Raw genomic sequence first — 57671 nt, forward strand, 5'->3', positions numbered from 1 at the left:
AGATTTATTACTTCCTATCTTTTCAATCTGATTTTCCTGTAGGACCCTCAAGAGCTTTGACTGCATATTAAGGGGTAAATCACCTATCTCATCTAAAAAGATTGTTCCGTATTGTGCCAATTCAAATTTACCGACCTTACCTGATTTGTTTGCACCGGTAAATGAGCCGCCTTCATATCCAAAGAGTTCTGATTCTAATAATGTCTCTGGTATAGCAGCACAATTGATACTTACAAATGGCTGAGAACTTCTATTGCTACTGCTATGAATAGCATGGGCAAATAATTCCTTACCTACTCCACTTTCTCCCGTAATTAAGACAGGTAAATCAGTTTGAGCAAATGATTGGGCTCTAGCTTTGAAATGCTTAAGGAGAGACGATTGAGTAATTATATCATCAAATGTATATCTGGCTTTGAAGTTAGAATTATTACGAAGAGTATTGCTGTTGCTCACTGGCTTTATCGAATTAATGATTGAATTTCTAATATTTTGAGCACTTGTTAAGGTATCGATATCATCTAGTACTATTATTCCAGCTCCACCAATAACCTTGTCACCATCAAAAATAGGTATTCTGTCTACAATAGCCTCTTTTCCATTTGCAAACCTATGCTTATGCCCTATTTCAGGTATTCCTGTCTTAAGGACTATAGGAAGCCTAGTTGTGTCATCAACTTCCCAAAGATGCTTTCCTACTACCTCTGATAAAGGTGTTTCCATAAAGTTCAAAAAGGCTTGATTCATAACAATGACATTACAATCTACGTCTACAAAATTAATAGGAAGAGGAAGTCTATTAAATAAAGACGCAGGCATGTTATTAAAAAATTCATCTATTTTGTTTTGATGGTTGAATTTATACATAGATTCACCTCTAAACCTTCTTTTGTAATTATTATAGCATTAAAACTATGCTATTTTAAAGTCTTAAGGTTACTTACTTTTTGACTAGTGTAACAATTTTGATAAATGTAACTATTGAATATACTACACATCAAGAATAGCTTATTACAGGTTATATAGTAAGAAAGTTTCTAGAAAAGTAACTAATTGTTGCAATATAAAATATGGAAGAGCATGATATCAAACTTAATATTTAAACTCTATTTATTAAAAGAATTTTGTCCATATATATAGGGGGCATATAGTAGAACTTAATTTATGTCTATCAAAATACTCAGTGTTTTTAAGGATTTTTAATAGGTATAAATTAAAGTCTCTACTTGAATCCCTATAAGAAAACTATGAAGAATACACACCAGATATGCCTATGAATTTCTAAAAACGTGACTATTGTATTGTCTAGAACATTGACAAAAAAATTGGCAGGGCTTTTGCTTATATTAATAGTGAAAAGAAAAATAGGAGTAATTTCATATCTTGTAAGACTTAGTGTTACTAAAAATTATTGCATCCAAAGGAGGAATTTTGATGTCTAAAAAATTTCAAGTGGGTATTGTAGATTTTGAGACTTATCTACCTAAGCAAACTATAAGTGCAGAGGAACTTTCGGAGTTAGTTGATATTCCAGCCCATATACTAAGAGAAAAAATGGGGATTAACAGGAAACATGTAGGTGGTCCCGAGGATCATGCTGCTATGATGGCTACTAAAGCTTCTAAGGCTTTACTAGAGAGAAATAATACTGATCCAAATGAAATCGACATGATACTTTTTTCTGGAGAGACATACTGTGAATACGTATGTTGGACAGCGGCTATAAAAATACAAAATGAATTAGGTGCCGATAATGCCTTTGCATGGGACTTAGGCTTTAGATGCGCAGCTACACCTTTAGCACTAAAGGTTGCTAAGGATATGATGAAGGCAGATGATAGCCTAAAGACAGTTCTTATTGCGGGGGGAAATACAAATGCATATTTAATAGACTATAAGGATAAAAACCAGTCCTTTATGTTCGACATGTCTCCTGGAGGAATAGCTATTTTACTAAAAAGAGATCATATGGAAAATGAAGTTTTAGAAACTGGAATTATTACTGATCACATATTCTGTGATGATGCCATTGGCAAGTGGGGAGGATCTTTATATCCGATAACCGATGAGATTGCTAAGGATCCCGAAAAGTTAAGAAAGGCTAGATTGTTACACCTAGCTGATCCAGAGGGGATGAAGAAGCGATTAGGCTCAAGATCATTGCCTAATTTTACAGGTGCAGTTAGAAAAGCACTTAAGAACTCTAATTTGATAGAGGCAAATATAGATTTCATTGGAATTACCCATATAAATCCCAAGGCACATACTGCGATAATGGATGAGCTTGGAATAGAAAGAGAAAAGAGTGTATATTTGGCAAATGATGGACACTGTGGTCATGTTGATCAATTCTTATCCTTGCAACATGGATTAGCTGAAGGGAAAGTAAAGGATGGAAGCGTATGCGCATTATTAGGTGCCGGAACGGGATATGCCTTTGCATGTACCATAGTTAGATGGGGAAAAATAGAAAATAAATAGGGGGATATATCTATGAATATTAATGAAATCTATCATAGCAGACTAAAGACTATACCTGAGGCGTTAAAGCTAATTAAATCAAATGATTTCCTTGTGATTGGCCTAGGAGGAAGTGAGCCCATTAGTATATTGAATGAGCTACATACAATAAAGGATAATGGAGTTAATGGCTGTGAACTAAGTAATACATTACCCTTTGGAAATTATGAATTCATGATAAATCCAGACTATAAGGATACAGTCCATGTTAATGGGTGGTTCTACACCCCAACCATGAGAAAGCATCATCAAAAGGGGCATTTATCATTCCAACCTCAGCACCTTCATTTGGCACTGACTAAGAGACTTTATGCCATGGAAGGAAGAAGAAAGATATTATTAACTACATGCTCGCCAATGGATAAGCACGGATATATAAGCCTATCAATAGGTAATACCTACGAAATGCAGCTAATCGAATCAGGTGATGACGTAGTAATAGTAGAAGTCAATGAGAACTTTCCAAGAACCTTTGGAGACAATCAAATACATGTAAGCAAGATAAATGCAATAGTAGAAACCGATAGACCAATTCCTAGTCTACCAATACTACCCTTTAATGAGAAGGATAAAAAAATAGGCCAATATATAGCTGATTTGATTGAAGATGGTTCAACAATTCAACTGGGAATTGGAGGAATACCAAATGCAGTTGCTGAAGCCTTGAAGGTTAAAAAGCATTTAGGAATTCATACAGAAATGTTTACCGATGGGATGGTTGATCTCATAGAATGTGGTGCTGTAGATAACTCAATGAAGACTTTGTATAAAGGTAAATCCGTATGTACATTTGCATTAGGAACTCAAAAATTATATGAATACCTGGATGATAATCCTACGGTGCTGTTTATGCAAGGTGAATGGACGAATGATCCATATGTAGTGGGTCAAAATCATAAAATGGTCTCCATAAATACGACGATAGAGGTTGATTTAGCAGGTCAATGCTGTTCAGAATCAATAGGACATAAACAATTTTCGGGAACCGGTGGTCAAGCTGATACTGCAATAGGTGCACAAAAGAGTCACGGCGGAAAATCCTTTATAGCTCTTTATTCAACTGCGAATGTTAAGAATGAGAATGGCGATAGAGTCACAGTATCTAAGATCGTGCCCACGCTGAAGCAGGGAGCAGCAATAAGTCTATCTCGGAATGATGTTGACTATGTAGTCACAGAATATGGTGTTGCATGGCTTCGGGGACAAAGCATTGGGGAAAGAGTGAAGAGACTTATCAATATTGCCCATCCAGATTTCAGAGAAGAGCTGAGATTCGAAGCGGATAAACTTATGTTTTGGTAAAAAAACTAATAAACATTATAGTGCTTTTTCAGAGAAAAGCTAGAATAAAGGGGCTGTTTCATAAAGGAATCTTATGAGACACCCTTTTCATTTTGAAAAATTTTCTAACTATATAATATATGATATTATAGTATTGACTGGATATTCTTGGATTGAGAACATAAGAGGAGATGAAGTAAATGGAAGCTGCAATATCTACTAGTGGAAGAATCAAATCCTTTGATAATACCAACCTATACTATATGAAAGATACGACAATAAAGCCAAGAGCGATTGTTATAATAATACATGGATTTGGTGAACATCTAGGACGATATGAATATGTAAAGGATAAATTAATACAGTATGGCTATGGTGTATTTAGATTAGATAATAGAGGTCATGGAAAATCCGAGGGTGAAAGAGGTCATATTAATCACTTTAAAGATTTTGCTAAAGATGTAGATGCATTTACTGATCTTGTTAGAAAAGAAAATCCCAATATACCTATATTTGTGCTAGGTCATAGTATGGGTGGGTTTATATCGGTGCTATATGGAATATTGTACAAAAATAAAATAGATGGACAAATCCTATCGGCTGCTGCTACTATGACTCCAAGCAGAGTAAAGGGAGTTAAGGTTAAGGCCTTAAAGCTTGTTAATAAAGTTTTTCCTAAAATACGCATGAAAAATCCAATGCTTAGATATTTACTTAAAAATGGCGAGGATGAATTGGTTTTAAGAAGTGCTACGTTAAATCTTTATACGCAATTTCTAGCCGATGGTATTGAATGGATTAGAGAAAACTTTGAAAGCTATGAGTATCCTTGCTTGATACTACATGGTGGAGATGATAGAGAAATAGCAAAGGAAGCATCGGAACAATTGTACTCTTCAATTTCATCGGTTGACAAGGAAATTAAAATATACGATGGACTCTATCATGAAATGATAAAGCAAAAAGATAGGGATATGGTTTTATATGATATACATAAATGGATAGAAAATAGAATTAATTAATATAGTATATTGCTTTACGGTCTAGTTCCACGCTTGTAAGGTTTAACTTACTCAAGTTTTATTGGCGTAGAACTGTATTGATAACCTAATCTAGGATGAACTATATTTTCTTAGATTTGTTTATAATAGTTATTAAATAATATGATAAAAGAAACTAAATGGCGAGGAGAGTGGTTAGAATGAAAGAAATGGTAAATGATAAGGATAAACTTGTAGTTTTATGGACGAGTGGAGACAGAGATGTAGCTTTAAAAATGGTATTCATGTACACTCTTAATGGAAAAATGAGAGGTTGGTGGGATGATATCCGATTAGTTGTTTGGGGACCATCTTCTAAACTACTAAGTACAGATATAGAGCTTCAAGACTATATTAAAAAAATAATTGAAGAGGGTGTAGTGGTAGAAGCTTGTAAAGCCTGTGCCGATAGCTATGGAGTATCTTCAGAATTAGAGAATCTAGGTATACCTGTAAAGTACATGGGTGAGCCTCTCACTGATTATTTAAAGAGTGATTGGAAAACTATAACTTTCTAGGGTCTTGAATTTGGAGGAAGAGAATGGAGAACAACAAGAATATATTATGGGAATTGTTTAGTGTATTTTTTAGAATAGGCCTTTTTACAATTGGTGGAGGCTATGCCATGCTGCCTATGCTTCAAAGAGAGGTAGTAGAAAAATATGAATGGGCAACTGATGAGGAGATAATGGATTACTATGCCATAGGCCAATCTACTCCAGGGATTATTGCCATTAATACAGCAACATTTATTGGATTTAAGAAAAAGGGCGTTATTGGAGGGATTATAGCCACACTAGGTATGGTTGCACCCTCATGGGTTATCATAATGTCCATAGCAGCCTTTTTCCAACAATTCGCAGATAATCCATGGATGAAAAGTGCTTTCTCCGGTATACGTGTTGTAGTTTTAGTACTGATTTTAAATGCAGTGATAAAAATGGGTAAAAAAGCCATTACCAATTGGATTGGTATAGTCATAGGTATCATAGCCTTTGTGGCAGTTGCATTTTTAAGTATTTCACCGATTTATATTATTATTTCTGCTGGGCTTGTTGGCATTTTAATAAATACCCTAAGGATGAGAGGAAATCAAATATGATGGAGCTGCTTAGGATTTATTGGATTTTTTTTAAAGTAGGCTTATTTACTATTGGTGGAGGGTTAGCAGCTCTTCCTTTATTACAAAATGAAGCAATAACGAGAGGTTGGGTTACGGAAGCTCAATTTGCAGATATGATTGCCGTTTCACAATCTACCCCCGGTCCTATTGGCATCAATATGGCTACATATGCAGGTTTTAATGAGATGGGAATTATGGGGTCAGTAGTAGCGACAATAGGAATGGTGACACCATCAATTATTATAATTTGTATCATCGCTAAGTTTCTGGTACATTTCAATGAAAACAAATTGGTACAAGGTGTTTTTGTAGGTTTAAGGCCAGCTGTAACAGGTCTTATTGGAGCAGCAGCCTTTAGTATCGCTTTAATTTCAATATTTAATCTTGAACTTTTTAAATCTACCAGCAGAATAGTAGATTTGTTCAACTTTAAAGCATTAATAATGTTTGGGATATTTATGTATGCTACAAATAAATGGAAATATCACCCGATATTTTATATAGTAACCGCAGGATTGATTGGGCTATTCATTTTTTAAACCTGGATTATTCATGAAAAGTTTGAAAGGGTGCAAGTAATTTTGAATTCTAAGGCTTTTATCAAGTTCGAAGGCATACCAAGACGGTACGTCGAGAATTTGATGGATGTCTTAGAATCAAAAGAACGCAGCAGAGTTCTGAAATTTTTATGAATAATCAAGGTTAAACAATATTCTTTATAAAAAACTTTATTCTAATTCAGAAAAATTACAGAGAACTCCTTATATGAAAATCAGTTTGAAAACCGTAATATAAGAAATACTGAGGTGATATTAAAAGGGGGATCATGAATGAATTTTGATGGGTTACAATACAAATATACCTCACAAAGAAGCGTAGTATATGCAAAGAATGGTATGGTAGCAACATCTCAACCACTGGCAGCACAAGCAGGGTTAGACATCTTAAAGAAAGGTGGAAATGCTATAGATGCAGCTATAGCAACAGCGGCATGTTTAACAGTTGTTGAACCCACATCAAATGGCATAGGTGGAGATGCTTTTGCCTTAGTTTGGACTAAGGGAAAATTGCATGGACTGAATTCCAGCGGTCCTGCACCTAGGAGCATATCCATAGAGGCATTAAAAAATAAAGGCTATAAAGAAATTCCGAAGTTTGGTGTAATACCGATAACTGTACCTGGAGCACCAGCGGCGTGGGCGGAATTATCGCAGAGGTTTGGTAAATTACCACTTTCTGAAGTTTTAAAGCCAGCCATCAAATATGCCCGTGAAGGATATCCAATTTCACCATATGTAAAAAAAGCTTGGGATCGGGCCTATGAAATATATAAGAAAGAGTTAAAAGGAGACGAGTTTAAACCTTGGTTTGAAACATTTGCAAGGGATGGAAGAACTCCTGAAATGGGAGAAATATGGTCTTCTCCTGATCATGCCGATACATTAACCTCTATAGCAGAAACTAATGCTGAATCCTTTTATCATGGTAGGATAGCTGATAGAATAGACGACTTCTTTAAAAAGCATGGAGGATATTTGAGAAAAGAAGATTTGGAAGACTTTAGGCCTGAATGGGTTGAGCCTATCAAGGTAAATTATAGAGGCTATGATGTGTGGGAAATTCCACCTAATGGACAGGGATTGGTTGCACTTATTGCATTAAATATACTTAAAGGCTTTGATTTTAGTGAAAAAGACTGCTTACAAACCTACCATAGGCAAATAGAAGCCATGAAGCTTGCCTTTGCAGATGGACAAAAGTACATAACAGATGCTAATAGAATGAAGATTAAGGTAAAAGACCTGCTTTCAGATGAATATGGAGCCGAAAGAAGAAAGCTGATTGGAAGAGAAGCACTAACGCCAGAGGCGGGAGAACCAGACAAAGGTGGAACTGTTTACCTAGCTACAGCAGATGGCGAGGGAAATATGGTGTCATTTATACAAAGTAATTACATGGGATTTGGATCAGGAATAGTAGTTCCGGGAACGGGTATAAGCTTACAAAATCGTGGACATAATTTCTCATTTGATAAAACCCATGACAATTGTTTAGAACCTGGCAAGAGAACCTATCATACCATCATTCCCGGATTCTTAACTAAGGATGATAAACCTATAGGACCCTTTGGGGTGATGGGTGGATTTATGCAACCACAAGGTCATGTTCAAGTTATCATGAATGCAATAGACTTTGGGTTAAATCCTCAGGTTGCTTTAGATGCGCCACGTTGGCAATGGGTAAAGGAGAAGACAATAAATCTAGAACACAAATTTGAAAATCATATTGCTCAAGCCCTAGCAAGAAAGGGTCATGATATAAAGATACAGGCTGATTCAACAGGATTTGGACGGGGACAAATTATCTGGAGGAATAAGGATGGGATTCTTTGTGGAGGAACTGAGCCTAGGACAGATGGAACTATAGCGGCATGGTAAGAATCCTTATCATAGACTTTTTTACATATAAAAATATTTATTTATTCATATCAATAAATAAATATGAAAAAAATCCTTGACAACCTAATAGGGATATCTTATAATTGTTACAACAAGTTAACAAACTTAAAGACTGTGAAGAGAAGAGTAGATATAAGGCAGAGTTTAAGCGAACTGGTTATGGTGGGAGTCCAGTACAAAGTCTATATTGAAGAACATCTCTGAGTTTCTAACCGAAAGCCATAGTGGTGAGTAGACTTAGACGGAGCCAAACCGTTATTTGTTGGGCAGTATCGAATAGAAGTTTATCTATTCCGTATATGTTGAGTGAGCAATATTTTGCTAATTTGGGTGGTACCGCGGAAGCAAGCCTTTCGTCCCTTGTTATAGGGATGAAGGGCTTTTTTTATTGTTTTGGTTTTATAGTTCACATTATTTCGTTCACAGAAAGATCACTGTCAACTAATATTTGTCAACTATTAGCCAGTCCGGACGATAAATAAAAAAACAATTAAAATGCTTTAGTGGTTTACAGGAATAGATAAATCTGATTTCACAAAAATAATAAAGAGTGCAAATTATCAATTGACATATAATTCAAATTATCTGACTTAAAAATATATTTTGAGAATAAAAAAGGAGGAGTTTTATTATGAAATCTTTAGAAAAGGCGCTAATTATACCAAAGGAATATAAATCAAAAATGAATTTAATAGATACAGAGATTGGAATAAAAAAAATTAAGGACTTTTTTCAAGGCAGCTTATCTTCAAAGCTTGATTTAACAAGAGTATCAGCACCACTTTTTGTTAGACCGGAAACGGGATTAAACGATGATCTAAATGGTATTGAAAGACCTGTAGCATTTGATGTATTAGGAATTGGTGGAAAGGAAGTTCAAGTTGTACACTCATTAGCTAAATGGAAGCGTATGGCATTAGCTAAATATGGATTTGAAATGGGTAAAGGATTATACACTGATATGGATGCCATAAGAAGAGATGAAGAACTTGATAATCTGCATTCAATATACGTTGACCAGTGGGACTGGGAAAAGATCATTGCTAAGGAAGAAAGAACCGAAGAAACTTTAAGAGGTATTGTAGAAGAAATATACAGTGCATTTAAAGCTACTGAGGAAGAAATCTGTGATATTTACCCTCAACTTGAAAAGCAGCTTCCAGAAGAAATATTTTTCATCACATCACAGGAGCTTGAAGACAGGTATCCTGAGTTGACTCCTAAACAAAGAGAAGATGCCATAACTAAGGAAAAGGGTGCAGTGTTTGTGATGCAAATAGGTGGAGAGCTTGAGTCTGGTATAAAGCATGATGGTAGAGCTCCTGACTATGATGATTGGAGTTTAAACGGCGATATACTATTCTGGTATCCGGTTTTAGAAATGGCTTTTGAAGTGTCATCTATGGGAATAAGAGTTGACGAAGAGGCCCTAGAGAGACAATTGGAACTGTCAGGTTGTGAAGACCGTAAAGAGTTTTCATTCCATAGAGATTTATTAGAAGGTAAATTACCATATACAGTAGGTGGAGGAATAGGTCAATCAAGAATGTGTATGTTTTTCCTTCAAAAAGCTCATATTGGGGAAGTTCAAGCTGCAATTTGGCCTAAGGATATGATAGAAGAATGCGAGAAAGCAGATATAATGTTATTATAAAAATATAAAAAGTTGACAAGATGAAAACCTTGTGAGTGTGATTTGTTATTAGTTTAAAAAAGGTCAACAGATTTAATCTGTTGACCTTTTTTAGGACTTATAGGACTCTATAGTTTGTTTTATATACTTTACTGTTTTACAGACTGCATCCTCTATAGTAAAATCAATTTGATTATTTAATATTCTTAAAAGCATACCTTGATAAATTAAAAGAATCATTTCGTTTATTTCTTCTAAATATTGTTCTCCAAAATAACCTTCATCGGAACATTTCTTAAGAACTGCCATATCTCTAATATAGATATTTTTTTCCATAAGCATTGGAAGCACATCAGTAGATTGATTTCCTAACTCCTCTGGAAATATGGAATAGTACTGTTGGATAACATCGTTAATTGAATCCCTATATTTATCGAAGAAAATAGTATAGTAAATTTTAGGTTTACTAAAGGAATGATAACAAAAGCACTCCCAAATACGTAAGAATTTATCTAAGGCATTTGTTGAATTTTTTAAATAATCCGGTAGACTAAGTGCATAGTCCTTCAAATACTTCATAGAAGCAAAGAAAAGTAAATGATCGAGGTCTTGAAAATAATTATATAAGGTGGCACTATTGTAGCCAGCGATATCTGCTACCTTCCTAATAGTGACTGCTTCTATCCCCTCTTTTTCAATAATTTGATTTGCGGCATCGATAAAATAACCCATCATCCGTCTTTTTTGTATTTTTTTCTTTCCCATTTCTATCACCAACTGTTGCGATTTAGTTCTGTTTAAGTCCTCTATTATTATAACATAATGAAAAAAAAATTAAACCCAGATTAATCATGGAAAATTTGAAAGGGTGCAAGTAATTTTGAGTTCTAAGGCTTTTATCAAGTTTGAAGGCATACCCACACGGTGCGTCGAAAACTTGATGGATGTCTTAGAATCAAAAGGACGTAGCAGAGTTTTAAATCTTCTATGAATAATCTAAGTTTAACCCAGATTACTCATAGAAAATTTAAATATGCAAGTGATTTTTAATTTCATGCAAATGTTTTAAATCGATTACTATGGAGTATATAAAGAATAACACTAATTAATTTAATTATTGTTAGAGATTGTTGACAAACCCGAATTTCTTCGTTGTAGCTTCAATCAAGAACCCTTACGTATGTATGTATACGCTGCGGTCTCTTACTTTCAGCACGCCTCGAACTTCAGATTTCTCAACAGTCTATCATCTTGTTGACTTTGTCAACAATCTGTAACACTAATTAATTTAATTAGTGTTACCAAATGTATTAGATATTATTTATGGTGAGATTTAGAAATGACTTAAAAGAAAATATAATCATGATTATATAATAAACAAATTTACAAAATAATCATAAGTGTGGTATAATAAATTCGAATTGAAAGGAACGTTTTCACACTAATGTTTATGTTGTATAATTTAAAATATGTATAATTATAGAAATAGAGTTATACATAATATTATTAAGCCATTTATGGTATATAAAAGGAGAGGCGCAAAATGCAAGGAGTATATGATGTTTTAATCATTGGATGTGGGCCAGCTGGTCTTGCTGCAGGACTATATTCTGCCCGTGCAAAAATGAAAACTCTAATCTTAGAAAAGGGTAAGACAGGTGGACAGATTGTAACTACAAATGAGGTTGCAAACTATCCTGGTTCAATCAGGGAAGCCACAGGTCCAAGCCTTATAGCTAGAATGGTAGAGCAAGCTGAAGAGTTTGGAGCAGAAAGAAAGATAGACGCTGTAGTTTCAGTTGATCTAAGCGGAAAAATTAAGGTTGTTAAGGGTGAAAAGGAAGAGTATCGTGCAAAGGTAGTTATTATCGCAACTGGTGCAACTCCAAGAAAATTAGGAGTTCCAGGTGAAGTAGAATTAACTGGTAAGGGAGTTTCTTACTGTGCTACATGCGACGCTGACTTCTTTACAGACCTAGAAGTATTTGTAATCGGTGGAGGAGATTCAGCTATCGAAGAAGCAATGTACTTAACTAAGTTTGCAAGAAAGGTTACAGTTGTTCATAGAAGAGATACATTAAGAGCAGCTAAATCTATCCAAGAAAAGGCATTTAAGAATGACAAGATAGAATGGATCTGGAATTCAGCACCAGAAGAAATTAAAGGTGAAGGAATTGTAGAATCAATAGTTCTTAAGAATAGAGAAACTGGTGAATTAACAGAATATCAAGCTCATGAAGATGATGGTACATTTGGAATATTCCCATTCATTGGATATCTACCTCTAAGCGATGTATTTAAGGATATGATAGATATGGATGATAGAGGATATATAATAACAGATGATGATATGAAGACAAATATCGGTGGAGTATTTGCAGCTGGAGACATTAGGCAGAAGTCACTTCGTCAGGTAGTAACAGCAGTTGCTGATGGAGCAATAGCAGCAGTTCAAGCTGAAAAATATATAGAAAACAATTTTGAGGAATAAATAAAAATTAAAATGGGAGGTTATTAAGATGATAGCAGTTGATAAGAATACTTTTGAAGAAGAAGTACTAAAGGCAGAAGGTTTTGTGCTTGTAGACTACTGGAGTGATGGTTGTGAGCCTTGTAAAGCATTATTACCAGATGTAGAAGCATTAGCAGAAAAGTTTGAAGGTAAGGTTAAGTTCTGTAAATTAAATACTACAAAGGCAAGAAGACTTGCAATATCTCAAAGAGTTTTAGGACTTCCAACTATAGCAATATATAAAGATGGAGAAAAAATAGAGGAAGTTACTAAGGACGATGCAAACAAAGCTAATATAGAAGCAATGATTGAAAAGCATATCTAATCTAGAGATTAACAAATTTAATTTATTAAGACCATAAAGGAAATTATGTTTATCTATAAAAAAAGAACATTAATTTCCTATGGAATAAAAATACATAAATAAGAAAGGATGGTACTAATGAGCATTCTTGAAGGTAAGAAAGTTATCATCATTGGTGACAGAGATGGTATACCTGGCCCTGCCATGGAAGAGTGTGTTAAGACAGTAGATAGTGCAGAAGTTATCTTCTCATCTACAGAGTGTTTTGTCTGAACCGCGGCAGGAGCTATGGACCTAGAAAATCAAAAAAGGGTTAAGGAATTAACAGAAAAGCATGGCGCAGAAAATATAGTTGTATTATTTGGTGCTGCCGAAGCTGAATCAGCAGGTCTTTCTGCTGAAACTGTTACAGCTGGAGACCCTACATTTGCTGGTCCATTAGCAGGAGTCCAGTTAGGACTTAGTGTATATCATGTAGTTGAGCCTCAGTTCAAAGAAGCAGTTAGCGAAGACGTATATGAAGAGCAAGTAGGTATGATGGAAATGGTTCTTGAAGTAGATGAAATCGTTGAAGAAATGTCATCTATGAGAAAGCAATTTTCTAAGTATTAATTTCTATAATACATAGGAAATTATAAACCTTTTAGAATTGTGTATAAATATAATTTCCGTATATGTGTTTCAAAAAAGTCAACATTATAAATCTTTATCAAAGACTTTTTTATAAATAAGAGTGTTAATTAATAAATTACCAATAAAATGGGTGATGAATTCATCACCCATTTTATTGAAATAAGCTAATAGCTGCTAGCTAATGGCTACTAGAAATATAGAGATTCAAACAAAATTATTGATTTATACACATCCAAAACCCCTAAAGCCATCGAATATTTGGATATGTATAAATCAAGTTTTGCTATATGAGCTCTATACAGAAAACTAGTACCTAATAGCTAGCAGCTAAATCATAAAATATTTTTGGAGGTGCAGAAAAAATGAATTATTCAGTAGTTAAGGCTGCAGGATACGTATTGGTTCATACCCCAGACATGATAATGCACAATGGAACAACTCAAACAACAGAAAAGATAACTAATCCTGATTCAGAATATCTTAAGAAGCTTCCAGAGCATATAAGACCTTACGCAGATGTTGTAAACTATGCTCCCAATCAGGTATACATTGGAAACCTTGCTCCAGCGGATTTAAAGAACTACGAAATGCCTTGGTGTGACAAGGATGTAGCTAATTCAGATAGATATGGTAAGTTCGGTGAGATTATGCCACAGGATGAATTCATCGGTCTTTTAAAGATGTCAGATGCTTTTGATCTTGTACAGCTTGAAAAGAGTTTTGCAGAGTCTGTTAAAGGAAAGCTTTCTTCTCATCCTCTATTTGATGAAGAAGATCTTGCTAAGATCAAAGAAGGCGTAGAGCTTTCTGAGATCGAGATGGAAGTTAATGAGCATCATGCAGAAGCTATTTACCATGATGGTAAGTTAATTGGTTGTGTTAAGAAGGCTCATGAGATTGATGTTAATCTTAATGCCCATGTTATGTATGAGAATTTAGTTGTTAAGGCTTCTGGATTCCTTGCTTTTAAACATTTATTATATAATAACAAGATTGACCCAGCTGCTGTTGAGTACGTTATCGAGTGTTCTGAAGAGGCATGCGGTGATATGAATCAAAGAGGTGGAGGAAACTTCGCTAAGTCTATCGCTGAGATGGGAAGAGCTGTTAATGCTACTGGTTCTGATACTAGAGGTTTCTGTGCTGCTCCTACTCATGCTTTAATTGAAGCGGCAGCTTTAGTTCAGGCTGGTGTTTATGAGAACGTTGTTATTGTTGCTGGTGGTGCTACTGCTAAGCTTGGTATGAATGGTAAGGACCATGTTAAGAAGGAACTTCCTATTCTTGAGGACGTTTTAGGTGGTTTTGCTGTTTTAGTTAGCAAGAATGACGGTGTTAATCCTATTTTAAGAACTGACCTTGTTGGTAGACATACTGTTGGTACTGGTTCTTCTCCACAGGCTGTTATTACTTCTTTAATTACTGCTCCTCTTGATAAGGGTGGCCTTAAGATTACTGATATTGATAAGTATTCTGTTGAGATGCAAAACCCAGATGTTACTAAGCCAGCGGGAGCTGGAGATGTTCCTACTTCTAACTACAAGATGATTGCTGCTATTGGTGTTAAGAGAAAGGAACTTGAGAGAAAAGAACTTGGAAGCTTCGTAGAAAAGCATGGTATGCCAGGTTGGGCTCCTACTCAAGGTCATATTCCTTCTGGTGTTCCATATTTAGGTTTTGCTCGTGAGGACTTAACTGAAGGTACTTTAAATAGAGCTATGATAGTTGGTAAGGGAAGTTTATTCCTAGGTAGAATGACTAACCTATTTGATGGTGTATCAATAGTTGTGGAAAGAAATCCAGGAAAAGCTGATGAGCAGAGTGCTGCTAGCAAAGAAGAAGTGAAAACTATGATAGCAGAAGCTATGAGAGACTTTGCGTCCCATTTGTTAAGCGAATAGGAGGGTCTAGAATGAGCGATCAAAAGGCTATGAAGAATATGCTTGGAAATATGTTCATGGAAATAGCTGATGCTATTGAAACTGGACAGTTTGGAAATAAGGTAAGGGTAGGTATTACTACTCTTGGTAGTGAGCACGGAACTGAGAATCTTGTAAAGGGTGCTGAGCTTGCTGCTAAAAGAAGTAGTGATTTTGAGATAGTATTAATAGGTCCAAAGGTAGAGACTGATCTTGAGATAGTTGAGGTAAATTCTGAGGACGAAATGCATAAGAAGATGGAAGAACTTTTAGATAGTGGTTATATTGGTGCTTGTGTTACTATGCACTATAATTTCCCGATAGGGGTATCCACTGTAGGTAAGGTTATTACTCCTGGTCTTGGAAAGGAAATGTACCTTGCTACTACTACTGGAACTTCTTCTGCCCACAGAACTGAGGCTATGGTGAAGAATGCTCTTTATGGAATCATCACTGCTAAGGCTATGGGGATTGAAAAACCAACGATTGGAATCCTAAATGTTGATGGTGCAAGACAGGTTGAGAGGGCTCTTAAGGAGCTAAGCAGCGGTGGGTATGAAATCAATTTTGGTGAATCTACCCGTGCCGATGGCGGATGCGTTATGAGAGGAAACGACCTTTTAAAGGGTGCCGTTGATGTAATGGTTACTGATACTTTAACTGGTAATATTATGATGAAGGTATTCTCATCCTATGCAACGGGCGGAAGTTATGAAGCCCTAGGCTATGGATATGGTCCAGGAATTGGAGAGGGATACGATAGAACTATCTTAATCCTTTCTAGAGCATCTGGTGTACCGGTTGCTGCGGGTGCTCTTCAGTATGGAGCTGCTCTAGCAAAGGGTAATCTAAAGGAAGTTGCAAAGAGAGAGTTTGAAAAGGCTAATAAGGCTGGTCTTAAGGCTATTTTAGAAGGTCTTACAAAGGATAACAAAAAAGCAGCTGCTTCTGAGGAAGAGGTAACGGCTCCTCCTAAGGAAGTTGTAACTGGTTCTATATCTGGTATAGATATTATGGATCTTGAGGATGCTGTTAGAGTACTTTGGAAGGAAGGCATCTACGCTGAAAGTGGTATGGGTTGTACTGGTCCTATTGTACTTGTAAGTGAAGCAAATCTTGAGGTAGCAACTAAGGCCCTTGCTAAGGCTGGGTTTGTTGCTGGTGAAGGTAATCCTTGCTAAATAGAGCATAAAAAACTAATGTAACAGTTTTTATTGTAAATAAATTAAAAATGTTGTATAATAATACGGTATAAAGCATACAATTCATATTTAAAAAATTGAAAAATAAATAATACAGTTACTGGATGAAGAGTTTGGGAGAGAGTCAATTCACTTGACCGCCGAAGGTATAAGCTATGACAAAGCCAGTTGTAGTGAAGATCTCAGGCCAAAGGACCATGCTTTGACAGTACTCTGGAAAGCTTAAACTATAAATAAGCGCCGACGGGGCAATTTCAATGATTTTAGCATTGTTGAAAGAAACTCTCAGGTTAATGACAGAGGAGTAAATGGCCACTTTAGAGTAGCCATTACTCCTTTTTTATTTATTTTAAAGGTAGATATGCACAGAAATAAAATAAATAAGGTTAAATCATCATGATTATTTTTTAAACATGATTGAAAATAAATCAAGATTATGTTATAATTAGATTGCGCCCAACTAAAAAATTATTTTTTAACTTATAACGACTTAGGCATAAACCTTGTTCATTTCGGCCAGGTAGTATGCCACTTTTTTTAATTAAAAATATGAAACCCCATAAGTAGTTTATTATTTTGATAAATTCAAAAATATAAACCATTTATGGGGTTTTATATTATATAAATAGATAAAATTAGAAATTTGTTTTAGCATAAGACTTTATGGCTTGTTTCATATATAATAGTGTTCGTCTTATGGCTTCATCGATAGTAAAATCAATTTGTTCATTTAATACTCTAACAAGCATTCCTTGATAAGTTAGTAAATTTATTTCATTAATTTCTTCTAAATCATCATGAGCCACTAAATCTTTAGGAATACAGGACTCGAGTATGAATCTATTTCTAATATATATATTTTGTCCTAATAGCATTGAAAGTATATCTTTAGATTGATTCCCAAGCTCTTCAGGAAAAATTGAGTAATACTCCTTGATATCATCATTTAATGAATTACTAAATCGATCAAAGAAAATCGTGTAGTATATTTTGGGTTTTTCAAATGAATGCTCGCAAAAGCATTGCCAAATCTTAAAGTACTTGTCGATGGAGTCTTTTGAATCCTTAAGATAATCAGGTAGCTTAAGTACATACTCCTTTAGATATTTCATAGAAGCAAAAAAGATTAAATGGTCCAAGTTTTCAAAGTAATTATATAGTGTAGCACTATTATATCCAGCAATATCTGAAACCTTTCTGATAGTAATAGCATCCACACCTTCAGTTTCTATGATTTGATTTGCTGCCTCAATAAAATAGCTCATCATACGTTTCTTTTGAAATTCTTTTTTGTCCATTATATTCACCCAACTAAATAAAAATTTTAGAAATATTTATAAATATTATAACACATATTAATTAAAGGTACGTAATATGACAAAAAAATCGAATTTAAATCATGAATATTTAATAAACGAATTTACAATATAATCATGGTTATGATATAATTGTATTAGTTAGAAAAATAACAAATAGTACACGACTATAAGATAACGTTTTCAGAAGAAAAAAATTCGTACGTTATTTTTCTAGAGAATAATACAAAAACGAAAGGAGTGTAAAAATGAAATTAGAAATCGGCAATTTTCATGTAAAGGATGTTGTCTTTGGAGAAAAGACAGCCTATGAAAATGGAATTCTAACTATCAACAAGGAAGAAGCCTTGGCAGTGGTAAGAGAAGATGAGCATATTACTGAAGCAGACATAATAATAACAAAGCCAGGAGACAGTGTACGTATAGTACCGGTAAAGGAAGCTATTGAACCAAGACATAGAGTAGGTGGAGGTCCAGTATTCCCAGGCGTAACTGGTGACCTTATGCAAGCAGGAGATGGAAAAACTCTAGCTCTTAAAGGCTGTAGTGTATTAGTAGTAGGCAAGCACTGGGGTGGATTCCAAGATGGATTAATAGATATGAGCGGAGAAGGTGCAAAGTATACACTATTCTCTCAGTTGCAAAATATTTGTCTAGTAGCAGATACTGATGAAGAGTTTGAAAAGCGCGAACAACAAAAGAAAAACCATGCTTTAAGATGGGCTGGAATGAGACTTTCAGAATATATAGGTAGCTGTGTAAAGGACATGGAGCCGGAAGAAGTAGAGACTTACGAATTAGCTCCGGTAACTAAGCGTTCTAAAGAAGTTAATGACCTTCCAAGTGTTGTATTAGTTTTACAACCTCAATCACAAATGGAAGAAATGGGATATAATGATTTAACATATGGATGGGATTGTAACCATATGGTTCCTACATTCATGCATCCAAACGAAGTACTAGATGGAGCTATGATCTCAGGATCATTTATGCCTTGTTCATCAAAGTGGTCAACATATGATTTCCAAAACTATCCTATGATTAAGCGTTTGTACGCAGAACACGGAAAAACAGTAAACTTCTTAGGTGTAATTATGTCTAATCTAAACGTTGCATTAGAGCAAAAAGAAAGAGCGGCTCAATTCGTAGCTCAAATTGCAAAGTCTTTAGGAGCAGACAGTGCTATAGTAGCTGAAGAAGGATATGGTAACCCAGATGCGGACTTTATTGCGTGTATCGTAGCATTAGAAGATGCTGGAGTTAAAACTGTAGGACTTACAAATGAGTGTACAGGTAGAGATGGTGCTTCTCAGCCACTTGTAACATTAGATCAAAAAGCAAATGCAATAGTATCTTGTGGAAACGTATCAGAGCTTATTGAGCTTCCACCAATGGAAATGGTAATAGGTGAATTAGAAGCATTAGCTAGAGACGGTTTATCTGGCGGATGGGCTGACGATGAGCTTCTAGGACCATCAGTAAGAGAAGATGGATCAATAATCATGGAAAATAACGCTATGTTCTGTGGAGACCGAGTAGCAGGTTGGTCTACTAAGACAATGGTAGAGTATTAAGGAGGTGTAGGAAAATGAAGAAAGCGATTCTTTACTTAAACCAATTCTTTGGACAAGTTGGTGGGGAAGACGTAGCAGATTTTGCCCCAGAAATAAGAGAAGGTCTAGTTGGGCCAGCAATGGCTCTTGATAAGGCTCTAGGTGATGATGTAGAAGTTACTCACACTATTATTTGTGGAGATAACTTCATGGGTTCAAGACAAGAAGAGGCAGTTGAAATCATTTTAGGATTTTTAAATGACTTAGAATTCGATATATTCTTTGCAGGACCTGCATTTAGAGCAGGAAGATATGGTTCAGCTTGTGGACATATATCTAAAGCAGTAAAGGAAAAGTTTGGGGTACCTGTAATAAGTTCTATGAATGATGAAAACCCTGGAGTTCAAATGTTCAGAAATGAAATGTATATATTCGAGGGTGGAAAAAGTGCTGCTGCCATGAGAAAAGATGTAACGAAAATGGCTAACTTCGGAAAGAAATTACTTTTCGGTGAAGAACTATTATCTGCAGCAGAAGAGGGATACTATGGAAGAGGTGTTAGACACCAGAAATGGTTAAGCTCAGAAACTCCAGCTACTGATAGAGTTATAGACATGCTTCTAAAAAAGGTTAATGGTGAAGAGTATGTTAGTGAATTACCAATACCAGAACTTGACTTAGTTCCAATAGCACCAGCTATTAAGGATTTAAGCAAGGCAAAGATTGCCTTTGCAACAACTGGTGGTATAGTACCAGTAGACAATCCTGATAGAATCCAATCTGCATCGGCTACAAGATGGGGTAAATATAATGTGGCTGAATTAGATAATCTTCCTGGAGGAGTTTATAAAACTATCCATGCAGGGTTTGACCCAGCTGCAGCAGATGCAAATCCAGATGTAATAGTGCCTTTAGATGCTTTAAGAGCATACGAAAAAGAAGGTAGAATAGGATCTATACATGAGTATTTCTACACAACAGTTGGAACAGGAACTACTCAAGCAGAAGCGGCGAGAATGGCTCAGGAAATCGTAGAGGATTTAAAGGCTGCCGGAGTTGACGCAGTTATCATGACTTCTACCTGAGGTACTTGTACACGTTGCGGTGCAACGATGGTAAAAGAAATAGAAAAGGCTGGATTTACAGTAGTACAAATGGCAAACTTGATTCCAGTTGCAAAGACAGTTGGGGCAAACAGAATGGTACCGACAATTTCGATTCCATATCCATTAGGAGATCCAAGTACTTCTGATGAAGAACAATGGAAACTTAGATATCATAGAGTTGGCGTAGCTTTAGATGCATTAGAGACAGAGATAAAAGAACAAACTGTTTTTAAGGTGAAAATATAAATTTAACTTATTTTGTTTATTTGATTTATATAGAGATTCCAGTCAAAACTATAATTTATACACATCAAAAATCCCCAGAACCACCGGATATTTTGATATGTGTAAACTAAGATTTACTTGGAATTCTCTATAATAAAACCGCGTCCTTATGGGCGAGGTTTTATCCTAAAGTCGTTATAAAATAATTTGATAGGGGGCGCACATATGCAAAAAAAGAATAATACTGTTTTTATTGTATCCCTGATAGTAGTGCTTATAATTGTTGCTTGGGGATTATTAGGACCAGCAAGCTTTGAGAAAGCAGGTAACGATTTATTTGCATTATTTGTTGGTAAGTTTGGGTGGTTTTACTTACTTTCTATGTTTTCATTTGTTGTATTTTCAATTTGGATTGCATTTAGTAAATATGGAAAGATAAAATTGGGGCCAGATGATTCAAAACCAGAATACTCATTAATTTCATGGTTTGCAATGCTTTTCAGTGCAGGTATGGGCGTAGGACTTGTTTTCTGGGGAGTTGCAGAGCCACTTAACCACTTTGTAAATCCATTAGGAATAGAAGGTGGAACAGCGGCGGCAGCAGATTTTGCAATTAAGAAGTCATTCTTCCACTGGGGATTACACCCATGGGCAAATTATAGTGTTCTAGCATTAGCTCTTGCATATATGCAATTTAGAAAGAATAAACCAGGTCTTATAAGTAGTGTTTTTATTCCATTAATTGGTGAAGAAAGAGTTAATGGACCAATAGGTAAGCTAATAGATGTCCTATCAGTATTTGCTACTGTTGCAGGTGTTGCTACATCACTTGGTATGGCAACTCTACAGACAACAAGTGGATTGAATTTCTTATTCGGTGTTCCAGAAACAAACGGCGTAAGAATAGTTGTAATAACAGTTATAACAATACTATTCATGATCTCAGCTGTTACAGGCTTAGATAAAGGTATTAAATGGTTATCAAATGCAAATGTTTCTTTATGCGGAATTCTTATAGTATTGGGACTAATCATTGGACCGACTATAATGATAATAAATACATTCACAAACAGCTTAGGACTTTATATAAGTACTGTTGTTAGAGAAAGTTTCCAGATAGACCCATTCGGAAATAATGAATGGTACGGTTGGTGGACAGTATTCTACTGGGCGTGGTGGATTGCTTGGGCACCATTCGTTGGAACATTCATAGCTCGTATTTCTAAGGGTAGAACTATTAAAGAATTCGTTGCGGGTGTTTTATTAGCACCTACATTAGCTTCTTTCATATGGTTTGCTGTATTCGGTACAATGGGTATAAATACAGGACTAGAAACAGCTACTGAAGCGATTAAGTCTACTTCAACTGCATACTTCGTAGTTATGAATCAATATCCAATGGGAACTGCTATTTCTATGGTTACAGTTGTTTTACTTACTACTTTCTTTGTTACATCAGCGGACTCAGCAACCTTTGTACTTGGTATGATGTCTTCTAATGGAGACCTTAATCCAACTACTAAAAGAAAGGTTACTTGGGGTGTTATTCAATCAGCATTGGCTTTATCACTTATGTTAGCAAGTGACAAGGCACTTGGAATGTTACAAACCGCATCTATAGCGGCTGCATTCCCATTTATCTTTATAATGCTGTTTGCTATGGTAGCGCTTGTTAAAGCGTTAAGACAAGAAAATATTTAATTATAATTAAAATTGAAAGGGTCAGCAGAAGAAATTCTGCTGGCTTTTTATGTGCAAAAAATTAGAAATCCGATATATGGTTGGTATGATTAGAGTTATAAACCGCTAAAACAATGAAATAGAGGGAATATAAAGGGATTAATCTTTGTATTGATAAAAATTATAGTAGCACTAGTACCTATAAAAAACTTCAATTTGAATGATGATGCTTCCTCCTATAAAATAAAGTAGCAACACTGATCAAATATAGTAAAATACTTACAAAATATAGCATTGGGAGGAAAAATAATGAAGAAAATTAGAAGGTCTTTTAGCTTAATTTTAATCTTATTATTTAGTTTAGGTATTTTTACTGGGTGTCAGGGGAATACAGAAGAGGCTAAAAAAATAGACGAGATACCAGTTGAAAATAAAGAAGAAAATATTAAAACAACTATTACTAAAGAAGAATTAATCAAAGAAATAGAAAATGATGAATTTGTAATTGTTGATGTTCGTAGTGAAGCTGCATATATTGGCTGGAAGCTTGAAGGTGAAGCCAGAGGTGGACATATTAAAGGTGCAATAGATTTTCCTTATCTATGGACAAAAAAGTTAAAAGAAAAAGAATTAAAAACTGCTTTAAGTGATAAGGGAATTAATTCAGAGAAAACTATTGTAGTATATGATACAAGTGGTGTAGAAAGCATGGCGATGGCTGAGGTTCTTAAGGGGTTAGGCTATGAAAATGTACTTATTTATGAAGCGGGTATGAAGGAATGGGCTGCTGATGACAGCTTACCAATAGAAAGCCTTAAAAACTATGAAAAGCTGGTTCATCCACAATGGATTGATGACGTAATTAGTAATAAAAATCCTGAAAATTATGATAGTAAAAGCTACAAAGTATTTGAAGTAAGCTGGGGAGAACCTAAAGACTATAACGAGGGACATATACCAGGAGCAATACACTTAGATACAAACGAAATAGAAGAAGAACCACTATGGAATCGTAAGTCGGATGAGGATTTAGAAAAAATGCTTTTAAAATATGGAGTAACCTATGATACAACAGTTATAGTATATGGTGCCGACAGCACTGCGGCAGCCCGTGCAGCTTCTATATTTATGTATTGTGGTGTAGAAGATGTGAGACTTTTAAATGGTGGATTTAATGCATGGAAATCAGAAGGGCATGAGGTTGAAACCACAGCAAATGAGCCAACACCTGCCCATAATTTTGGAGTACAAGTTCCTGCCCATCCAGAGTATATTATTGATACAAAGGAAGCAAAAGAGATATTAGCCAAAGATAATGAAGAGCTTGTTAGTATAAGAAGCTGGGCAGAATACTTAGGTGAGACCAGTGGTTATTCCTATATAAAGCCAAAAGGACGTATAAAGGGGGCTGTATGGGGGCATGCAGGATCAGATCCATACCATATGGAGGATTATCGCAGTGTAAATGGGACTATGAGAAATTATAAGGAAATAGCTAAGAACTGGAAAGATTTTGATATAACTGCCGATAAAAAATCAGCTTTCTATTGCGGAACTGGATGGAGAGCAAGTGAAGCTTTCTTTGATGCATACTTAATGGGCTGGGAAAATATCGCTGTATACGATGGCGGATGGTTTGAATGGAGTATGGATAAGTCTAATCCGGTGGATTCAGGAGAACCAAAGTAAGATAGTATTATATTTGAGGTAACTTCCTTATATGGGGTTGCCTCTTTTAAATAAATAATCATTTATAAAGAAGGAGAGTAAAATGCTAAGGAGATGTAGAAAATGTCATTTAGTTGTTACAGAAAAGATTTTACCAGTTATCTCATATTTCTTTATTGTGTTAAGCATAGGCATTGAAGCAGCAGCAAGAAAAAGTATGGGAATTCATAGGGATTTAGTATTTAGAAAAGGAGCTCTAGAAGATACAGTTTTAAGCGTAAAATTATTAAACATTTATAAATGGATAATAATAGCTGGTATCGTAGTTTGTATAGGCATTATTATTTTGAGGAGAGCTAATATCATTGGTAGATTAAAGCAATATGTGTTTTTTACTGTGGCTCTAAGTATAGTGCTTTTAGTGATGATTATCTTTTACAAAGAAGTGAGCCTAATAGCGTATCCTTGGATGGTGGTAAGTGTTGGAACAGCAGTTATATTTCAGTATATAAGAATCATAAATTTAACTGTAGATTATTATAGATGAATATTTTTTGAATAAAAAATAAACCCCTTAAAGCCTACATTAGACATAAGGGGTGAATAGTTAATCCTAGTTAGGATTTAAAAAACTTACTAAATTTGTATGAGAAAGATACTTATTTAATTTATCATTTAGCACATTATACATATGTGATTTTCAAAGACTAGAAAGATACTACGATTTATTCAGCTTTATCTTCCATATCCTCTTTTTCAAAGTACTTATCTAGTATTTCGTAAAACTCTTCCCACTTATCATATGCCTTATCAAATTTATCATCTTTTTCTAATTTAACACATTCATCATATAATTTTTCAAGTTTTTTCATATCGTTTTTAGAGACATCCTCTGGCATATCCTTCATAAATTCTTCAAATGTTGGAAAATCAATTGGTTCGACAATCGGCTCGAATTTATCATCATCATCAAAGTATTTATCTAAAATTTTGTAAAACTCATCCCATTTTTCACTAGCATCGTCCCATTTTTCATCCTTTTCAAGCTCAACACATTTTTGGTACAGGTCCTTAAGTTTTGTCATATCATCCTTAGGAATATCTTTAGTAGGCATTTCCTTCATGAAATCTTCAAAGCTTGGGAATTTAATAGGCTCAATTACAAGACTATCATCAAAGTATTTATCTAAAAGCTTGTAAAACTCATCCCATTTTTCATTAGCGTCGTCCCATTTCTCATCCTTTTCAAGCTTAATGCTTTCTTTGTATAGGTCCTCAAGCTTTTTCATGTCATCTTTAGGAATATCTTTAGTAGGCATAGTTTTCATAAAATCTTCAAAGCTCACGTTTTCCAATTTAATCTCTTCACATTCTGCTGTTTGCATATTTAGGCCATTAGGCTGTGCAGCAAATGAAGCACCTCCGTTTACTATACCTCCAAGTGAAATTAATGCTGATAGTGATAATACTAATACTTGTTTTCTGTTCATCTCAATACCTCCAATTTTGTTTTAAAATAAATTTTTATAGGATGCTATGTAAGTATAATTGATTTAAAAATCTAGATTTATTGTGTGTGTCTCATCCTACACTATCTATAATACAGAATAGTTATGTCTTTTCTTGGTACAAGTGATATTGTTTTTATGTTTTATTCATAGAAAAAGAACACAAAAAAGACATAAATTTGTCTTATAATATTTAATATAACTACATTAGTAGTTGGTTACTTAGTAGCTAAGCTATAATAAATGTTTTAGACTTTATAAAGGGGTTTTTTAAGATGCATGGAAAAGTACTAATAATTGAAGATCAAGAGAAGATTCGTAGAATAATACATGACTATTTTAAAATGGAAGGGTTTGAGATATTAGAAGCTGCAAATGGTAAAGAAGGATTAGAAACTTTTCAGACGGAAGATGTTAGCCTCATCATATTAGATATAATGCTTCCAGAGTTAGACGGATGGTCAGTTTGTAGAAGGATAAGAAAAAACTCTGATGTTCCCATAATAATTCTGACTGCAAGAAGTGATGACGATGATATACTATTAGGATTTGATTTGAAGGCCGATGAGTATGTGACCAAGCCATTTAATCCTCAAGTATTGGTTGCCAGAGCTAAGATGCTTTTAAAGAGGGCTAATGGAACTATAATTGAAGATAACAATATTATTTTAAAGGATGGAATAAGTGTTAATAAGCTTTCCAGAGAAGTAAGAATAGGTGATGAGTCATTAAAAACAACACCTAAAGAGTTTGATATATTGGTATATTTTATGGAGAATGAAGCTAAAGTTTTATCTAGAGAAACAATTTTAAGAGCTATATGGGGATACGACTATTTTGGAGATGTAAGGGTGGTTGATAACCATATAAAAAAGCTTAGAAAGCACTTAAAGGATAAGGCATATGTTATATCTACTGTTTTTGGAGTAGGGTATAAATTTGAGGTGAATGAATGAAGACAAAAAGCATTGTATTAAAGCTATTTATAGTTACAACGGTTTTATTTATGGTATTGTTTTCTGTGCAATTTATTTTTCAAAATGTACTTATAACTAAATTTTATAAGGATATTAAAATCAACATGTTAAAAGAAGAAATTGAATCCTTAACGAATATTTTAGAAAGAAGTTTTATGTATGAAGAAAAGCTGCATGAAAGCTTAAACTATTTCTCAAATAAAAATGAAGTTGCTTTAGCACTAATTAATAGATATGGAAATCCTGAATATGGATTAGAGATGCAATATAAATCGTCGCTTTTACAGATTACAAGTGAGGATGGCAAAAAATATAATATATATATTGATACGTTCCTGAAAGACTTATCAATAAACAAAGATATTCTAGAGGAAGGGAAAAACATTGAAGTTAGTGGAGAAATAGAGATATATAATGGTCCAGATGTATATATATTCCCACATGAGATTGTTATAGATGGTCAAAAATATGATAGTTTAGGATTAGGTGGATTTGAAGCGATTAGTGAAGATTATATTACTATAGATAATGAGTCTGGAGAAGAGAATGGTGATTATGATATAAAGCTAGTTAAAATTAAGGGTTCTATTTCCTCTTTATATATTCCAGATGAAAAGTTCTACAGCAATTTATATAGGCAGCAGATGCTTGATTACAATATATCTAATTTAATAGTAATGAATAAGGTTGAAGATTTATTTAAAAGAAAGGAATTAGTCTATTATGAGGCTATAGATGAAACTACTGGTATTGAAAACATTATTTTTATAAAACCAGTCGATATAAAAAATTTTGGACAATATCTTTTATTTACAACAACATCGCTACAGCCAGTAGATGATGCAATATCTATTATAAAAAACTATAACATATATTTGTTTCTTTTTGCCTTTATATTAGTTATAATTGCCGCATATATTTATTCAAAGGTTATTTCAAGGCCATTAATTCATATGAAAAATATAGCTAGTAAAATGGCAAAACTAGACTTTTCAAGTGAATGTAAAATAAATTCAGAAGATGAAATTGGAGATTTAGCTAATAGCTTAAATACTTTATCAAATAATTTAAATACAAGCCTTACACAACTGAAAGAAGCAAATGAAAAGCTGATAGATGATATTGAAAGAGAAAGACGGCAAGAAAAGATTAGAAAAGAATTTATAGCCAACATATCCCATGAACTGAAAACTCCCTTAACCGTTATAGAAGGGATTGCTTCGGGGGTTAGGGACGGATTGTATGATAAACACGATAAAACCCATATAAACTCATTAATTGAGGAAGTAAGTCATATGAATGAATTGATATTTGAAATGCTACAACTGTCAAAGATCGAGTCAGATAGCTATAAATTAACCTGGGAAATATTTGATATTTCTAATGTTGTATTAAAAGTCCATAGCAAATTGAAAGCCTTAGCTCAAAATAAGAATATTGAAGTATCCTTAGACGCTGAGGATATTTTTGTAAAGGGTGATAGTAAGAAGATTGAACAGGTAATCACTAATCTATACAGTAACGCTATTAGATATACTAATAATGGTGAGAGAGTGTTAATTTGTATAGATGAAGATGAAGAGAAGATATTATTTACTATGGAGAATACTGGGACTCATATCCCTGAAAGTGAAATAGAAGAGATATGGAAACCCTTCTACAGGATTGAAAAATCAAGAAATAGAGAATTAGGTGGTACAGGCCTAGGGCTTCAAATAGTAAAAGGGATTTTAGAGCATCATAAAAGTGACTTTGGTGTGAAGAATACGGAAAAGGGTGTAATGTTTCACTTTTCATTAGATAAACATATAGATGTGTAAATGAGAGGTTGATCTTACTCAAGTAGCTACTGAGAATCCTTTTGGCTCATGCTATGAACCTGTTTTTAATTGAAGAATAGAAGGTTAAAACAGATTCATAAAAATCCCCAAAAGGAAACCTCAGAGGCTACTTTCGTCTATCAAGTTTTTCGGCCCATATATCTGGATCAGGATGAAATGAAGCCCAAGAAATAAATGAAAAAGATAAGTAAAGGCCTTTGAACAATTTTGTCTAGAAAACTTGCTGAGTGTAATGAGAAAATCTGTGAAGAATCATGATTGTTTGAGCGTAGCGAGTTTTCATGATTTAAGATTTTTTCATGGAACGAAGCTTAGCTTTCTCAAAATTTTCATGGCTTTTACGTTCTTTTTCATTTATTTCCTCTTAGAAGTTATATCCATAGAACCAAATAAGAATATAAATAGAAAATGCAATGGATTACTTAAGTAATCCATTGCATTTTTATCACTAAATCATTTACTTTTCTATAGTTTCACCTGATTTTCCAAACTCAGCCCAAGAACCATCGTAGTTCTTAACATTTTCATAACCAAGTAGTTCAGTTAAAACAAACATAGAGTGAGCAGCTCTCCAACCACCTAAGCAGTAAGGCATTATTAATTCTTTATCAGCAGTAATTCCTTGTTCTTCGTATAAAGCCTTAAGCTCACTTACATTCTTAAATGTACCATCTTCATTTACAGCGTTTGTCCACTCGATCCAAACAGCACTTGGAACGTGTCCTTTTTTCCATTCCTTTTCTGAACGTGTATCTAGAGGAACTATGTTCTCATTATCGTAGCTTGTCTTTATAGCATCTAAAGTGGCAAGAACATTTTCGTTCTCTCCTTTGATCTCGTAGCTTGATGCTTCTCTTTCTGCTGGAGATGACTCAGTGTCGAAACCAGCATTTTTCCATGCTTCTATACCACCATTTAAGATCTTAACATTTTCATGGTTGTAATACTTAAGTACCCACCAAACACGTGCTGATAAAAGCATGTTTTTAGCATCATAAAGAACAATTGTATCATCGTTATCAATACCATACTTTGATAATGCAGCTGTCCAGTTTTCTGGAGTAGGTCTCATATCAGGAATACCTGCTATTTCTCCATTAAAATCTTCTTCCTTAAGATTTACAGAACCAGGTATGTGCTTACCCTTTACCATTACACCAGCAACTACAACATTTTCATCATTCATCATTTCCTTTAATTCTTCTACTGAAATTAGACTTTCTGGATGAGCATATGCTTCTTCAGCCTCAGTTTGCTCACTTGAATTCTCACTAGTCTCTTCTTTAGTAGCTTCTTCCTTAGCAGGTTCCTCTTGTGCAGGCTTAGGCTCAGCAACTTCTTTTGTAGCGCATCCAGCCATACTAGCAATTAATGTAATTACTAATAAAGATGCAATTAAAAATCTTCCATTAAATTTAAACATTGTGTCTCCTCCTTCTGTCATAAAACATAACTGGATTGATTGTTAATAATTTATCCAGCAGAACTATATTACCACAATTGCATATAAATACAAGATTCTATAATTATAAATTATAGCTATAATAACAATTTATAATTATTGACTTTTACTTATTTTTATAAATAAGAAAGTCGTTCATTTTCTTGTTATAAGTATTATTTATGTTTATAACACTTTAGTATAGACACTTCTAATTTAACTATATTAGTTTATAATTGTAGATAATAATTTAACAAATTTACACATAATTTAAGCATTTGGAAAACATTTGCAATGACAAAAAAGGGGAGGATGATTATTATGTTTAAAGCAAAACATCTAGTAGTATTATTTCTTGTTTTAGGTCTGATTCTGGGGGCTGTTGGATGTACTGCTACAGTTGAAGAAAAGGCTGCAGTACAAGAGGAGCCTAAGCAAGAAGAACCAAAACAGGAAGAGGCTACACAGGAGCAAGCTGAGGAGACGAAGGAAGAAGTAGGATACGCAAAGCCAGAAAGTTTAGTATCAGCTGAGCAGTTAAAGGAAATGATGGATAAAGGCGAAGTTAAAGTAGTAGATTTTAGAGATGCAAAACTACCAGGAGGGTACATACCTGGTGCTATAAAAGTAGCTAGAGGAGATGTGGCTGCTACAGTAAATGGTGTAAAGGGTATGATAGCACCTAAGGAAAAAATCGAAAAGGTTTTAGGAGAAGCTGGTATAACAAATGAAGATACCGTAGTTATCTATGATGCAGATAAAGAGCTTTGGGCTGCACGTCTTTGGTGGGTAATGAAGGTATATGGACATAAGGATGTAAGATTATTAAATGGCGGCTTAACGGCTTGGGAATCAGCTGGATTTGAAACAGAAGGTTCTGCTGCAAAGCCTGAGGCAGTAACATATACAGCAATGGATGCTAACGAAAATCTAATTGCTGATTTAGATATGGTAAAGAAGAGCTTTGAAGATAAGTCATATGTTGTATTAGATACTCGTTCAGAGAAGGAATATAAAGATGGGCATGTTCCTGGTGCAGTTTGGATTGAATGGACAAAGGCTTTAAATGAAGATGGAACATACAAGAGCTATGATGAGTTAAAGAAAATGTATGAAGAAGCTGGTATAACAGCTGATAAAACAGCAATAATGCCACATTGTAAGAGTGCAGTTAGAGCAGCTCACAGTTTATTTGCACTAACAGAATTATTAGGATATGAGAACCTTAGAAATTATGATGGATCATGGCTAGAGTACTCAAAAAGCGGTGAAAAAATAGAAAAATAGTACTTAAGAAATAAAAAAAAGAGGTTAAGTCATCTAATAATGACTTAACCTTTTTTTATTATATCTACATATCTACTCTTTTCCAAGAATCAAAAATAATATTGTTAAATTTATCAATGTCTAAAATCTTAGTAGGAATATTTACATCATAGCTTCTACCATCAGAATCATCTATTTTTAGATACCCCTTCTTCAGATCTTCTGGAGTAGATAGAACTCTCTCAATATTTTCATCAAATAAATCGGGATGAGTTATATAAAGAGCTGCAACAATATCCCAGTTATAGAAGCCCTTTATACCAAATTCCTTCATAACAAATTCAAACCAATCTATGGTTTTTTCTTTTATATATTGATAGATTTTGATTGATTCATTTTCCATCAATCTTTTGTATTCTGCTTCACCGAAAACAGCTTGCAGGCATATATGACCTGTTAATACTGTAACTTTCGTATCGGAACTCAAGACTTTAAAACACGCCTCTGGGTCACAGGAAAAATTCAATTCGTCTAGATTTTTCCCATTAATTATTAGGGGTTCAGTAATGCCTCCCATTAAGACTATCTCCTTGAGATTGTTAAAGAAATTATTATCAATCTCATATGCTCCTAGTAGATTTGTTAATGAGCCCGTGGCAAGAAGGGTAACTTCTCCAGGTTGTTCCTGAGCAATCTTTGCCAGATACTCAGAAGCTTCACTCTGCCTATTTTCATGGGAAGGAGCCCCTTTAAGTAGAGGGACGTTGTTAATATTTAGTTCATTAAACATTTTCTCGGTGTTATTGTAAACAATGTCAATTTGACTATTGCCAAATGTAGTGGTAACACCTATAAGATCAATGTCTTGTCTTCCAAGTAGATACAGCAGTGTTAAGCCATCATCAACATCACAGTTTTTTACACCCATTGTATTATCACAATCAAATAGTATTTTATGCATTTTATACCACCTTGTTATAAAATTATTAATCAGTTTCATTTTAACATAGAAGCTGTTAGAATATAAATATAGGATATATAATATTTAGTTATTCTATATAAACATTCTAAATATGAAATGTTTTTTTTATACTATATAATATATATTATGGATTGACTAGAATTTAACATACTAGTTCATCCTTTGAGGGAGTGAAGCAATTGTCTTCAAGTAAAATACAAGAATTAAAAGCCAAAAGACAACTAAAGCGGAAAAGTAAAAAAAATCAAATGATTTATGGTGTTATTTTTACTGGAATAGCAGGTCTCATATATTTGTTTTTTTTAAAGAATAACTTTGTGCATAGTATGATCTGGATTTTAGGACTCTTAATAGGTTTTACTCTACAAAAATCTAGATTTTGTTTTGCAGCAAGTTTCAGGGATCCAATAATGGTAGGAAGTGCATCTATTTTAAAGGCTGTTATTATAGCAACTATTATATCTACAATTGGATTCGCAGCTATTCAGTATTCAGCTGTTGGAGGCAATGGTATTATTAGTTTTGAAAATGTTCCAGGTCAAATTGAGCCAGTGGGAATTCATACGGCATTAGGTGCAATCATATTTGGAATAGGTATGGTTATAGCCGGTGGATGTGCTAGTGGGACCCTTATGAGAATTGGAGAGGGGTTTAAGCTACAACTTGTAGTTCTTCTTGGATTTATAATCGGAACACTTTTAGGTGCAAATCACTTTGAATTTTGGGACAGGTTATTTATAAGAAAGTCTCCTACAATATACTTACCACAGTATATTGGCTTTCATTTTTCGGTAGCAATTCAAGTTGTAGTGCTAACTATACTTTATTATATAGTTCATAGATATGAAAAGAACAATAGTATGATGTCAATGTGATTTGGAGGTTTTTAGATGGCAGAGGTAAGAATCGACTGCATGTATGAAGCGTGTCCTATACCACTTCTTAAGGCCCTTAAAAAGCTGAAGAAGATGAAGATAGGGGATGTGCTAATAATGGAAACAGACCACAGCTGCTCAATAACCAATGTTATTGATTGGGCTAAAAAACAAGGTCATGAAGTAGATTATGCTGAGATCGATGATGGTGAATGGGAAATATATATTGAGAAAAGACAATGAAGGGTGATTAAATGAGACTTTGGAAAAAAGTAATTAAAAAACCTTGGCCTTATGTAGTCGGAGGGGTAGCTCTAGCCTTACTTAATATATCTTTATTTCTATCTTCAGGAAAACCATGGAGGATTACAACGGGATTCCTATATTGGGGAATGGGGATATTAGAAGCTATAGGATTTGATCATTCAAACTGGTATTATTTCAGTGTATATGGAAATAACTTAAATAATGGACAAACTTTTTTTAATAATGAATATACAGTATTAAATCTTGCGGTAATATTTGGAGCCTTAATAGCGGCATTATTGGCATCGGAATTTAAATGGAAGAAAATAAAAAACAGAAAACAATTGTTATTTGGATTACTCGGTGGGGTATTAATGGGATATGGCAGTAGACTGAGCTTTGGCTGCAATATTGGTGCATATTTTAGTGCTATTCCATCTTTTTCTCTGCATGGATGGGTATATGCACTGTTTATGTTCATAGGAGCATGGATTGGTTGTAAGTTGTTATTTAAGTTTTTGCTTTAGATAATATGTACTATTTATTAGATTAAACATAAGGAGGTAACGCAGTGAAAAAAATACTAACCGTTGTATTTTCATTAATATTAGTTCTAAATTTAGCTGCATGTGGCAAAGAATCAGAAAAGGTAGAAGAAAATGTTTTAGAAAAGGACTGGGAAAGTATATTAGAAAGTTCTAAAGGTACTACGGTTAACTTCTACGGCTGGGGAGGGAGTCAGAAAATAAATGACTGGCTAGATAGTTATGTTACGAAAATTCTTAAAGAAGAATATGACATAACCTTAAATAGAGTTCCAATGAATATTGATGACATCTTGAACAAATTGCTAGGTGAAAAACAGATAAACGCAAAGGAAGGTACTATTGATATAGTTTGGATAAACGGTGAAAATTTTTATACAGCTAAAACCAATGACTTATTACTAGGTTCATTTACAAATAAATTACCTAATTTCGACAAGTATATCGATAAGGATTCTCCCGAAGTAAAATACGATTTTGGTTTTTCAGTAGATGGTTATGAAGCACCCTATGGAAAAGCACAATTTGTTATGATATATGATAAAGCAAGATTAGATAAAGCTCCTAATAGCCATGAAGCTCTTTTAGAGATGGTTAAAAATAATCCTGGTAAATTTACTTACCCAGCACCTCCTGATTTTACAGGAAGCGCATTCGTTAGAAATATAATATATGATTTTGTAGGATATGAAAAGTTTATAGATATGGAAGCCGATAAGGAAAAGATAGCAGCAGAAATAGAACCTGCAATTGAGTTTCTAAAGGAGATAAAGCCTTATTTATGGAAAGAGGGGAAGACTTATCCTGCTACTAGCGCTCAATTAGACAATATGTTTGCCGATAATGAGGTTTTCATGACAATGAGCTATAACCCTAATCATGTAGCCGGTAAAATCGCAACTGGAGAGTTTCCAGAGACAAGCAATAATGCTATATTTGATAAAGGAACAATTGGAAACACACACTTTTTAACGATACCATATAATGCTCCAAACAAAGCCGGCGCCTTAGCCGTTATAGACTTCATTTTGAGTGTTGATGCTCAAAGTTCAAAATATGATCCAGAAAACTGGGGTGACTTACCAGTCCTAGATAACACTAAATTTAATGAAGAAGAAAAGAAAGTCTTTGAGAATATAAAGCTTGGGAAGGGAACACTGCCTCAAAAAATATTGTTAGAGCATAGAGTTCCAGAAATGCCAGCTAATTTAGTACCTATAATCGAAGAAATATGGCAGGAAAATATTGCAGTAGAGGATGAGTAAAACGTTGTTAAAGAAACTAAAGCCTTATATAATGCTTGCCCCTGTTACGCTAATAGTCCTAGGAATATTTGCTATGGGGCTTGTAATAGGATTTTTTCAGAGCTTAGGCTATTTTCCCGTTATAGGACTTAATGATTTTACATTAAAATATTATTTTGAGGTTTTAAAAGATAGTAGTTTTTTAAGCTCACTTAAGTTTAGCCTATATACTTCATTTATGTCTTCGATATTGGCGGTTGTCATTGGGGTGCTACTTGCTTATTCTATTTTACAAAGTAAACATAGAAAAGGAATTGAAGAAATAATTTATAAATTGCCTATAATTATACCCCACTCTATAGCCGCCTTGCTCGTATATAATATACTGGCTCAAAGTGGGGTTTTGGCAAGATTATTATACTTTTTAGGATTCATAGGAGAGCAGAATCAATTTCCTTCTTTAATATTTGATAGAAGTGGTATAGGTATTATAGTCACTTATATTTGGAAGGAAGTACCTTTTATTGCTATGGTAGTATATACTGTACTAAGTAATATAAGTGATAAATTATCAGACGCTGCTTTAAATCTAGGAGCTAATAGAAGACAGGTTTTTTGGAAAATTTTATTACCTTTGATTATGCCTAGTATTTTGTCATCGTATATAATTATTTTTGCTTTTTCCTTTGGGGCATTTGAAGTTCCCTATTTATTAGGACCTACCAGTCCAAAAACCTTACCGGTACAAGCCTATATTGAATATACAAACCCTAATTTAGCCCATAGGCCATATACTATGGTTATAAACATGATTCTAACCTTTTATTCAATAATTCTGGTATGGTTATATAGCAAAACCTTTAAATTGATTTCGAAGTTTAATAGTTAAACCTACTTAAAGGAGAAATAAATGAAAAGAAACAGCTACGGTTTTAAAGTTATAATGTATGGTCTTATATTTTTATTAATTTTCCCTTTGATCGTTTTAGGGATATGGAGTTTTGTTAAAATTTGGCCTTGGCCAAATCTGATTCCAAAGGATTATGGTATTAGAGGTTTTAAATATATATTGGACCCTTCCAAAAAGTCCTTAAGGGTACTTTGCTTTAGCGTATGTTTATCTAGTGTAGTGACTATTACTACACTTTTAATAAGTATACCTGCTGCTAAGGCGTTAGGTGTATATAATTTTAGAGGTAAAGGCCTTTTTAAAATATTAGTTCTAGCTCCAATAATTGTTCCAACCGTTGTGGTTGCCATGGGAATACATGTTGTTTTTATGAAGCTTGGACTAGCAAATACTTTGATTGGGGTGCTATTAGTTCATTTAATACCATGTACACCCTATGCTATAAGGATATTGACGAATGTTTTTGAAATAGTGGGAGAATCCATGGAGATGCAGGCTAGGGTACTAGGGGCAAGTTCCTTGCAAACTTTTTTTAGAGTAACACTGCCTTTGATTGCTCCTGGATTGTTATCTGCTGGAAGTCTAGTGTTTATAGTTTCCTTCAGCCAATATTTTTTGACTTTTTTAATTGGCGGTGGGAGAGTAGTAACATTTTCAATGCTTATGTTCCCATATATCCAAAGTGGGGATAGAATGATGGCTTCGGCCTACAGCATAATATTCATAATAACAACTTTATTTATTCTTTTGATAATGGAAAAAGTAATTAAAACCTATTATAAGGGAGAAAATCACTTTTTTATGTAATTAGTTAATAGCTAGCAGTTTAGACTAGGAGAATACAGAATGTATAAAATAGAACTAAAAAATCTATCCAAGACCTTTGAAAATAAAGAAGTTTTAAAAAATATAGATCTTATAGTAAATGAAGGAGAGATGGTTTCTTTATTGGGACCATCGGGATGTGGAAAAACTACAACCTTGAAGATTATTGCTGGACTTTTTTCACCGGATTGTGGAGATATTTTTTTTGGTGGGAAATCAATTGTTAATATTCCTGTGGAAAAAAGAGGAGCGGTAATCGTCTTTCAAGACTATCTTTTATTTCCACATATGACTGTTGAGGAAAATATAGCATTTGGTCTTAAAATGGCAAAGGTTAAAAAAAGTAAGCGGATAGCCAAGGTAAAGGAAATGACTCAGCTTGTTCAATTAGAAGGACATGAAAAAAAATATCCAAGTGAACTTTCTGGTGGTCAAAGACAGAGAGTTGCCATAGCCAGGGCCTTAGCAATTGAGCCTAAGGTGCTTTTATTAGATGAACCATTTTCAAATCTTGATACTAGGCTCAGAGAATCTATGAGAAGTTTTGTTTGTGATCTACAGAAGAAGATGGGGATAACTACAATACTGGTGACTCATGACAAGGAAGAGGCTTTGATGGCTTCTGACAAGATAGCTGTAATGCTCGATGGTGAGATAAAACAGTTTGGAAGTCCCCAAGATATTTATGAAACTCCGAATTCTAAAGTAGTTGCCGATTTCTTTGGTGAAAAAAACTATTTAAAAGGCGAAATAAAAAATGGTTTTTTCAAGTGTAAGCTTGGGGAATTTAAGACTAATTTTAGTAAATATACAAGGGTCATAGCTATGATAAAACCCGAAGAAATGGAAGTATATGATCGTGAAAAGAACCAGGGCTTTTGGGTTAAGATTGTTTCTAAAAGATACGCTGGAGACAAGGTATACTATACACTGTCGGTAGGTGATACACAGCTTAGATGTGTGGTAAGTTCAAAGCAGGTGTTTGAAATAGACCAGAAGGTATGGTTAGAAATAGATTTTGATAGAATTGTGTTTTTTGAGGATGTAGAGTATTAACAAATAACTGAGGTGCTTAATATGATATCTATAATAGTTCCAGTTCTAAACGAAGAAAAAGGAATTGAAAATTTATTAATGGACCTTAGCTCCCTTAAGGGGGAAAAGGAAATAATCGTTGTTGACGGTGGAAGTACCGATGGAACTGTGGATAAAGCCTCTAGGTTTGCCAAGGTTATCCACAGTGAAAAGGGTAGATCAAGGCAAATGAACTTTGGGGCCAAAGAAGCCTTAGGAGATATATTGTGGTTTGTACATTCAGACTCGAAAATCCATAAAGATTCCTTAGTGAGCATTAACAATGCTATAGGGAAAGGTTATGTTGGAGGAGGATTTTCCTTAGAGTTTTATGATTATAGAACCTCATTTATGAATTTTGTAGCTAACACATCTAATTTAAGGGCAAGATTTTTAGGCTTGATCTTTGGAGATCAAGGGATTTTTATAAAGAAGGATGTCTTCCATGGATTAGGCGGATATCTTGATATAGAGCTTATGGAGGATTGGGAATTATCAAAAAAACTTCACCGGACAGGAAAGGTTAAAATTGTGAAAACTCCTATAGGTACTTCTGCAAGGAGATTTCAAAGTGGAGGACAGCTTAAAACACTATTACTTATGCATAAAATAAAACTCTTATATATGTTAGGGGTATCTTCTTCTAAGCTAAAGGAAATATATAGGGAGGCTAGATGATGAAGAGGGCTTTAATTCTAATGACCAGGGTGCCTGTACCTGGAAGAACAAAAACCAGGCTTATGAAGATATTATCTGGAGAAGAATGTGCAAGTCTTCATAAATGTTTTTTACTGGACTTATTTAATTTATTCGAATATATAAAGAATGATATTGACATATATCTAACTTATACTCCTGAAAATCCCTTTGGACTAATAAAAGATATTATACCAGATTATATTAAATGTTTTCCTCAGAATGGTAAGGATCTTGGAGAAAAAATGTTAAACGGGTTTGACTACCTTCTCCAAAAAGAGTATAGCCAAGTAGCTCTTATGGGAGCTGACATACCAGATATTCAACCAGATGATATTAGAGATGCGTTTGAGATCTTAGATGACTCGGATATTGTTTTAGCTCCAACTACTGATGGAGGATACTACCTTGTTGGTATGAATAAGGTCTGTCCAGAGATATTTGAAGATAAGGTGAAATGGGGAAATAAGTCGGTTCTTGAGGGGACTATAGATATTGCAAATGGTTTAAACTTAAAGGTAGGACTGGCAAATAAGCATACTGATATTGATACTAAAGAGGATTTATTTTCTTTCATGAAGAAGATTGAAGATTGCGAAGATAACTTTAATGTTGTACCATATAATACAATAAACTACTTAAATAATCTATGGAGTGATAAGGATTATGCTAAAGAATACTCTAAAGGATAAAATTAAAAATTATATTATAGAGAAAGAAGTATATGTACATTTAAAAATGGATAGAAGTTTTGAAGTAGATTTTTTAGCTCAAGGAGAGTATAATATAAACTTTACTATTGATGATGAAAAGATAAAGTATGTTTTCAGAGTTAATACCGGAAGTCAATTAGAACTAGATAATCAAATTAGATATGAGTATAATGCCATTAAAAGTCTTGAAATAAGCGGCGTTACTCCAAGGGTCTATTTTGTCGATGACACTAAAGAATACTTTGATTATGGCATTCTAATAATGGAATTTTTAGATGGGAGACCTTTAGAGTACCAGAGTGATATGGAGAAAGCCGGTAAAATATTTGGTAAGATCCACTCTATTGACGTAGGTGCTATTGATAATGATTTTATTATTGAAGAAAAGATATGCAGTGATAGAATTTTAGAAGGGCAGAGACTTTTAAAGGATTACTTAAAATCACCTATAGTAGATAAGAAGTTAAAGGACTTCTTCTATAGATTCCTAGAATGGACAGAGGAAAATAAAAACAGAGAGAGGTATTTCGTTGAAAATAAATGGCATGTTATTAACAATACTGAAGTTAATTCTCACAACTTTATTATTGGGAATAAGAATAGCTATTTAATAGATTGGGAAAAGCCTGTTATTAGTGACCCCTGTCAAGATATAACTCAATTCTTGGCTCCAACTACAACACTTTGGAAGGCTAATTATATACTTTCAAAGAAAGAGCAGGATGATTTTTTTAAATCATATGTTGATAATCTTGAGGGGGGAGATAAAAATATTAGAGAGAGGGTGCATCTCTACAATCCATACCTCTATCTAAGGGCTCTATCCTGGTGCGCATATGCATGGCTTGAATATCAAAATCCAAACAAGGATATAAGAAACATGGATACATTTAAGAAAATAGAAGAATATCTAGATATAGATTTTATGAAGAACTTACTTAAGGGGTATATGTAAATTAGCTGTTTAAAGGAGGAAGATTATGTAATCTTCCTCCTTTTTTGCTTTCGTGGATTCTCTTAAATAATTTTACTTTGTTTGACAGTTTGAAGTTTCTAATGATGTACTTAGTTTTTTTAGTCTTTTAAAATCTCAAATTGTATAATTATCCTTTTAGATCTCTTTTCTTTGACTCATAATAAGCCTCAAGACAGCGGAATATAACTAGCAATAATTCACATACAATTTTCCAGAAAGCAAGACCGATAACAAGAGTGATAATATATGAAGCAATTGAAATAAACAAACGAGCATAGTGATTACTATATCTAATAAGTCTTAGGGAAATAGCTATGGAGTATACATTATAAATATTATAGGCCCAAAGGGCTAACGGAATAAGACCTATATAGAAAAGCTTTGTAATAATATTATCTACAGATATTTCACCTAATGAAAAGAATCTTTTAATAAAAATCCTATCCTTATTAAAAACAGAAAACCACTTTATAAGGAAAATCCAAACTATAGTCAGAATTAGAAACAATAAAATACCTTGCCTGATACCTAATGAGACATTAGGTATAAACTTTTTTAGACGGGAATGATTTTCTATAGTGTATTTCATTATGGCATTGTTATTGGCTTCATAAATCCCCGTATGAACGGCTGAATATATAATAGGAATTAGCCCAATATAAAATATTTTTGGCAACTTGAAGAAATTCAATAATTTTTTAGTCATGATGGTCCTCCTAGGCAAGTCTTTACTTACACTTACTGTACAAGAAAAATTATACCATATATTGTTAGTTTAATTTATAATGTAATAAACTATTAAGATTTTAACTCTAGGCAAAGGCCTAATCTATCTTGCTTAAAATCATTCATTTCAAGATAATGAGGGGCTAACCCATGAATAGCTTCATGAGTTAGCCCCTTCTTAACTAATGTCTATAATAATTTAGTATAGCTTACAACTTCGAACCAAATCTAACAGAATCCACGCTTAGAAGATTTTACAAAGCTAATAAAATCTGTTTCAAATGGACTTAGACTATGGTCTTTTCTATAGCCAATATAAAATTCACTAAAAATTTCTAGCCCTTCTACTTCAATATGCTTCAAGACTCCATCCTTAAGCTCTCTCTTAATTGTTAATTCAGGAATGAAAGATATCCCCTTACCTGCAATTACAGAAGTCTTTATAGCTTCCATGGAGTTAAGCTCATAGATAATATTGAGGTCCTCAGCCTTTATATCATGATCCTTTAAGGCCTTTAAAATAGTCTCTCTTGTACCCGAACCACTTTCCCTAAATATTAGTGGCAAACGTATCAACTCCTTTATAGAAATCTTATCCTTAACTAAAGGCAAAGAGGTGACTAATAATAATCTATCGGAGGTTACTTTTTGTATTGTTAGGTCTTTATTACTGTCATAACCATGGAATATTCCTACATTTATAGTTCTGCTGACAAGATCAGTAACAACTTCATTTGTATTACTAATTTCTAAATTTATATCTACATCTTTATTATTTTGCTTATACATGTATATACTGCAAGGCAGAGCATATTCACCTACAGCTTTACATGAGCCAATTAGAAGATGCTTTTTATCAGATTTTAAATTTGATAAGTCCCTTTCAATATTTTCTTGCAATGATAAAATAGTGGTTGCGTAATCAAAAACGACCTTCCCACCCTCAGTAAGTTCAACACCCTTGTTACTTCTGTTTAGTAGATTAACTTGAAGTTCTTTTTCCAATGATTGTATCTGCATGCTAAGTCCAGGCTGTGTCAAATGTAGAATTTTTGCGGCTTTAGAAATGCTATTAGCCTTTACAGTAACATAAAAAGCTTTTAAATATTGTATATTCATATAACCCACCTGTCTTATTTATATTTTTTTTATTATATTATACCATACAAAAAAGCAAACATCGTTACTTTTATATCAAAAATGAGGTATAATTAAAATGAAACGTCGAATTTTGTCGAATGATAAGGTGATAAGTGATTATTATGCATCATAAACAATACTTATTAAAAGTTTATCCATAAATATATTATAATTAAATAAAGAATTGTAGAGTTTTTAACAAAGATTGTTTTTTCAAAAACAAGCTTTCACGAAAAAGAAGGAGGCAAAAATATGGGAAAAATCACTTATCCAAAGGAAGTTATGGATAAAATGCAGAGCATTGTGGATGACTGTATGGGAGATGCACCACCGTATTGTGAAGCTACATGTCCAATGCATACGGATGTAAAGGGATATGTAAATTTAATTGCTGAAGGTAAGCATAAGGACGCCATTAAAGTAATCAGAGAAAAGCTTTTCTTGCCAGCAACTTTAGGGAGAATCTGTGCACATCCCTGTGAAGAGGAATGTAAGAGAGAAGAAGCTTTTAGGCAGCCAATGGCAATTGCAACTTTAAAAAGATTTGCTGCTGATAATTATGATAATAAAGATGATTGGAATTTAAATATAGAAGCAGAGAAGGCTCAAAAAGTGGCAATAATAGGTGCGGGACCTGCTGGAGCTCAAGCTGCTTTAGATCTAAGAAGAAAAGGATACGATGTAACTGTATATGAAAGGCTTCCTGTTGTAGGAGGAATGATGAGGGTAGGTATACCTGAGTATAGATTACCAAGAAACATTATAGATCATGAATATAGCCTTCTTGAAGATATGGGAGTTAAGTTCAAGATGGGTGTAGATGTTGGTGTAGATATATCCTTTGAGGAACTAAAGAAAAACTATGATGCAGTAATAATTGCTGTAGGAGCCCATAAAGGAGTAGTAATACCTGTGCCAGGACACGACACAAATGGAGTACTAAATGCAGTTGAGTTCTTAAGAGAGGTTAGCTTAACTAGAAAATATGATATAGGAAAGAAAATTGCAGTTATTGGTGGTGGTAATGTAGCCATTGACGTTGCAAGAAGTGCAAGAAGGGTAGGTGCAGAAGAGGTACACCTTATATGTTTAGAAGATAAGCCTAATATGCCGGCCCATGATTGGGAAGTTGAAGAAGCAGAAGAAGAAGGCGTTATACTACATGATGGATTTGGTCCTGAAAATATTATAGGCAAGGATGGAAAAGTAGCGGGCTTTGAAATAAAGAAATGTCTATCGATATTTGATAAAGATGGTAACTTTAACCCTTCATTTGATGAAAACAATAAAAAAATACTTGAAGTTGATAATGTTGTCTTTGCCGTTGGGCAAGCAGTTGATAATTCCTTTGATTCAGCGGGAGAATTAGAAACCATGAGAGGTGGAAAATTCAAAGTAGATGATGTAACACTTCAAACGAAAATAGAAAACGTTTTTGTTGCTGGAGATGCAAGTGGTAGAGCTGTGATAGCTATTGAAGCTATGGCAGAAGGTAGAAAGGCTGCAATATCAGTTGACAGATATTTTAAAGGTCAAGACCTAGCAGAAGACAGAGAAAATGAAGGTAGCTACAAGACTTGGCTTAAGACGGAACTACAGGAAGATGAGGCTGACTTACCAAGGGTAAAAACTACTCAAATAAATCCACTTGTAAGAGTAAAGAGCTTTGAAGAAGTTGATTTAGGTTTTACAGAAGAAGATGCAGTTAATGAAGCAGCTAGATGTCTTAAGTGTGAATGTAAGCTTTGTATGAAAGAATGTGAAATGCTTGGAGACTACTGTGAATGTCCTAAGGATTTATTTGAAAATATCTTAAAAACCGGTGAAGTTGATCCGATGATACCATATTCATGTAATATGTGTAGTCAATGTACAATAGTATGTCCAGAGGAATTCCCAATAAAGGATAGATTTATGGATATAAGAAAAGTTATGGTTAAGGCTAATGATGGTAAGTCTCCTATCAAAGGTCATGGAGCTATAGAAGTTCATCAAGCTTTAGGTTTCTCAAAATTATTTAATACGGCTAAATCAGCTAAAAAATAGGAGGGGAGATTTGAATATGACAACTAAAACAAAAAGAGTGTTTATTCCTGGATGTAGTTTGCCATCCTATAATCCCGAAGCAGTAAAGAAAACATTGGAGCATTTACAAAACAAATTACCTGGAACAGGAGCTATATTAAAGTGCTGTGGTAAACCAACTAAGGCACTAGGTCAGGTAGATAAATTTAAGGAAAGATATAAAGAGTTTCAGGATGAGGTAGACAGAGTAGGTGCAGAAGAAATAATAGTAGCCTGTCAATCATGTTTCCTAACTATGTCAGAATACAGTCCTAATCAAAAGGTTATATCGCTATGGGAGCTTTTACCACAAATAGGATTACCAGAGGAAGTAGTAGGAATAGGAAAAAATAGCGACATAGTTTTTGCTATACATGATTCATGTCCAACTAGAAAGCAAACAAGTATTCATGATGGAATAAGATGGATTATTAAGGAATTGGGATATAAGATTGAAGAACCACCACACACTAGGGAAAACACAAGATGTTGTGGATTTGGAGGAATGGTTGTTCCTGCTAATCCAGACTTAGCCTTGAGGGTTATGAAAAGAAGAACAGCAGAAATAGAATCTGACTATGTAGTTGCATACTGTGCAGCGTGTAGAGAGTCAATGGTAAAAGGTGGAAAAAAGACTGTTCATATACTTGACTTAATATTTGACGGACCATGGGATTCAAAATCTCAGTACCCAGAAGTACCAGGAAGTCCTATTACGAGCTGGGCAAATAGATACAAGTCGAAGAGAAATATTAACAAGGTGTTAAAGTAAAAAAGATTTATGGGGAAAGATACAGCTTTCCCTTTAAATATAAGGAACAATGACTAAAAATTAACAACAAAGAAAAAGGGAGGACAAAACATGAAAAAGTTTTTATCGATTATTTTAGCATTAACATTGGTGATTGGATTAGCTGCATGCAGCGCTCCAGTGGAAAAGACAGAAAAGGAACTAGAAAAGCAAGAAACTAAATACGACAAATATGCAAATTCAGAGGTTATAATAAGTGCTATTCAAGCTAAGGAAGTAATTGAATCAGAGGAAAAGGTAGTAGTTATAGATATCAGAAAATCTGCAGAATACTTATTAGGTCATATTCCTAAGGCTGTAAATCTATGGAGACCAGACTATAGTGCTGATGACAGTGAATATGAGTATGGTGGTATGAGAGCTACAAAAGAAAAATTTGTTAAGCTATTAGGCGAAATAGGTATCGACAATGACACTATGGTATTACTTTACGATGCAAAGGGTGACTATGACGGAGCTAGATTTATGTGGCAGTTAGAGATGCTTGGTCATAAGAAAATGGCATTAATTGATGGTGGAATAAATGGATGGAAGGCTTCAGGTCTTGATACAACTACTGAAAAACCAGAAATCGCTAAGACAGAATATAAATTTGATGGCGAATTAGATTTGAGCAAATTAGCAACAATAGAAGATGTTAAAGCTGCAATAGATGATCCAAATGTAATTATACTTGATACTCGTTCTATAAAGGAATCAACAGGCGAAGATTTAAAATCAGGTGCGTTTAGAAAAGGAAGAATCCCTTCATCTGTATTTATCGAATACAAAAATGCAATCAACGTAGGTGATGGAGAAGATACTACATTTAAGACTTTAGAAGAATTAAAGGAATTATATGAAGCAAAGGGTGTAACACCTGACAAAACAATAATTGCTTATTGTCAATCTGGAGTACGTTCAGCTCATACAACATTTGTTTTAAATCACTTATTAGGATATGAAAATGTTAAGAACTATGATGGATCATGGATTGAGTGGAGCTTTAATAAAGACTTACCATTAGAAACTGGAGAAATAAAATAAGTATATGATTAATAGGATGGAGTGGGGGTTCCCCCTCTCCTCCCCTATTAAATTTTGGAGGTGTTTTTTTTGTCAACTGCAAAGGAACAGGGGAAAAAGGGTAATTTAGTTAAATTGATAATAGCAGTATTAGTGATTGGATTAGGATTCTTTGTAGCATGGAAGACAGGGGTAGTAAGCAAGATTCAAGATGTTGAAGCAATGCAATCATTCTTTAAATCTTTCGGTATCTGGGGATATCTCGTTTTCATACTAGTATTTATTGCAGCATGTGTATTTATGCTACCTGGTTCAATGCTTACAATTATAGCGGGAATCGCATTTGGTCCTATACGTGGTGGAATTGTATCGTTATTAGGTGCAACACTAGGTGCAACTGCGGCATTTTTAGTGGCTAAATATGTAGCACGAAGCATGATTGAAGATAAAATAGGTAAAAATCAAATGTTTAAAAAGATAGATGATGGAGTTGAGAAGAACGGTACAAGTTTCTTAATACTAACTCGTTTAGTTCCTGTATTTCCATTCTCATTCCAAAACTATGCATATGGATTAACAAAGATCAAATTAAGCACATACTTTATAGTATCGTTAATTTGTATGGCACCAGGAGCATTTATCTTTGCATATATGTCCGGTGAGATAGTAACAAATGGATTCTCAGCAGGATTACTAATTAAGTTTGCTGCAGCAGGTATAATCTTGTTCTTAGTTTCTTTAATTCCTAAGTATATAGCGAAGAAAAAGGGCATTAATATGGATGAATTGAAATAGGCATGGCAAAGGGAATGATTATAATCATTCCCTTTAACTATACTTATGAGATCATTTCTAGAAAATACCTATGAAAAGTCAAATCTTCAGTTAGCTCAGGATGAAATGAAGTCGCTAACATATTACCTTCTCTTGCAGCAACAATATTTCCATCTATTTCACATAAAACCTCAACATCACTTCCTACATTATTAATATATGGAGCCCTAATAAAAACTAAAGGAAGTTCAGTATCACAGATCTTTGGAATCAACTTATCAACCATAAAGCTATCGACCTGTCTACCGTAGGCATTTCTTTCTACATCCATATCCATTACTTTAAGATGAGCATCATCTTGACCGTTAATTTTACTAGCTAAAAGAATCATGCCAGCACATGTTCCCCAGGCAGGAAGACCATTTTTTATTTTAGCAGAAAGGGTATCTAGCATGTCAAAATCAACAAGCATTTTACCCATTGCGGTGCTTTCACCACCGGGTAAGATAATCCCATCTATTCCTTCAAGATCTTTATTACCCTTTACAAGCCTACCTTGAATGCCGATCTTCTCAAGGGACTTCATATGCTCTCTAAAAGCTCCTTGTAATGCTAAAACACCTATCAGCATATTACCACCCACGATCAGCCATTCTATTTTTTTCGTTTACATCACTTACTGAAATACCAACCATTGCTTCGCCAAGATCCTCTGATACCTCGGCTAGCATTTTAGGATCATCGTAGTGAGTTACTGCTTTAACAATGGCTTCAGCTCTCTTAACAGGATCTCCTGATTTGAATATACCAGAACCAACAAATACACCATCACATCCTAATTGCATCATCATTGCTGCATCTGCTGGTGTAGCAACTCCACCGGCAGCAAAGTTAACAACAGGTAATTTTCCATGTTTATTTACATATTTAACTAACTCATATGGAGCACCCATATCTTTAGCAGCAGTCATTAACTGCTCATCTGTTAAAGATTGAATGTATCTAATTTCTTCGTTCATCTTTCTCATATGTGTTACTGCTTCAACAACATCACCAGTACCAGGTTCTCCCTTAGTTCTGATCATTGAAGCGCCTTCTCTAATTCTTCTTAAAGCTTCACCTAAGTTCTTAGCGCCACAAACAAATGGTACATCAAACTTGCTTTTATCAATGTGATAAACTTTATCAGCTGGCGTTAATACTTCACTTTCATCTATGTAATCAATTTCCAAGGCTTCAAGGATTTGTGCCTCCACGAAATGACCAATTCTTACCTTTGCCATTACGGGAATTGAAACAACAGCTTGAATTTCCTTAATCATTTTTGGATCAGAAGCCCTTGAGACACCGCCTTGAACTCGGATATCTGCAGGAATTTTTTCCAATGCCATAACTGCACAAGCACCAGCTGCTTCAGCAATCTTAGCTTGCTCTGGATTCATAACATCCATGATAACGCCACCTTTTAACATTTCAGCTAAGTTTTTGTTCAATTCGTATCTTTTATTCATTTCAAAGTCCCCCTTTAAATTATAAAATTGTATCTAAATTGTATGCATAATACATATTGTATTTGAGTACAATGATATTACAATTTCATTTTTGCATAGAATTGTTATTGTGTCAAGAGTATTTTAGTTTAGTATAATTAATTGTTTACATCGTGATACAAATCCTATAAAATAGAATAAATTCTATAAACAATGGAACTATTATGGGGGGATATATATGATAAGAAAATTAATGTCTACAGACAATGCGCAGTTAATGGAGTACTTAAAGGAAGAAAAATCTATTAATCTGTTCATAATTGGTGATGTTGAAAATTTTGGCTATGATAGCGATTTTCAAGAAATATGGGCTGAATTTGATGAAAATGAGCAAATTATTGGAGTTCTATTACGATATCGAAATTTTTACATACCATATTCCAAGGGCGAATTCGATATTGAGGGATTTGTCGATACAATTAATAAAAACAAGAAACTTGAAGCTATGTCAGGTAAAAAGTCAGTTATAGAAAAATTTGATAAGTATATGGAATTTGAAAAAAAGAAAGAGCAGTATTTTGCAGAACTTATAGATAATAGTTTACTAGATATGAATATTGATCTAATAGGGGTAAAAAAAGCAAACATAGAAGATGTAGATTCTATTAATGACCTAAAGGAATTGATTGAAGAATTTGATATTACACCATCTAGTAAAGAGTCATTCAGACAAACTATCGAAACTGGAACTGGTAGAACATACTTTATGAAGGTGGATGGAAAAGTAGTAGCATCGGCATCTACAACGGCAGAAAATTCAGAGTCGGCCATGATTGTTGGAGTTTGCACCCATCCTGAATATAGAAGAAAAGGCTACGCGACTAAATGTATGACGGCACTATGTAATGAAGTTTTGAAAGAAGGTCGAACGCTGTGCTTATTTTATGATAACCCTAATGCAGGCATAATTTACAAAAGCATTGGATTTAAGGATATTGGAAAGTGGAAAATGTATGTTGGTAGAAGATAAAAACTTAACTGGCCTACCCCCGTAAGATTAATATCTAATCTTGGAGGTAGGCTTAATTATTGATTATATAAATATGTATTATATACTTTAATACTAAATAATGTAGCTACAGTTAGCATGATGACCCCTGGTTATTGTTTTTATTTATAAATCTCGAAACCATCAATTCTAAACCATTCGCTCCCTGTATTTTCTACATTCTCTATTCTTAATGTATGCCAGCCTGACGGTAAATTCTTAAATTCGAATTTTTGTTGAGGGGTGTAGCTATTTGCGTGTGTATTAAATAATCCTCCCGATAAACCACTTGCAGGAGTCCCATCAATGAAGGCCCTTTGATAACCATTCGAGCTGTCTTTAGGAGCTATATAAGCAACGCCTCTTCCATAAAAACGGAACTCAAAAGCTGCATCTTTCTTTTGTATTTCTGTTACATCATTACCTAAATCACCACGGCCTCTATTGCTACTCAGTCTCCAGCCATCGCCAATGAGGGTTAAATTGTCAAGTGAATTAAAGGAGCCTTCATTATCATTTACAGTAATTGTAGTCTCGGGTGAACCATAAACCTTAAATGCATCAAGAACCATCCACTCACCAGTAAGTCTTTCAATCTTAATGGTATGCTCTCCTTGAGGAAGATCCCTTATTTCTAAAAACGTATGGTTTGGCCATAGTTCTCCCGTCGATGTATTGATGTGTACATCTCTATAGAATTCACCATCTAAATATACACGGGATATACTACAAGGTCTTTGGGAAAACCACTCATTATCGTTGTAGAAATCCTTTTGACCTACATAATCGATTCCTGTACCGTTAAATGTAAACTCAATGGTTGGATTATTTCTTTTAGAATAGAAGTCACTTAACAAAGCAAAACTCTCATCTAAATCAGTAACCGTACTGAGCCAACCCACGATAGGGAAATTTTCTTCAGACATTGGATAAGAGTCCGATTCTCTAATTCTGGTGACATCACCGTTAAAATCCAAGTCACTCATTTTATGATAGGAGATATTACCGTTGTTATAACCAGTGCTATATATAATATCAGGATGATCATTATTAAAAATCACAGGGAAACCTTCGTCTACATAATCGGCTGTCAATAATTTTGCATCGGCCCAGTCTGCATGATCTTTTGAGTGTCCATTGCCTGCATCGGTAACCTTAAGAACAAGTCTGTTAACACCGGATACATCTACACTGATAGGTATTGCTTTTGTATTATGATAGATGGTTGGACTTTGATAAAGGAGCCTACCGTCGCCCTTTACTTGGAACTTGACAGAGCCACCACTAACCTCATCATCAATACCTATATATGTTTTGAAAGTTTTATACTTTCCATCAATGTTATACACCAACTCTGAATTAGCATGTACACCTAAGCCTTTACTGAATCTTTGCTTTTCAATCACTATCGGGTCAAAATCACTATGACTATCCCCAGCCACACTTGAGTCAGCTTTGAAGTAACCCCAACCGCTAGTAGCGCTTTCGCATCTTATGTCAGATAGATAAACCTTATTTGGTTCAGGATACTTGTTCCTATCGATGGTATAGTTAAAGTTAACAACGGTAGGACTGTGATCCGACATACGCGTTCGCACACCTGAATCATTTATATAGGAGAATTTTTCAAAAGCAATTTTATAGTCAATCGCTTCTAGGGTAACTCCCCCGCCACTCTTATAGAAAATTTTATCAACAGACTCATAATCATCTTTTATAACTTCCTCTAGGATGGTATCTCTTGCTGACATAGCCTCCTGTGTTGCCTTCCAATCTTCTAATGGTGTAGGGTACACCCCACCTCTTATAAGTTCAATCATCGGATCCTTTAATCCCGCAAGTTTTAAAGATTTTTCTAGCTCATCGCTACCTCTAAAATAATAGGCATTTGTATCTCCCGTTACAATAACGGCACGATTACTTGAATGTAGCTTAACATGCTCTGCCAATTCTCTTAAATTCTTTGCTCTAGTTACATTAGAACCATCATCTTGGCCAGCATCGCCATGTAAATTATACACGTGGATGAGTACACCAGGTTCTACTTCTACTTCTGAGAATGAAAAACCCTTTTGAGTCAATTTATCAGCACCTTGGTGAGATCTCCAGAACCAGGTTTTAGAACGTGTAGTATGAACACGATAATTAGAGAAAATGTTCAGGCCATTACCATTCCCATCTTCACCCAAGTGAATATTTCGATAGGGTAAAGTTACGTCTTCGGTTAGCTGACCATCGTAGGCAAAGTTCTCTTGTACCCCTACGATATCATAGTCATTTAAAAGTGGGCTGATCAAATCAAATCGAGATTCCGATGGTTTTGGGATTTTTAGTCCAGCTACGTTATAGGAAAGAACACTGAAATTGCCTGTTGAGGTTTCTGAGCTGCCTTGGGCAAAAACAACTGACCCAGTACTACTAAAGAGGCCTACTAAAAGCGTTATAGACATCATAAAAGCCAACATCTTTTTAAACATATACTTCATCTCCTTTAAACTATTTATCTGTTGTTTAAATTGTTTTGTGATAGTTGGTGATGAAAAGTAGTTTCCCATGTATTAATGCTAAAATATCCTAGTATGTTGTAATCAGAATTCGTTAAGTTATCTGATGATGTATGTGAGTATTTTTTTCCAGTGTATAAACCAGAGGTATATACACTTGGAGAAATTATTATCACCACTATCAGCACTTTTGAATACATTTCTCCTGTGTTTATGCACTTCCCACCTCTCTTCATGAATTTTTATAGTTATAGATGACCAACACTATGATTTACAATAATTTTCTAAAATAAAAATACATGACTCTAGCTTTAAAGTTGGTTATCTATACATGGTTTATATAACTCTTATAAATTGAACTGTTGGGAATATATTTGCTGAGAAAGTAGAATGGACTTTTCTTTTTTCATCTTTTACGAGCTAGTTTACAGCTATAAGTATATGAGGTTTTACACTATAAAGTGTGAATAATGTTTTTTTAAACCTTTAGTATGAAAGGCATTAGAAGGCCTTAGGTTAAAGGTTAATTAATAAACGATATAATTGATGAGTTTATTATAGCATTCAGCAGAATCTTATAAATAGAATGAATTTTTATATTGACATCATAATTTATTATTTTTAAAAGAAACGATAGAATATGATGGCAATATAAAAAAATGATAGGGAATCGTAGAAGAAAGATAGTTTTAACTGTGTAAAGGTGATTATATAGGAACCATTAGATAGAAATGTAAAAAACTTAGAGTCTATCATAAGTGATTTTTATTAAATAATAGCTAAATTCAAGGTTTTGAGAAGATAATGAAGTGGAATTTATTACAATATTCATACAATTAATTTTTTTGTAAAATTATATTGCAAACTTGTAAAAAAAATGATAGAATATAATCACGATATAACCAAAACATAACAAAAACATAACCAAAACGTAAACCGAAAATTAATAAGAATTAACAATTCTATGAATAAAGTCCTAAATATTGCATATATATATAGTTTTGCTTTGCGTGATATGAAAACGTTTTATTTAAATAATGTTAAATTGTAAATTTATAAAGAGTTTGGAGAAAAACAATCATAGTTATGCGTTTAAAAAAAGTCGACTTTTAATTTTTTATGAGAGGCTTTTATTCCCTGTGTATCCTTCTTAAGATTCAGAAAAACTATTCATATAGACTTATCATTTGTTACTTATACTTTATTAACATATATTTTCTGTATTTATCTAATTGTATAAATGTTTTAGACTTGTAAATAACTTTCAAAGGTTATTTATATATTAATGAAAGCTACTTTAGTTATAAACTAAGGAGGTGAATTTTAGTATATATAAATATTAGTTAATTATTAATAATTAAACTAATAAGTAATTCTATGAAAAATTATGACGAGGGGGATTTATATGAAAAAGTTATTTAAGAAGTCATTAGCGTTGTTGTTAGTTTCAGCTCTATGTCTAGCGATGTTAGCTGGTTGTGGAGCGCAGAAAGCAGATGAACCAAGTGGTGGCGAAGCAACAGGTGGAAAAGTAAAAATTGGTGTATCTATAGCAAACTTTGATGATACTTTCCTAACTTATATGATGGATGGTATGAAGGCATATGCTGAAAAGCATAAAGATGAAATTGATATTGAATTTGTTGACGCAAAGGAAGATATGGCGAAGCAAATGGATCAAGTAGAAAACTTTATAGTACAGCAAAAAGATGCTATCGTAGTTGTTCCAGTTGACACAAGTGCAACTGATCCGATTACTAGCACGGCAACAAAAGAAGGCGTTAAGCTAGTATATGTTAATAGAAAACCTGCTAATTTACCTGAAGGAACATACTATGTTGGTTCAGAAGAAATAGTTGCTGGTAGATTACAAATGGAATACTTAGCAGAGGCTTTAGAAGGTAAGGGTAAATTGGCTATTTTAATGGGTAAGCTTGACAATGAAGGTGCTCTTAAGAGAACTGAAGGTAACGAAGAAATAGCTGCAAAGTTTGACGGAATTGAGATCGTGGACAAGCAAACTGGCTTATGGCAAAGAAATGAAGGTATGGCTAAAACTGAAGACTGGTTAAACAGATTTGGTGATGATCTTAAAGCTATCGCTTCAAATAACGATGACATGGCATTAGGAGCTATCCAAGCCCTTAAGGATGCTGGAAGACAAGATATTCTAGTTGTTGGTGTTGACGCTACTCCTGACGGTTTAGCAGCCTTAGAAGCTGGTGATTTAGCGGCTACAGTATTCCAAGATGCAGCAGGTCAAGGTGGCGGTTCTGTAGAAGTTGCATTCAAATCAGCTAAAGGTGAATCAGTAGAAACTGAAACAATGATTCCATTTAAATTAGTTACACCTGAAAATATTGGAGATTTCAAATAAGATTTTATTAACTATGTGGGGGCAATTCTCCCCCACACTGTTTTTTAGAATATAAATGGAGGTATAGACTATGACTCAGCAATACCTTTTGGAAATGAAAAACATAACAAAAGTATTTCCAGGAGTTAAGGCACTAGATAATGTAGAACTAAAGATAAAGCCGGGAACTGTACTCTCATTAATGGGCGAGAATGGTGCTGGAAAATCCACATTAATGAAAATCCTGATAGGTATTCATCCTCCTACTGAAGGAACAATTGTATATAAAGGCAGCGAAGTAGTATTTGAAAATACTAACAAAGCATTAAATATGGGAATATCAATGATCCATCAAGAATTAAGTCCAGTATTACACAGGACAATTATGGAAAACATATGGCTAGGACGTGAGCCTGTAAAAGGACCGTTAAGATTAGTTGATCATAAAAAAATGTATGATATGACTAAAGAACTATTGAAGGATCTAGATTTGGATTTAGACCCTAAAGAAAAAATGGCAAACTTAACTGTTGCTAAAATGCAGATGATAGAAATAGCAAAGGCGGTTTCATATAATTCAGATATAGTTATAATGGATGAACCTACTTCTGCTTTGACCGATAGAGAGGTTGAGCATCTATTTAGAATCATAGAAAGACTAAGGGATCAAGGAAAAGCAATCATATATATTTCTCATAAAATGGATGAAATTTTTAGAATTTCAGATGAAATTGCAGTTTTAAGAGATGGTACCTATATTGGAACTTATCTTGCAAAAGAATTAGATACAAATAAACTTATATCACTTATGGTAGGTAGAGAATTAGATGAAATGTTTCCTAAAGTTGATTGTGAAATTGGAGATGTAAGATTAGAGGTAAAAAATCTTGCTGCAGAAGGTGTATTTAAGGATGTTTCATTTACTGTTAGAAAAGGCGAAATATTAGGTTTGGCTGGCTTAGTAGGAGCAGGTAGAACAGAAGTTATTGAAACGTTATTTGGAATGCGAAATAAAACTTCCGGTGAAGTATATATAGATGGAAAAAAGGTCGACATAGATTCTCCAGAGGATGCAATTAAGAATAAAATAGCACTATTAACCGAGGATAGGCGCCATACAGGGATTTTTCCTATGCTTTCTGTAAAAGATAACACAGTTATAGCAAATATCAATAAGTATGTTAAAAAGAATGGACTACTAGATCATAAGTTAATAAAAGCAGATTGTGAAGAATACAAAAAAGCAATAAGGGTTAAGACACCAAATATTGATCAGTTAATTCAAAATTTAAGTGGTGGTAACCAACAGAAGGTTTTAGTTGCTAGATGGTTACTTACTGATCCTGATATTTTGATACTTGATGAGCCTACCCGTGGGATCGACGTTGGCGCCAAGGCAGAAATTCATTCCCTTATATCAGATTTAGCAGGCCAAGGAAAATCAATCATTATGATTTCATCGGAGTTACCTGAAGTACTAGGGATGAGCGATAGAGTTATGGTTATGTACGAAGGACGAATGACAGGAATTGTTGACAGAAAAGATGCAAACCAAGAAGTTATAATGAAGTATGCAACAGGAAGTATGTAGTTTTTAAAGGGAGGAAGTTCTAATGAATGTTGATAAAACTAAAAGGATAATAAGTAAATATGGAATATACTTTGTTTTCATTATTATGGTTATAGCTATGAGCTTTGCGTCACCAGTGTTTTTGACTCCTAGAAACCTTATGAATGTTGTTAGACAGGTATCGGTTATAGGATTGATATCACTTGGTGTAACATTAGTAATTATATCTAAGGGGATAGACTTATCATCAGGTTCCGTACTAGCAGTAGCAGCTGTTGTTGCAGCAAGTCTTGGGCAAACGGGGGATTGGCATGCAAAGATGTTTCCTAATTTACCTGAAATGCCAGTTATTGTTCCACTGTTAGCAGCATTAGCTATTGGTCTTCTGTGTGGTGCTGTAAATGGTACATTGATTGCTAAAACAGGTATTCCGGCATTTATTGCAACTCTAGGTATGATGGTTTCGGCCAGAGGTTTGGCATTACTATATACCGATGGTAGACCAGTTAGTTCTCTCACGGCATCTTATCAGTATATTGGGCAAGGTTATATACTGGGAATTCCAGTTCCAGTAATTATATATTTAACAATGGCATTCATAACATGGGTATTATTAAATCATACTAAATTTGGTAAGAATATTTATGCTATCGGTGGTAACATTCACGCGGCAGAAGTATCAGGGGTTAATGTTCAGAGAAACCTTATCAAAATATATGCATACGCTGGATTGTTAGCCGGTTTAGCAGGTATGGTATTATCAGCACGTGTTAATACAGGGCAACCAGGTATGGGGGTTTCCTACGAACTAGATGCCATAGCAGCTACAACTATAGGTGGTACTAGTCACTCCGGTGGTATTGGTACTATAGGTGGTGCCTTTGTCGGTGCATTAATACTAGGGGTACTGAATAATGGTTTGAACCTACTAGGGGTATCAGCTTATTGGCAGCAGATTATCAAAGGTTGTATCATCGTAGGAGCTGTTATTATTGACATGAGAAAGAATGCTAAGAAGAAATAGTAATTAGTAATTAGAGTGTTATGAAAATTAAAATTGATAAATATATATGTGGATGGTTAGTAAGTATTTATCCCAGATTTTATTTATCAATTTTAATAGGTAATGCAAGTTATTTTTTTAACAAAAATTTATTATATTGAATGAAGATTTTGAGGAGGCATTTACAATGAAAAAGATAAAAATTGGTGCAATTGGACTAGGTAGATTAGGTTTACAACATGCAGAAAATGTAGCCTTTAAAATACCTAACGCAGAACTAACAGCTATCTGTGATATGAATGAAGAGAAATTAAAGCAGGTTCAAAAGGATTGGAATATTCCTTATGCATATACTGATTTTGATGAAATGATAAAAAATGAAGAATTAGATGCGGTAGTAATCACTTCACCATCAGCCCTTCATACTAAGCAAATTGCAAATGCTTTAGAAGCTGGCTTACATGTTTTCAGTGAAAAGCCGCTAGGAACAACAGTTGAGGAGTGTAAAATTGCTGAAGAGGCAGTTGAAAAGCATCAAGATAAGGTATTTATGCTAGGATTCATGAGAAGATACGATCCGTCTTACGCATACGCTAAGAAAAAGATAGAAAGTGGAGAAATAGGAAGACCAATTCTATTTAGAGGGTATAGCCAAGACCCTGAAAGCTGCATAGAAGGTGCTATAGCTTATGCAGGACATAGTGGTGGACAATTTATAGACATGGCTGTACATGATATAGATTTAGCTAGATGGATGATGGGATCAGAGCCAAAATCAATCTTTGCTATTGGTGGATGCTATGCTCATCCAGAGTTTGGTAAATACAAGGATGGTGACAACGTTTCAGCATTAATGCAGCTTGAAGATGATGCAATGGTATTCTTGT

Annotated in this window: 51 protein-coding genes, 1 riboswitch and 1 other annotated feature (2 of these 53 cut by a window edge); of the genes, 40 read left to right on the forward strand and 11 right to left on the reverse strand. The window is 34.2% G+C overall.

Features of this window, described 5'->3' with window-relative positions:
- On the reverse strand, positions 1-867 hold the 5' portion of the coding sequence (locus R9X47_RS20890; RefSeq protein ID WP_432663020.1) for a sigma-54 interaction domain-containing protein. It extends 558 nt beyond the left edge of the window; only the first 867 of its 1425 coding nucleotides appear in the window; its start codon is at positions 865-867; its stop codon lies beyond the left edge, outside the window.
- 567 nt (positions 868-1434) lie between these two features.
- Between R9X47_RS20890 and R9X47_RS20895 the strand changes: the two genes are divergently transcribed.
- From R9X47_RS20895 to asnA, 8 genes are all read left to right on the forward strand, one after another.
- Positions 1435-2481, forward strand: a complete 1047-nt coding sequence (locus R9X47_RS20895; protein WP_432663021.1) for a 3-oxoacyl-ACP synthase — start codon at positions 1435-1437, stop codon at positions 2479-2481.
- 12 nt (positions 2482-2493) lie between these two features.
- Entirely contained in the window at positions 2494-3822 is a 1329-nt protein-coding gene (locus tag R9X47_RS20900; protein WP_432663022.1) for an acetyl-CoA hydrolase/transferase family protein, read from the forward strand.
- Positions 3823-4001: 179 nt separating this feature from the next.
- The gene (locus R9X47_RS20905; protein ID WP_432663023.1) at positions 4002-4823 is read left to right on the forward strand and encodes a lysophospholipase; all 822 of its coding nucleotides are present in this window, start codon (positions 4002-4004) and stop codon (positions 4821-4823) included.
- A 179-nt stretch (positions 4824-5002) separates the two neighbouring features.
- Entirely contained in the window at positions 5003-5359 is a 357-nt protein-coding gene (locus R9X47_RS20910; protein WP_432663024.1) for a DsrE family protein, read from the forward strand.
- Between the two features lie 23 nt (positions 5360-5382).
- Positions 5383-5943: a chromate transporter gene (locus R9X47_RS20915; RefSeq protein WP_432663025.1), complete on the forward strand. Its 561-nt coding sequence runs from the start codon at positions 5383-5385 to the stop codon at positions 5941-5943.
- Positions 5940-6503 (forward strand): chromate transporter, encoded by a 564-nt coding sequence (locus R9X47_RS20920; RefSeq protein ID WP_432663026.1) that lies wholly within the window; start codon positions 5940-5942, stop codon positions 6501-6503. Before R9X47_RS20915 ends, R9X47_RS20920 begins: the two co-directional genes overlap by 4 nt.
- Positions 6504-6794: 291 nt before the next feature.
- Positions 6795-8402: a gamma-glutamyltransferase gene (ggt, locus tag R9X47_RS20925; RefSeq protein WP_432663027.1), complete on the forward strand. Its 1608-nt coding sequence runs from the start codon at positions 6795-6797 to the stop codon at positions 8400-8402.
- A gap of 126 nt (positions 8403-8528) precedes the next feature.
- Positions 8529-8787, forward strand: a binding site (T-box leader).
- A gap of 267 nt (positions 8788-9054) precedes the next feature.
- Positions 9055-10077 (forward strand): aspartate--ammonia ligase, encoded by a 1023-nt coding sequence (gene asnA / locus R9X47_RS20930; RefSeq protein WP_432663028.1) that lies wholly within the window; start codon positions 9055-9057, stop codon positions 10075-10077.
- A gap of 90 nt (positions 10078-10167) precedes the next feature.
- On the opposite strand, the gene R9X47_RS20935 is transcribed toward asnA, so the two are convergent.
- A complete protein-coding gene (locus R9X47_RS20935; protein ID WP_432663029.1) occupies positions 10168-10821 on the reverse strand; it encodes a TetR family transcriptional regulator in 654 nt (217 codons plus the stop codon).
- Between the two features lie 778 nt (positions 10822-11599).
- Between R9X47_RS20935 and trxB the strand changes: the two genes are divergently transcribed.
- The 5 genes from trxB (at position 11600) to grdD (ending at position 16605) form a co-directional block, all read left to right on the forward strand.
- A complete protein-coding gene (gene trxB / locus R9X47_RS20940) occupies positions 11600-12547 on the forward strand; it encodes a thioredoxin-disulfide reductase (RefSeq protein ID WP_432663030.1) in 948 nt (315 codons plus the stop codon).
- A gap of 28 nt (positions 12548-12575) precedes the next feature.
- Positions 12576-12893 carry a thioredoxin TrxA gene (trxA, locus tag R9X47_RS20945; protein ID WP_432663031.1) on the forward strand — a complete coding sequence of 106 codons (318 nt, stop codon included), beginning with the start codon at positions 12576-12578 and terminating at the stop codon, positions 12891-12893.
- Between the two features lie 117 nt (positions 12894-13010).
- Positions 13011-13484, forward strand: a complete 474-nt coding sequence (grdA, locus tag R9X47_RS20950) for a glycine/sarcosine/betaine reductase complex selenoprotein A (RefSeq protein ID WP_432663032.1) — start codon at positions 13011-13013, stop codon at positions 13482-13484.
- A 383-nt stretch (positions 13485-13867) separates the two neighbouring features.
- On the forward strand, positions 13868-15406 hold the full coding sequence (gene grdC, locus R9X47_RS20955) for a glycine/sarcosine/betaine reductase complex component C subunit beta (protein WP_432663033.1): 1539 nt from the start codon (positions 13868-13870) through the stop codon (positions 15404-15406).
- Positions 15407-15417: 11 nt separating this feature from the next.
- Entirely contained in the window at positions 15418-16605 is a 1188-nt protein-coding gene (gene grdD, locus R9X47_RS20960) for a glycine/sarcosine/betaine reductase complex component C subunit alpha (RefSeq protein ID WP_432663034.1), read from the forward strand.
- Positions 16606-16730: 125 nt separating this feature from the next.
- A riboswitch (glycine riboswitch) is annotated at positions 16731-16834 on the forward strand.
- 427 nt (positions 16835-17261) lie between these two features.
- Here grdD and R9X47_RS20965 read toward each other — a convergent pair.
- Positions 17262-17924 (reverse strand): TetR family transcriptional regulator, encoded by a 663-nt coding sequence (locus R9X47_RS20965; protein ID WP_432663035.1) that lies wholly within the window; start codon positions 17922-17924, stop codon positions 17262-17264.
- A gap of 266 nt (positions 17925-18190) precedes the next feature.
- On the opposite strand from R9X47_RS20965, the gene R9X47_RS20970 reads away from it, so the two are divergent.
- From R9X47_RS20970 to R9X47_RS20990, 5 genes are all read left to right on the forward strand, one after another.
- A complete protein-coding gene (locus tag R9X47_RS20970) occupies positions 18191-19516 on the forward strand; it encodes a glycine/sarcosine/betaine reductase component B subunit (RefSeq protein ID WP_432663036.1) in 1326 nt (441 codons plus the stop codon).
- Positions 19517-19530: 14 nt separating this feature from the next.
- A complete protein-coding gene (gene grdH, locus R9X47_RS20975) occupies positions 19531-20847 on the forward strand; it encodes a betaine reductase selenoprotein B (protein WP_432663037.1) in 1317 nt (438 codons plus the stop codon).
- A gap of 204 nt (positions 20848-21051) precedes the next feature.
- Positions 21052-22527 (forward strand): glycine betaine uptake BCCT transporter, encoded by a 1476-nt coding sequence (locus R9X47_RS20980; RefSeq protein WP_432663038.1) that lies wholly within the window; start codon positions 21052-21054, stop codon positions 22525-22527.
- A 288-nt stretch (positions 22528-22815) separates the two neighbouring features.
- Positions 22816-24195: a sulfurtransferase gene (locus R9X47_RS20985; protein WP_432663039.1), complete on the forward strand. Its 1380-nt coding sequence runs from the start codon at positions 22816-22818 to the stop codon at positions 24193-24195.
- Between the two features lie 82 nt (positions 24196-24277).
- Positions 24278-24721, forward strand: a complete 444-nt coding sequence (locus R9X47_RS20990) for a hypothetical protein (protein WP_432663040.1) — start codon at positions 24278-24280, stop codon at positions 24719-24721.
- Positions 24722-24899: 178 nt separating this feature from the next.
- Here R9X47_RS20990 and R9X47_RS20995 read toward each other — a convergent pair whose 3' ends face one another.
- Positions 24900-25664 carry a hypothetical protein gene (locus R9X47_RS20995; RefSeq protein WP_432663041.1) on the reverse strand — a complete coding sequence of 255 codons (765 nt, stop codon included), beginning with the start codon at positions 25662-25664 and terminating at the stop codon, positions 24900-24902.
- 293 nt (positions 25665-25957) lie between these two features.
- Between R9X47_RS20995 and R9X47_RS21000 the strand changes: the two genes are divergently transcribed.
- Together R9X47_RS21000 and R9X47_RS21005 are read left to right on the forward strand one after the other, a co-directional pair.
- The gene (locus R9X47_RS21000; RefSeq protein ID WP_432663042.1) at positions 25958-26638 is read left to right on the forward strand and encodes a response regulator transcription factor; all 681 of its coding nucleotides are present in this window, start codon (positions 25958-25960) and stop codon (positions 26636-26638) included.
- Positions 26635-28479: a sensor histidine kinase gene (locus tag R9X47_RS21005; RefSeq protein WP_432663043.1), complete on the forward strand. Its 1845-nt coding sequence runs from the start codon at positions 26635-26637 to the stop codon at positions 28477-28479. The genes R9X47_RS21000 and R9X47_RS21005 overlap by 4 nt, the downstream gene beginning before the upstream one ends.
- Positions 28480-28957: 478 nt before the next feature.
- Here the strand turns inward: R9X47_RS21005 and R9X47_RS21010 are convergent, their stop codons facing one another.
- On the reverse strand, positions 28958-29923 hold the full coding sequence (locus R9X47_RS21010) for a sulfurtransferase (protein WP_432663044.1): 966 nt from the start codon (positions 29921-29923) through the stop codon (positions 28958-28960).
- A 339-nt stretch (positions 29924-30262) separates the two neighbouring features.
- Here R9X47_RS21010 and R9X47_RS21015 point away from each other — a divergent pair, with 339 nt between their 5' ends.
- The gene (locus R9X47_RS21015; RefSeq protein ID WP_432663045.1) at positions 30263-31228 is read left to right on the forward strand and encodes a sulfurtransferase; all 966 of its coding nucleotides are present in this window, start codon (positions 30263-30265) and stop codon (positions 31226-31228) included.
- A 64-nt stretch (positions 31229-31292) separates the two neighbouring features.
- Here the strand turns inward: R9X47_RS21015 and R9X47_RS21020 are convergent, their stop codons facing one another.
- The gene (locus R9X47_RS21020) at positions 31293-32168 is read right to left on the reverse strand and encodes a nucleoside hydrolase (RefSeq protein ID WP_432663046.1); all 876 of its coding nucleotides are present in this window, start codon (positions 32166-32168) and stop codon (positions 31293-31295) included.
- Positions 32169-32368: 200 nt separating this feature from the next.
- Here R9X47_RS21020 and R9X47_RS21025 point away from each other — a divergent pair, with 200 nt between their 5' ends.
- From R9X47_RS21025 to R9X47_RS21070, 10 genes are read left to right on the forward strand one after another with little or no spacing between them, the layout of a single operon-like run.
- Positions 32369-33064 (forward strand): YeeE/YedE thiosulfate transporter family protein, encoded by a 696-nt coding sequence (locus tag R9X47_RS21025; RefSeq protein ID WP_432663047.1) that lies wholly within the window; start codon positions 32369-32371, stop codon positions 33062-33064.
- A 15-nt stretch (positions 33065-33079) separates the two neighbouring features.
- A complete protein-coding gene (locus R9X47_RS21030; protein ID WP_432663048.1) occupies positions 33080-33307 on the forward strand; it encodes a sulfurtransferase TusA family protein in 228 nt (75 codons plus the stop codon).
- A gap of 11 nt (positions 33308-33318) precedes the next feature.
- Complete coding sequence (locus R9X47_RS21035) at positions 33319-33837, forward strand: YeeE/YedE thiosulfate transporter family protein (RefSeq protein WP_432663049.1); 519 nt, start codon at positions 33319-33321, stop codon at positions 33835-33837.
- 44 nt (positions 33838-33881) lie between these two features.
- Positions 33882-35120, forward strand: a complete 1239-nt coding sequence (locus R9X47_RS21040; protein ID WP_432663050.1) for an ABC transporter substrate-binding protein — start codon at positions 33882-33884, stop codon at positions 35118-35120.
- 4 nt (positions 35121-35124) lie between these two features.
- Positions 35125-35988 carry an ABC transporter permease gene (locus R9X47_RS21045; protein WP_432663051.1) on the forward strand — a complete coding sequence of 288 codons (864 nt, stop codon included), beginning with the start codon at positions 35125-35127 and terminating at the stop codon, positions 35986-35988.
- Between the two features lie 21 nt (positions 35989-36009).
- Positions 36010-36816 carry an ABC transporter permease gene (locus tag R9X47_RS21050; RefSeq protein WP_432663052.1) on the forward strand — a complete coding sequence of 269 codons (807 nt, stop codon included), beginning with the start codon at positions 36010-36012 and terminating at the stop codon, positions 36814-36816.
- 39 nt (positions 36817-36855) lie between these two features.
- On the forward strand, positions 36856-37890 hold the full coding sequence (locus tag R9X47_RS21055; protein ID WP_432663053.1) for an ABC transporter ATP-binding protein: 1035 nt from the start codon (positions 36856-36858) through the stop codon (positions 37888-37890).
- 21 nt (positions 37891-37911) lie between these two features.
- The gene (locus R9X47_RS21060) at positions 37912-38586 is read left to right on the forward strand and encodes a TIGR04283 family arsenosugar biosynthesis glycosyltransferase (RefSeq protein WP_432663054.1); all 675 of its coding nucleotides are present in this window, start codon (positions 37912-37914) and stop codon (positions 38584-38586) included.
- Positions 38583-39296, forward strand: a complete 714-nt coding sequence (locus R9X47_RS21065; RefSeq protein WP_432663055.1) for a TIGR04282 family arsenosugar biosynthesis glycosyltransferase — start codon at positions 38583-38585, stop codon at positions 39294-39296. The genes R9X47_RS21060 and R9X47_RS21065 overlap by 4 nt, the downstream gene beginning before the upstream one ends.
- Complete coding sequence (locus R9X47_RS21070; protein ID WP_432663056.1) at positions 39271-40272, forward strand: phosphotransferase; 1002 nt, start codon at positions 39271-39273, stop codon at positions 40270-40272. Before R9X47_RS21065 ends, R9X47_RS21070 begins: the two co-directional genes overlap by 26 nt.
- Before the next feature lie 148 nt (positions 40273-40420).
- Here the strand turns inward: R9X47_RS21070 and R9X47_RS21075 are convergent, their stop codons facing one another.
- Both R9X47_RS21075 and R9X47_RS21080 read right to left on the reverse strand, forming a co-directional pair.
- Positions 40421-40999, reverse strand: coding sequence for a hypothetical protein (locus R9X47_RS21075; RefSeq protein WP_432663057.1), 579 nt, complete (start codon positions 40997-40999; stop codon positions 40421-40423).
- Positions 41000-41247: 248 nt separating this feature from the next.
- Positions 41248-42138: a LysR substrate-binding domain-containing protein gene (locus R9X47_RS21080; RefSeq protein ID WP_432663058.1), complete on the reverse strand. Its 891-nt coding sequence runs from the start codon at positions 42136-42138 to the stop codon at positions 41248-41250.
- A 273-nt stretch (positions 42139-42411) separates the two neighbouring features.
- Here R9X47_RS21080 and R9X47_RS21085 point away from each other — a divergent pair, with 273 nt between their 5' ends.
- The 4 genes from R9X47_RS21085 to R9X47_RS21100 all read left to right on the forward strand — a co-directional run bounded on the left by R9X47_RS21085 (position 42412) and on the right by R9X47_RS21100 (position 46834).
- Positions 42412-44205, forward strand: a complete 1794-nt coding sequence (locus tag R9X47_RS21085; RefSeq protein ID WP_432663059.1) for an FAD-dependent oxidoreductase — start codon at positions 42412-42414, stop codon at positions 44203-44205.
- A gap of 16 nt (positions 44206-44221) precedes the next feature.
- A complete protein-coding gene (locus R9X47_RS21090) occupies positions 44222-44995 on the forward strand; it encodes a heterodisulfide reductase-related iron-sulfur binding cluster (protein WP_432663060.1) in 774 nt (257 codons plus the stop codon).
- A gap of 90 nt (positions 44996-45085) precedes the next feature.
- Positions 45086-46060 (forward strand): sulfurtransferase, encoded by a 975-nt coding sequence (locus R9X47_RS21095; protein WP_432663061.1) that lies wholly within the window; start codon positions 45086-45088, stop codon positions 46058-46060.
- Positions 46061-46129: 69 nt separating this feature from the next.
- Positions 46130-46834, forward strand: a complete 705-nt coding sequence (locus R9X47_RS21100; RefSeq protein ID WP_432663062.1) for a TVP38/TMEM64 family protein — start codon at positions 46130-46132, stop codon at positions 46832-46834.
- 43 nt (positions 46835-46877) lie between these two features.
- Here the strand turns inward: R9X47_RS21100 and pdxT are convergent, their stop codons facing one another.
- Both pdxT and pdxS read right to left on the reverse strand, forming a co-directional pair.
- Positions 46878-47444, reverse strand: coding sequence for a pyridoxal 5'-phosphate synthase glutaminase subunit PdxT (gene pdxT / locus R9X47_RS21105; RefSeq protein WP_432663063.1), 567 nt, complete (start codon positions 47442-47444; stop codon positions 46878-46880).
- A 1-nt stretch (position 47445) separates the two neighbouring features.
- Complete coding sequence (gene pdxS / locus R9X47_RS21110) at positions 47446-48324, reverse strand: pyridoxal 5'-phosphate synthase lyase subunit PdxS (RefSeq protein ID WP_432663064.1); 879 nt, start codon at positions 48322-48324, stop codon at positions 47446-47448.
- Between the two features lie 217 nt (positions 48325-48541).
- Between pdxS and R9X47_RS21115 the strand changes: the two genes are divergently transcribed.
- Complete coding sequence (locus R9X47_RS21115; RefSeq protein WP_432663065.1) at positions 48542-49333, forward strand: GNAT family N-acetyltransferase; 792 nt, start codon at positions 48542-48544, stop codon at positions 49331-49333.
- A 140-nt stretch (positions 49334-49473) separates the two neighbouring features.
- On the opposite strand, the gene R9X47_RS21120 is transcribed toward R9X47_RS21115, so the two are convergent.
- Entirely contained in the window at positions 49474-51828 is a 2355-nt protein-coding gene (locus R9X47_RS21120; RefSeq protein ID WP_432663066.1) for an NPCBM/NEW2 domain-containing protein, read from the reverse strand.
- Positions 51829-53260: 1432 nt separating this feature from the next.
- On the opposite strand from R9X47_RS21120, the gene R9X47_RS21125 reads away from it, so the two are divergent.
- The 4 genes from R9X47_RS21125 to iolG form a co-directional block, all read left to right on the forward strand.
- Positions 53261-54232 carry a sugar ABC transporter substrate-binding protein gene (locus tag R9X47_RS21125; RefSeq protein WP_432663067.1) on the forward strand — a complete coding sequence of 324 codons (972 nt, stop codon included), beginning with the start codon at positions 53261-53263 and terminating at the stop codon, positions 54230-54232.
- A 70-nt stretch (positions 54233-54302) separates the two neighbouring features.
- Positions 54303-55802 carry a sugar ABC transporter ATP-binding protein gene (locus R9X47_RS21130; RefSeq protein WP_432663068.1) on the forward strand — a complete coding sequence of 500 codons (1500 nt, stop codon included), beginning with the start codon at positions 54303-54305 and terminating at the stop codon, positions 55800-55802.
- Positions 55803-55824: 22 nt separating this feature from the next.
- The gene (locus tag R9X47_RS21135) at positions 55825-56805 is read left to right on the forward strand and encodes an ABC transporter permease (protein WP_432663069.1); all 981 of its coding nucleotides are present in this window, start codon (positions 55825-55827) and stop codon (positions 56803-56805) included.
- Positions 56806-56971: 166 nt separating this feature from the next.
- Positions 56972-57671 carry the 5' portion of an inositol 2-dehydrogenase gene (iolG, locus tag R9X47_RS21140; protein WP_432663070.1) on the forward strand. It continues 314 nt past the right edge of the window, so only the first 700 of its 1014 coding nucleotides appear in the window; its start codon is at positions 56972-56974; the stop codon falls past the right edge of the window.

The organism is Wukongibacter baidiensis, assembly GCF_050888315.1.
GTDB classification, from domain to species: domain Bacteria; phylum Bacillota; class Clostridia; order Peptostreptococcales; family Caminicellaceae; genus Wukongibacter; species Wukongibacter baidiensis.

Coding starts and splice junctions, on each gene's coding strand:
- R9X47_RS20895 (WP_432663021.1), top strand. CDS start 1,435: ATGTCTAAAAAATTTCAAGTGGGTATTGTAGATTTTGAGACTTATCTA.
- R9X47_RS20900 (WP_432663022.1), top strand. CDS start 2,494: ATGAATATTAATGAAATCTATCATAGCAGACTAAAGACTATACCTGAG.
- R9X47_RS20905 (WP_432663023.1), top strand. CDS start 4,002: ATGGAAGCTGCAATATCTACTAGTGGAAGAATCAAATCCTTTGATAAT.
- R9X47_RS20910 (WP_432663024.1), top strand. CDS start 5,003: ATGAAAGAAATGGTAAATGATAAGGATAAACTTGTAGTTTTATGGACG.
- R9X47_RS20915 (WP_432663025.1), top strand. CDS start 5,383: ATGGAGAACAACAAGAATATATTATGGGAATTGTTTAGTGTATTTTTT.
- R9X47_RS20920 (WP_432663026.1), top strand. CDS start 5,940: ATGATGGAGCTGCTTAGGATTTATTGGATTTTTTTTAAAGTAGGCTTA.
- ggt (WP_432663027.1), top strand. CDS start 6,795: ATGAATTTTGATGGGTTACAATACAAATATACCTCACAAAGAAGCGTA.
- asnA (WP_432663028.1), top strand. CDS start 9,055: ATGAAATCTTTAGAAAAGGCGCTAATTATACCAAAGGAATATAAATCA.
- R9X47_RS20935 (WP_432663029.1), bottom strand. CDS start 10,821: ATGGGAAAGAAAAAAATACAAAAAAGACGGATGATGGGTTATTTTATC.
- trxB (WP_432663030.1), top strand. CDS start 11,600: ATGCAAGGAGTATATGATGTTTTAATCATTGGATGTGGGCCAGCTGGT.
- trxA (WP_432663031.1), top strand. CDS start 12,576: ATGATAGCAGTTGATAAGAATACTTTTGAAGAAGAAGTACTAAAGGCA.
- grdC (WP_432663033.1), top strand. CDS start 13,868: ATGAATTATTCAGTAGTTAAGGCTGCAGGATACGTATTGGTTCATACC.
- grdD (WP_432663034.1), top strand. CDS start 15,418: ATGAGCGATCAAAAGGCTATGAAGAATATGCTTGGAAATATGTTCATG.
- R9X47_RS20965 (WP_432663035.1), bottom strand. CDS start 17,924: ATGGACAAAAAAGAATTTCAAAAGAAACGTATGATGAGCTATTTTATT.
- R9X47_RS20970 (WP_432663036.1), top strand. CDS start 18,191: ATGAAATTAGAAATCGGCAATTTTCATGTAAAGGATGTTGTCTTTGGA.
- R9X47_RS20980 (WP_432663038.1), top strand. CDS start 21,052: ATGCAAAAAAAGAATAATACTGTTTTTATTGTATCCCTGATAGTAGTG.
- R9X47_RS20985 (WP_432663039.1), top strand. CDS start 22,816: ATGAAGAAAATTAGAAGGTCTTTTAGCTTAATTTTAATCTTATTATTT.
- R9X47_RS20990 (WP_432663040.1), top strand. CDS start 24,278: ATGCTAAGGAGATGTAGAAAATGTCATTTAGTTGTTACAGAAAAGATT.
- R9X47_RS20995 (WP_432663041.1), bottom strand. CDS start 25,664: ATGAACAGAAAACAAGTATTAGTATTATCACTATCAGCATTAATTTCA.
- R9X47_RS21000 (WP_432663042.1), top strand. CDS start 25,958: ATGCATGGAAAAGTACTAATAATTGAAGATCAAGAGAAGATTCGTAGA.
- R9X47_RS21005 (WP_432663043.1), top strand. CDS start 26,635: ATGAAGACAAAAAGCATTGTATTAAAGCTATTTATAGTTACAACGGTT.
- R9X47_RS21010 (WP_432663044.1), bottom strand. CDS start 29,923: ATGTTTAAATTTAATGGAAGATTTTTAATTGCATCTTTATTAGTAATT.
- R9X47_RS21015 (WP_432663045.1), top strand. CDS start 30,263: ATGTTTAAAGCAAAACATCTAGTAGTATTATTTCTTGTTTTAGGTCTG.
- R9X47_RS21020 (WP_432663046.1), bottom strand. CDS start 32,168: ATGCATAAAATACTATTTGATTGTGATAATACAATGGGTGTAAAAAAC.
- R9X47_RS21030 (WP_432663048.1), top strand. CDS start 33,080: ATGGCAGAGGTAAGAATCGACTGCATGTATGAAGCGTGTCCTATACCA.
- R9X47_RS21035 (WP_432663049.1), top strand. CDS start 33,319: ATGAGACTTTGGAAAAAAGTAATTAAAAAACCTTGGCCTTATGTAGTC.
- R9X47_RS21050 (WP_432663052.1), top strand. CDS start 36,010: ATGAAAAGAAACAGCTACGGTTTTAAAGTTATAATGTATGGTCTTATA.
- R9X47_RS21055 (WP_432663053.1), top strand. CDS start 36,856: ATGTATAAAATAGAACTAAAAAATCTATCCAAGACCTTTGAAAATAAA.
- R9X47_RS21060 (WP_432663054.1), top strand. CDS start 37,912: ATGATATCTATAATAGTTCCAGTTCTAAACGAAGAAAAAGGAATTGAA.
- R9X47_RS21065 (WP_432663055.1), top strand. CDS start 38,583: ATGATGAAGAGGGCTTTAATTCTAATGACCAGGGTGCCTGTACCTGGA.
- R9X47_RS21070 (WP_432663056.1), top strand. CDS start 39,271: ATGCTAAAGAATACTCTAAAGGATAAAATTAAAAATTATATTATAGAG.
- R9X47_RS21075 (WP_432663057.1), bottom strand. CDS start 40,999: ATGACTAAAAAATTATTGAATTTCTTCAAGTTGCCAAAAATATTTTAT.
- R9X47_RS21080 (WP_432663058.1), bottom strand. CDS start 42,138: ATGAATATACAATATTTAAAAGCTTTTTATGTTACTGTAAAGGCTAAT.
- R9X47_RS21085 (WP_432663059.1), top strand. CDS start 42,412: ATGGGAAAAATCACTTATCCAAAGGAAGTTATGGATAAAATGCAGAGC.
- R9X47_RS21090 (WP_432663060.1), top strand. CDS start 44,222: ATGACAACTAAAACAAAAAGAGTGTTTATTCCTGGATGTAGTTTGCCA.
- R9X47_RS21095 (WP_432663061.1), top strand. CDS start 45,086: ATGAAAAAGTTTTTATCGATTATTTTAGCATTAACATTGGTGATTGGA.
- pdxT (WP_432663063.1), bottom strand. CDS start 47,444: ATGCTGATAGGTGTTTTAGCATTACAAGGAGCTTTTAGAGAGCATATG.
- pdxS (WP_432663064.1), bottom strand. CDS start 48,324: ATGAATAAAAGATACGAATTGAACAAAAACTTAGCTGAAATGTTAAAA.
- R9X47_RS21115 (WP_432663065.1), top strand. CDS start 48,542: ATGATAAGAAAATTAATGTCTACAGACAATGCGCAGTTAATGGAGTAC.
- R9X47_RS21120 (WP_432663066.1), bottom strand. CDS start 51,828: ATGTTTAAAAAGATGTTGGCTTTTATGATGTCTATAACGCTTTTAGTA.
- R9X47_RS21125 (WP_432663067.1), top strand. CDS start 53,261: ATGAAAAAGTTATTTAAGAAGTCATTAGCGTTGTTGTTAGTTTCAGCT.
- R9X47_RS21130 (WP_432663068.1), top strand. CDS start 54,303: ATGACTCAGCAATACCTTTTGGAAATGAAAAACATAACAAAAGTATTT.
- R9X47_RS21135 (WP_432663069.1), top strand. CDS start 55,825: ATGAATGTTGATAAAACTAAAAGGATAATAAGTAAATATGGAATATAC.